Annotated in this window: 57 protein-coding genes and 2 other RNA genes (2 of these 59 only partly in view); 31 read left to right on the top strand and 28 right to left on the bottom strand. The window is 66.7% G+C overall.

Features of this window, described 5'->3' with window-relative positions; translation table 11 throughout:
• The 7 genes from ABQ039_RS06355 to recO form a co-directional block, all read left to right on the top strand.
• A protein-coding gene (locus ABQ039_RS06355) for a DegQ family serine endoprotease (RefSeq protein WP_349778447.1) crosses the window boundary here: on the top strand, window positions 1-533 show its 3' portion. 1,039 nt of this gene lie to the left of the window's left edge; 533 of the gene's 1,572 nt are visible here — the last part of the coding sequence; its start codon lies off the left edge, out of view; the stop codon is at window positions 531-533.
• A gap of 190 nt (window positions 534-723) precedes the next feature.
• A complete protein-coding gene (gene lepA / locus ABQ039_RS06360; protein WP_024938035.1) occupies window positions 724-2,514 on the top strand; it encodes a translation elongation factor 4 in 1,791 nt (596 codons plus the stop codon).
• A gap of 104 nt (window positions 2,515-2,618) precedes the next feature.
• Window positions 2,619-3,419 carry a signal peptidase I gene (gene lepB, locus ABQ039_RS06365; RefSeq protein ID WP_011036465.1) on the top strand — a complete coding sequence of 267 codons (801 nt, stop codon included), beginning with the start codon at window positions 2,619-2,621 and terminating at the stop codon, window positions 3,417-3,419.
• The gene (locus tag ABQ039_RS06370; protein ID WP_024938034.1) at window positions 3,419-3,826 is read left to right on the top strand and encodes a DUF4845 domain-containing protein; all 408 of its coding nucleotides are present in this window, start codon (window positions 3,419-3,421) and stop codon (window positions 3,824-3,826) included. The genes lepB and ABQ039_RS06370 overlap by 1 nt, the downstream gene beginning before the upstream one ends.
• Window positions 3,816-4,496 (top strand): ribonuclease III, encoded by a 681-nt coding sequence (gene rnc / locus ABQ039_RS06375; RefSeq protein ID WP_024938033.1) that lies wholly within the window; start codon window positions 3,816-3,818, stop codon window positions 4,494-4,496. Before ABQ039_RS06370 ends, rnc begins: the two co-directional genes overlap by 11 nt.
• The gene (gene era, locus ABQ039_RS06380; RefSeq protein WP_024938032.1) at window positions 4,493-5,392 is read left to right on the top strand and encodes a GTPase Era; all 900 of its coding nucleotides are present in this window, start codon (window positions 4,493-4,495) and stop codon (window positions 5,390-5,392) included. The genes rnc and era overlap by 4 nt, the downstream gene beginning before the upstream one ends.
• Window positions 5,393-5,632: 240 nt before the next feature.
• Window positions 5,633-6,355, top strand: coding sequence for a DNA repair protein RecO (gene recO / locus ABQ039_RS06385; protein WP_184611031.1), 723 nt, complete (start codon window positions 5,633-5,635; stop codon window positions 6,353-6,355).
• 149 nt (window positions 6,356-6,504) lie between these two features.
• Here recO and ABQ039_RS06390 read toward each other — a convergent pair whose 3' ends face one another.
• Complete coding sequence (locus ABQ039_RS06390) at window positions 6,505-7,227, bottom strand: response regulator (protein WP_046342105.1); 723 nt, start codon at window positions 7,225-7,227, stop codon at window positions 6,505-6,507.
• A 157-nt stretch (window positions 7,228-7,384) separates the two neighbouring features.
• Between ABQ039_RS06390 and rlmD the strand changes: the two genes are divergently transcribed.
• The 10 genes from rlmD to ABQ039_RS06440 all read left to right on the top strand — a co-directional run bounded on the left by rlmD (window position 7,385) and on the right by ABQ039_RS06440 (window position 17,155).
• Complete coding sequence (gene rlmD / locus ABQ039_RS06395) at window positions 7,385-8,719, top strand: 23S rRNA (uracil(1939)-C(5))-methyltransferase RlmD (protein WP_126965711.1); 1,335 nt, start codon at window positions 7,385-7,387, stop codon at window positions 8,717-8,719.
• A 103-nt stretch (window positions 8,720-8,822) separates the two neighbouring features.
• The gene (locus tag ABQ039_RS06400) at window positions 8,823-9,320 is read left to right on the top strand and encodes a CYTH domain-containing protein (RefSeq protein ID WP_349778448.1); all 498 of its coding nucleotides are present in this window, start codon (window positions 8,823-8,825) and stop codon (window positions 9,318-9,320) included.
• 141 nt (window positions 9,321-9,461) lie between these two features.
• Window positions 9,462-10,145 (top strand): DsbA family oxidoreductase, encoded by a 684-nt coding sequence (locus ABQ039_RS06405; protein ID WP_349778479.1) that lies wholly within the window; start codon window positions 9,462-9,464, stop codon window positions 10,143-10,145.
• A gap of 15 nt (window positions 10,146-10,160) precedes the next feature.
• The gene (locus tag ABQ039_RS06410; RefSeq protein WP_374057859.1) at window positions 10,161-11,201 is read left to right on the top strand and encodes an NAD(P)/FAD-dependent oxidoreductase; all 1,041 of its coding nucleotides are present in this window, start codon (window positions 10,161-10,163) and stop codon (window positions 11,199-11,201) included.
• A 186-nt stretch (window positions 11,202-11,387) separates the two neighbouring features.
• Window positions 11,388-12,965 carry a cryptochrome/photolyase family protein gene (locus ABQ039_RS06415; protein WP_349778450.1) on the top strand — a complete coding sequence of 526 codons (1,578 nt, stop codon included), beginning with the start codon at window positions 11,388-11,390 and terminating at the stop codon, window positions 12,963-12,965.
• A gap of 139 nt (window positions 12,966-13,104) precedes the next feature.
• Window positions 13,105-14,109 (top strand): beta-N-acetylhexosaminidase, encoded by a 1,005-nt coding sequence (gene nagZ / locus ABQ039_RS06420; protein WP_024938024.1) that lies wholly within the window; start codon window positions 13,105-13,107, stop codon window positions 14,107-14,109.
• Window positions 14,109-14,663, top strand: coding sequence for a hypoxanthine-guanine phosphoribosyltransferase (locus tag ABQ039_RS06425; RefSeq protein WP_016903731.1), 555 nt, complete (start codon window positions 14,109-14,111; stop codon window positions 14,661-14,663). The genes nagZ and ABQ039_RS06425 overlap by 1 nt, the downstream gene beginning before the upstream one ends.
• A gap of 86 nt (window positions 14,664-14,749) precedes the next feature.
• Window positions 14,750-15,502 carry an S-methyl-5'-thioinosine phosphorylase gene (locus tag ABQ039_RS06430; RefSeq protein WP_104568756.1) on the top strand — a complete coding sequence of 251 codons (753 nt, stop codon included), beginning with the start codon at window positions 14,750-14,752 and terminating at the stop codon, window positions 15,500-15,502.
• Between the two features lie 87 nt (window positions 15,503-15,589).
• Window positions 15,590-15,796, top strand: coding sequence for a cold-shock protein (locus tag ABQ039_RS06435; protein ID WP_003488188.1), 207 nt, complete (start codon window positions 15,590-15,592; stop codon window positions 15,794-15,796).
• Window positions 15,797-15,889: 93 nt separating this feature from the next.
• The gene (locus ABQ039_RS06440; RefSeq protein WP_349778451.1) at window positions 15,890-17,155 is read left to right on the top strand and encodes an NAD(P)/FAD-dependent oxidoreductase; all 1,266 of its coding nucleotides are present in this window, start codon (window positions 15,890-15,892) and stop codon (window positions 17,153-17,155) included.
• Window positions 17,156-17,187: 32 nt separating this feature from the next.
• On the opposite strand, the gene pdeM is transcribed toward ABQ039_RS06440, so the two are convergent.
• The 11 genes from pdeM to ABQ039_RS06495 form a co-directional block, all read right to left on the bottom strand.
• Complete coding sequence (pdeM, locus tag ABQ039_RS06445) at window positions 17,188-17,832, bottom strand: ligase-associated DNA damage response endonuclease PdeM (RefSeq protein WP_349778452.1); 645 nt, start codon at window positions 17,830-17,832, stop codon at window positions 17,188-17,190.
• Complete coding sequence (locus ABQ039_RS06450; protein WP_349778453.1) at window positions 17,822-20,314, bottom strand: ligase-associated DNA damage response DEXH box helicase; 2,493 nt, start codon at window positions 20,312-20,314, stop codon at window positions 17,822-17,824. Before ABQ039_RS06450 ends, pdeM begins: the two co-directional genes overlap by 11 nt.
• Window positions 20,311-21,915 (bottom strand): ATP-dependent DNA ligase, encoded by a 1,605-nt coding sequence (locus tag ABQ039_RS06455; protein WP_102581096.1) that lies wholly within the window; start codon window positions 21,913-21,915, stop codon window positions 20,311-20,313. The genes ABQ039_RS06450 and ABQ039_RS06455 overlap by 4 nt, the downstream gene beginning before the upstream one ends.
• Complete coding sequence (locus tag ABQ039_RS06460) at window positions 21,912-22,145, bottom strand: hypothetical protein (protein ID WP_024938018.1); 234 nt, start codon at window positions 22,143-22,145, stop codon at window positions 21,912-21,914. Before ABQ039_RS06460 ends, ABQ039_RS06455 begins: the two co-directional genes overlap by 4 nt.
• Window positions 22,142-23,152, bottom strand: a complete 1,011-nt coding sequence (locus ABQ039_RS06465) for a ligase-associated DNA damage response exonuclease (RefSeq protein ID WP_065031828.1) — start codon at window positions 23,150-23,152, stop codon at window positions 22,142-22,144. Before ABQ039_RS06465 ends, ABQ039_RS06460 begins: the two co-directional genes overlap by 4 nt.
• 325 nt (window positions 23,153-23,477) lie before the next feature.
• Complete coding sequence (locus ABQ039_RS06470) at window positions 23,478-23,843, bottom strand: hypothetical protein (protein ID WP_184611019.1); 366 nt, start codon at window positions 23,841-23,843, stop codon at window positions 23,478-23,480.
• Window positions 23,840-24,397, bottom strand: coding sequence for a polymer-forming cytoskeletal protein (locus ABQ039_RS06475; RefSeq protein WP_166771083.1), 558 nt, complete (start codon window positions 24,395-24,397; stop codon window positions 23,840-23,842). Before ABQ039_RS06475 ends, ABQ039_RS06470 begins: the two co-directional genes overlap by 4 nt.
• 96 nt (window positions 24,398-24,493) lie before the next feature.
• Window positions 24,494-26,203 (bottom strand): diguanylate cyclase, encoded by a 1,710-nt coding sequence (locus ABQ039_RS06480; protein WP_126965721.1) that lies wholly within the window; start codon window positions 26,201-26,203, stop codon window positions 24,494-24,496.
• A 116-nt stretch (window positions 26,204-26,319) separates the two neighbouring features.
• Window positions 26,320-26,646: a hypothetical protein gene (locus ABQ039_RS06485; RefSeq protein WP_126965722.1), complete on the bottom strand. Its 327-nt coding sequence runs from the start codon at window positions 26,644-26,646 to the stop codon at window positions 26,320-26,322.
• Between the two features lie 239 nt (window positions 26,647-26,885).
• Window positions 26,886-27,227: a hypothetical protein gene (locus tag ABQ039_RS06490; RefSeq protein ID WP_016904096.1), complete on the bottom strand. Its 342-nt coding sequence runs from the start codon at window positions 27,225-27,227 to the stop codon at window positions 26,886-26,888.
• Between the two features lie 122 nt (window positions 27,228-27,349).
• A complete protein-coding gene (locus tag ABQ039_RS06495) occupies window positions 27,350-28,525 on the bottom strand; it encodes a thiolase family protein (protein WP_349778454.1) in 1,176 nt (391 codons plus the stop codon).
• A 186-nt stretch (window positions 28,526-28,711) separates the two neighbouring features.
• Between ABQ039_RS06495 and ABQ039_RS06500 the strand changes: the two genes are divergently transcribed.
• Entirely contained in the window at window positions 28,712-31,567 is a 2,856-nt protein-coding gene (locus ABQ039_RS06500; RefSeq protein ID WP_349778455.1) for a S8 family serine peptidase, read from the top strand.
• Between the two features lie 55 nt (window positions 31,568-31,622).
• Here ABQ039_RS06500 and ABQ039_RS06505 read toward each other — a convergent pair whose 3' ends face one another.
• From ABQ039_RS06505 to ABQ039_RS06515, 3 genes are all read right to left on the bottom strand, one after another.
• A complete protein-coding gene (locus ABQ039_RS06505) occupies window positions 31,623-32,723 on the bottom strand; it encodes a Glu/Leu/Phe/Val dehydrogenase dimerization domain-containing protein (RefSeq protein ID WP_102581102.1) in 1,101 nt (366 codons plus the stop codon).
• 155 nt (window positions 32,724-32,878) lie between these two features.
• Window positions 32,879-34,129 (bottom strand): 2OG-Fe(II) oxygenase, encoded by a 1,251-nt coding sequence (locus ABQ039_RS06510; protein ID WP_349778456.1) that lies wholly within the window; start codon window positions 34,127-34,129, stop codon window positions 32,879-32,881.
• 183 nt (window positions 34,130-34,312) lie between these two features.
• Window positions 34,313-34,840, bottom strand: a complete 528-nt coding sequence (locus ABQ039_RS06515; protein WP_349778457.1) for a M48 family metallopeptidase — start codon at window positions 34,838-34,840, stop codon at window positions 34,313-34,315.
• 175 nt (window positions 34,841-35,015) lie between these two features.
• Here ABQ039_RS06515 and ABQ039_RS06520 point away from each other — a divergent pair, with 175 nt between their 5' ends.
• Complete coding sequence (locus ABQ039_RS06520) at window positions 35,016-35,189, top strand: DUF1328 domain-containing protein (protein WP_003489471.1); 174 nt, start codon at window positions 35,016-35,018, stop codon at window positions 35,187-35,189.
• Window positions 35,190-35,363: 174 nt separating this feature from the next.
• Here ABQ039_RS06520 and ABQ039_RS06525 read toward each other — a convergent pair whose 3' ends face one another.
• Complete coding sequence (locus ABQ039_RS06525; RefSeq protein WP_024938008.1) at window positions 35,364-35,618, bottom strand: DUF2789 domain-containing protein; 255 nt, start codon at window positions 35,616-35,618, stop codon at window positions 35,364-35,366.
• A gap of 131 nt (window positions 35,619-35,749) precedes the next feature.
• On the opposite strand from ABQ039_RS06525, the gene ABQ039_RS06530 reads away from it, so the two are divergent.
• Complete coding sequence (locus ABQ039_RS06530; protein ID WP_024938007.1) at window positions 35,750-36,016, top strand: DksA/TraR family C4-type zinc finger protein; 267 nt, start codon at window positions 35,750-35,752, stop codon at window positions 36,014-36,016.
• Between the two features lie 155 nt (window positions 36,017-36,171).
• On the opposite strand, the gene ABQ039_RS06535 is transcribed toward ABQ039_RS06530, so the two are convergent.
• From ABQ039_RS06535 to ABQ039_RS06545, 3 genes are all read right to left on the bottom strand, one after another.
• Window positions 36,172-36,765: a mechanosensitive ion channel family protein gene (locus tag ABQ039_RS06535; protein ID WP_349778458.1), complete on the bottom strand. Its 594-nt coding sequence runs from the start codon at window positions 36,763-36,765 to the stop codon at window positions 36,172-36,174.
• A 233-nt stretch (window positions 36,766-36,998) separates the two neighbouring features.
• Window positions 36,999-37,247: a hypothetical protein gene (locus tag ABQ039_RS06540; protein ID WP_349778459.1), complete on the bottom strand. Its 249-nt coding sequence runs from the start codon at window positions 37,245-37,247 to the stop codon at window positions 36,999-37,001.
• Window positions 37,248-37,370: 123 nt separating this feature from the next.
• Window positions 37,371-37,446: non-coding RNA, sX9 sRNA (locus ABQ039_RS06545), on the bottom strand.
• Between the two features lie 130 nt (window positions 37,447-37,576).
• On the opposite strand from ABQ039_RS06545, the gene ABQ039_RS06550 reads away from it, so the two are divergent.
• From ABQ039_RS06550 to ABQ039_RS06560, 3 genes are read left to right on the top strand one after another with little or no spacing between them, the layout of a single operon-like run.
• Window positions 37,577-38,164, top strand: coding sequence for an RNA polymerase sigma factor (locus ABQ039_RS06550; RefSeq protein ID WP_024938004.1), 588 nt, complete (start codon window positions 37,577-37,579; stop codon window positions 38,162-38,164).
• Window positions 38,161-38,694, top strand: a complete 534-nt coding sequence (locus tag ABQ039_RS06555) for a hypothetical protein (RefSeq protein WP_166764196.1) — start codon at window positions 38,161-38,163, stop codon at window positions 38,692-38,694. Before ABQ039_RS06550 ends, ABQ039_RS06555 begins: the two co-directional genes overlap by 4 nt.
• 11 nt (window positions 38,695-38,705) lie before the next feature.
• Window positions 38,706-39,590: a DUF4097 family beta strand repeat-containing protein gene (locus tag ABQ039_RS06560; RefSeq protein WP_349778460.1), complete on the top strand. Its 885-nt coding sequence runs from the start codon at window positions 38,706-38,708 to the stop codon at window positions 39,588-39,590.
• A gap of 83 nt (window positions 39,591-39,673) precedes the next feature.
• Here ABQ039_RS06560 and ABQ039_RS06565 read toward each other — a convergent pair whose 3' ends face one another.
• From ABQ039_RS06565 to ABQ039_RS06580, 4 genes are all read right to left on the bottom strand, one after another.
• Window positions 39,674-39,859, bottom strand: a complete 186-nt coding sequence (locus ABQ039_RS06565; protein WP_010366034.1) for a hypothetical protein — start codon at window positions 39,857-39,859, stop codon at window positions 39,674-39,676.
• 189 nt (window positions 39,860-40,048) lie between these two features.
• A complete protein-coding gene (locus tag ABQ039_RS06570) occupies window positions 40,049-41,425 on the bottom strand; it encodes an Hsp70 family protein (RefSeq protein ID WP_102252357.1) in 1,377 nt (458 codons plus the stop codon).
• 124 nt (window positions 41,426-41,549) lie between these two features.
• Window positions 41,550-42,023 carry a peptidylprolyl isomerase gene (locus ABQ039_RS06575; protein ID WP_024938000.1) on the bottom strand — a complete coding sequence of 158 codons (474 nt, stop codon included), beginning with the start codon at window positions 42,021-42,023 and terminating at the stop codon, window positions 41,550-41,552.
• A gap of 273 nt (window positions 42,024-42,296) precedes the next feature.
• The gene (locus ABQ039_RS06580) at window positions 42,297-43,331 is read right to left on the bottom strand and encodes a cation diffusion facilitator family transporter (RefSeq protein WP_374057847.1); all 1,035 of its coding nucleotides are present in this window, start codon (window positions 43,329-43,331) and stop codon (window positions 42,297-42,299) included.
• Between the two features lie 115 nt (window positions 43,332-43,446).
• Here ABQ039_RS06580 and ABQ039_RS06585 point away from each other — a divergent pair, with 115 nt between their 5' ends.
• Window positions 43,447-43,782, top strand: coding sequence for a zinc ribbon domain-containing protein YjdM (locus ABQ039_RS06585; RefSeq protein WP_039520205.1), 336 nt, complete (start codon window positions 43,447-43,449; stop codon window positions 43,780-43,782).
• A gap of 117 nt (window positions 43,783-43,899) precedes the next feature.
• Here ABQ039_RS06585 and ABQ039_RS06590 read toward each other — a convergent pair whose 3' ends face one another.
• The 4 genes from ABQ039_RS06590 to ABQ039_RS06605 all read right to left on the bottom strand — a co-directional run bounded on the left by ABQ039_RS06590 (window position 43,900) and on the right by ABQ039_RS06605 (window position 47,586).
• Window positions 43,900-44,688, bottom strand: coding sequence for a hypothetical protein (locus ABQ039_RS06590; protein ID WP_226426631.1), 789 nt, complete (start codon window positions 44,686-44,688; stop codon window positions 43,900-43,902).
• Between the two features lie 232 nt (window positions 44,689-44,920).
• On the bottom strand, window positions 44,921-45,976 hold the full coding sequence (locus ABQ039_RS06595; RefSeq protein ID WP_065049704.1) for a L,D-transpeptidase: 1,056 nt from the start codon (window positions 45,974-45,976) through the stop codon (window positions 44,921-44,923).
• Window positions 45,977-46,354: 378 nt separating this feature from the next.
• A non-coding RNA gene (locus ABQ039_RS06600) (sX9 sRNA) lies at window positions 46,355-46,430 on the bottom strand.
• A gap of 61 nt (window positions 46,431-46,491) precedes the next feature.
• A complete protein-coding gene (locus tag ABQ039_RS06605) occupies window positions 46,492-47,586 on the bottom strand; it encodes an alkene reductase (RefSeq protein WP_349778461.1) in 1,095 nt (364 codons plus the stop codon).
• A 246-nt stretch (window positions 47,587-47,832) separates the two neighbouring features.
• Here ABQ039_RS06605 and ABQ039_RS06610 point away from each other — a divergent pair, with 246 nt between their 5' ends.
• From ABQ039_RS06610 to ABQ039_RS06640, 7 genes are all read left to right on the top strand, one after another.
• A complete protein-coding gene (locus tag ABQ039_RS06610; protein ID WP_039528349.1) occupies window positions 47,833-49,041 on the top strand; it encodes an MFS transporter in 1,209 nt (402 codons plus the stop codon).
• Between the two features lie 42 nt (window positions 49,042-49,083).
• Entirely contained in the window at window positions 49,084-49,383 is a 300-nt protein-coding gene (locus ABQ039_RS06615; RefSeq protein ID WP_184380521.1) for a hypothetical protein, read from the top strand.
• Window positions 49,384-49,608: 225 nt separating this feature from the next.
• On the top strand, window positions 49,609-50,064 hold the full coding sequence (locus ABQ039_RS06620; protein ID WP_024937995.1) for a PA2169 family four-helix-bundle protein: 456 nt from the start codon (window positions 49,609-49,611) through the stop codon (window positions 50,062-50,064).
• Window positions 50,065-50,320: 256 nt separating this feature from the next.
• On the top strand, window positions 50,321-50,923 hold the full coding sequence (locus ABQ039_RS06625) for a 2'-5' RNA ligase family protein (RefSeq protein WP_039520216.1): 603 nt from the start codon (window positions 50,321-50,323) through the stop codon (window positions 50,921-50,923).
• A 35-nt stretch (window positions 50,924-50,958) separates the two neighbouring features.
• Window positions 50,959-51,567 (top strand): hypothetical protein, encoded by a 609-nt coding sequence (locus ABQ039_RS06630; protein ID WP_024937993.1) that lies wholly within the window; start codon window positions 50,959-50,961, stop codon window positions 51,565-51,567.
• 62 nt (window positions 51,568-51,629) lie between these two features.
• Window positions 51,630-51,812: an oxidoreductase-like domain-containing protein gene (locus tag ABQ039_RS06635; protein ID WP_024937992.1), complete on the top strand. Its 183-nt coding sequence runs from the start codon at window positions 51,630-51,632 to the stop codon at window positions 51,810-51,812.
• 69 nt (window positions 51,813-51,881) lie between these two features.
• Entirely contained in the window at window positions 51,882-53,255 is a 1,374-nt protein-coding gene (locus tag ABQ039_RS06640) for a virulence factor (protein WP_065032044.1), read from the top strand.
• 1,013 nt (window positions 53,256-54,268) lie between these two features.
• On the opposite strand, the gene mprF is transcribed toward ABQ039_RS06640, so the two are convergent.
• On the bottom strand, window positions 54,269-55,024 hold the 3' end of the coding sequence (mprF, locus tag ABQ039_RS06645; RefSeq protein ID WP_065031816.1) for a bifunctional lysylphosphatidylglycerol flippase/synthetase MprF. The gene runs 1,809 nt beyond the window's last position; the window shows 756 of its 2,565 coding nt (coding positions 1,810-2,565); its start codon lies beyond the right edge, outside the window; its stop codon occupies window positions 54,269-54,271.

A 55,024-nucleotide genomic window follows, 5' to 3' on the forward strand; every position in this document is an offset into this window, starting at 1 on the left:
CCAAGGCCGGAATCGAGGTGGGCGACGTGATCCGCGCCGTCAACGGCAAGCCGATCGATGTCGCCAGCGATCTGCCGCCGATGATCGGCCTGATGGCGCCGGGCACCAAGGTCAACCTGGACGTGTTGCGTGATGGTAAGCCGCGCAAGGTGGCCGTTACCCTCACGACGCTGGACAACCCCGCCGGCAACGCCGCCCCGCGTACCGCGGCCGAAGACGCCAAGCCCAGCGCCCCGGCCAGCGTGGAACTGCTCGGCCTGCAGGTCGCCGATCTCACTGCTGCCGAGCGCAGCCGCCTGGGCCTGGAAGCCGGCGAGGGCGTGCGCATCGCCTCGGTGACCGGCGCTGCAGCACGCAGCACCCAACCGCCGCTGTCGCCGGGCCTGGTCATCGCCCGCGTCGGCCGCACCAAGGTCGGCAGCGTCGCCGAACTCAACCGCGCCCTGTCCAGCTACAAGAAGGGCGACGTGGTCATGCTGCTGGTCACCGACGGCAAGGCGACCAGCTATGTGGCCTTGAAGGCCGGCGGCTGAGGGAAGCCGGGATTCGTCATTGGTGATTCGGGATTGGCAAAAGCAGGCTCCTGTTCGCGGGTGCCTGCTCTTGTTCTGCCTTTTCGAATCCCCAATCCCGACTCCCAAATCCCGGCTCCAAAGCGTGCGATAATGCTGCGTTACCCTGACGACGGCACCGCCGGCGCCCACCTCAATGTCCTCTGATTCAATGCGGAATATCCGCAACTTCTCCATCATTGCCCACGTCGACCACGGTAAATCCACCCTGGCCGACCGGATCATCCAGCTGTGCGGCGGCCTGCAGGCGCGCGAGATGGAGGCCCAGGTCCTGGACTCCAACCCGATCGAGCGCGAACGCGGCATCACCATCAAGGCGCAGTCGGTGTCCTTGCCGTATACGGCCAAGGACGGGCAGGTCTACCACCTGAACTTCATCGATACCCCCGGGCATGTGGACTTCTCCTACGAAGTCAGCCGCTCGCTGGCCGCCTGCGAAGGCGCGCTGCTGGTGGTGGATGCGGCCCAGGGCGTGGAAGCGCAGTCGGTCGCCAACTGCTACACCGCGGTGGAGCAGGGTCTGGAAGTGGTGCCGGTGCTCAATAAGATCGACCTGCCGACCGCCGACATCGAGCGGGCCAAGGCCGAGATCGAAGCGGTGATCGGCATCGACGCCGAAGACGCGGTGGCGGTCAGCGCCAAGACCGGTCTGAACATCGATCTGGTGCTGGAAGCGATCGTGCAGCGGATTCCGCCGCCCAAGCCCCGCGACACCGACAAGCTGCAGGCGCTGATCATCGACTCCTGGTTCGACAACTACCTGGGCGTGGTGTCGCTGGTGCGCGTGATGCAGGGCGAGATCAAGCCGGGCAGCAAGATCCTGGTGATGTCCACCGGCCGCACCCATCTGGTCGACAAGGTCGGCGTGTTCACGCCCAAGCGCAAGGAGCTTGCCGCGCTGGGCGCGGGCGAAGTGGGCTGGATCAACGCCTCGATCAAGGACGTGCACGGCGCACCGGTCGGCGACACGCTGACCCTGGCGGCCGACCCGGCGCCGCATGCGCTGCCCGGTTTCCAGGAAATGCAGCCGCGCGTGTTCGCCGGCCTGTTTCCGGTCGATGCGGAGGATTACCCGGATCTGCGCGAGGCGCTGGACAAGCTGCGCCTGAACGATGCGGCGCTGCGCTTCGAGCCGGAAAGCTCCGAAGCGATGGGCTTCGGCTTCCGCTGCGGCTTCCTGGGCATGCTGCACATGGAGATCGTGCAGGAGCGGCTGGAGCGCGAGTACAACCTCAACCTGATCTCGACCGCGCCGACCGTGGTCTACGAAGTGCTCAAGACCGACGGCAGCATCATCCCGATGGACAATCCATCCAAGTTGCCGCCGCTCAACAACGTGGAAGAGATCCGCGAGCCGATCATCCGCGCCAACATCCTCACCCCGCCCGATTACGTCGGCAACATCATCACCTTGTGCGAGGAAAAGCGCGGCACCCAGATCGGCATCAACTACCTGGGCAGCCAGGTGCAGATCAGCTACGAGTTGCCGATGGCCGAAGTGGTGCTGGATTTCTTCGACAAGCTCAAGTCGGTCTCGCGCGGTTACGCCTCGCTGGATTACCACTTCCTGCGTTTCGATGCCGGCCCGTTCGTGCGCGTGGATACGCTGATCAATGGCGACAAGGTCGATGCGCTGTCGATCATCGTGCACCGCAGCTACGCCGACCGGCGCGGCCGCGAACTGTGCGAAAAGATGAAGGATCTGATCCCGCGGCAGATGTTCGACGTGGCGATCCAGGCCGCCGTGGGCTCGCAAATCATCTCGCGCTCCACGGTCAAGGCGATGCGCAAGAACGTGTTGGCCAAGTGCTATGGTGGCGACGTTTCGCGCAAGAAGAAGCTGCTCGAGAAGCAGAAGGAAGGCAAGAAGCGCATGAAGCAGGTCGGCCGCGTGGAGATTCCGCAGGAGGCCTTCCTGGCTGTCTTGCAGATGGATAAGTAGCTGGGATTCGGGAGTCGTGATTGGGGATTGGCAACGACTTGCCAGCCCCGTGCTTTTGCGAATCCCCAATCTCCAATCCCAAATCCCGTTCCGAAGGAACATCAATGAAATGGTTTGAAATCGCCCTGGTTGTGTTGACGCTGGGCACCGGCTTCATCTGGCTGCTGGACAAGCTGTTCCTGGCCAAGCGCCGCGCGGCACGCGCCGGTCTGCTGGACAGCGAGCCGGCGATCATCGACTACTCGCGCGCCTTCTTTCCGGTGCTGGCGGTGGTGTTGATCCTGCGCAGCTTCGTGGCCGAGCCGTACAAGATTCCGTCCAGTTCGATGATGCCCAATCTGCTGATCGGCGATTTCATCCTGGTCAACAAGTTCGCTTACGGTTTCCGTCTGCCGATCACCAATACCAAGTTCATCCCGACCGGCGAGCCCAAGCGAGGCGACGTGGTGGTGTTCAAGCCGCCGCATGCGCCGGACCAGAACTGGATCAAGCGCGTGGTGGGTCTGCCGGGCGACAAGATCGGCTTCCACGGCGATACGCTGTACATCAACGACAAGCCGATGCGCTACACGGTCAAGGGCGAATACATCGGCAAGGGCAAGGGCGCCGAGATGACCGGCACCACCTTGCTGGTCGAGGATTTGCCGGGCCGCACCCACACGGTGCTGGAGTGGGTCGATCGCAACATGCCGGCCGGGCAGGGCGACTGGACCGTGCCGGCGGACAGCTATTTCGTGATGGGGGATAATCGCGACAACAGCGAAGACAGCCGGTTCTGGACCCAGACGCACTTCCTGCCGGAAGCCAACCTGCGCGGCAAGGCGTTCCTGATCTGGCTCAATTGCGAAGGGTGGTTCTGCAAGGGGAGTTTCGATCCGTCGCGGATCGGGACCGGAATCCAGTAATGCACGCACGGCGTGCCGGGGGAAGCACAATGAAGCGCAAGCAGAGCGGTATGACGTTGACGTCGTTCGTGGTGGTGCTGGCGGTGGTGGGGTTCGCGCTGTACATCGGAATGAAGCTGTTTCCGATGTACCAGGAATACTATTCGGTGCGCACGGCCATGAAAGGCCTGGCCAAGGAACCCGACAGCGCCAACATGGATCCGTCCAAGTTGCAGGATCTGTTCTTTCGTCGGCTGTACATCAACTACTCGGAAAACGTCAAGAAAGAGGACGTCAAGTTCGAGCGCGTCGATGGTGGCTGGCGCATGAAGGTCAACTACGAAGTTCGCCGCGAATTGATCGGCAATCTGGATGTCGTCGGTAAATTCGAGACGTCCCAGGACATGACGGGACGTGGTGGCGAATAGGACTTTCCAGCGCGGCGATCCGATCGGGCATGCGTTTGCCGATCCGGGATTGCTCGCCCAGGCGCTGCGACACCGCAGCGCCGGGACACCGCATAACGAACGACTGGAATTTCTCGGCGACGGCATCGTCAACCTGCTGGTCGCCGAGGCGCTTTACCAGCGCTGGCCCAAGGCCGACGAAGGTGCATTGACCCGCGCGCGTGCCGAACTCGTACGCGAAGGCGCGCTGGCGGTGATCGGCCGCACCCTCAATCTGGGCGAGCGGCTGACGCTGGGGCCGGGCGAGCTGAAATCCGGCGGCCATCGACGTGATTCGATCCTGGCCGACGCGGTTGAGGCGATCGTCGCGGCGATCTATCTGGACTGCGGCTTCGAACGCTGCCGCGCGGTGGTGCTGCCGTGGTTCGAGCCCTCGCTGGCGGCGCTGCCGGTGGGCAAGGCAGAAAAAGACCCCAAGACCCGGCTGCAGGAATGGCTGCAGGCGCGGCAGCTGCCGTTGCCTTCCTACGCGCTGATCAGCGAAAGCGGCGACGAACATGCCAAGCAGTTCCACGTCGCCTGCATCCTGGAACAGCCCGTCGCCCGCGCCGAAGGCCAGGGCAGCTCGCGTCGTCTCGCCGAGCAACAGGCGGCCACCCTTGTCATCGCACAACTGGATTCCAACACGTGAGCGAAACCTCTTCCCCCCACCGTAGCGGCAGCGTTGCGGTGATCGGCCGGCCCAATGTCGGCAAGTCCACCCTGACCAACGCCCTGGTTGGCGCCAAGGTCAGCATCGTGTCCAACCGGCCGCAGACCACGCGCCATCGGTTGCTGGGCATTGCCACCTTCCCCGAAGGGCAGCTGGTGCTGGTCGACACGCCCGGACTGCATCGCGAGCAGAAGCGCGCCATGAACCGGGTGATGAACCGCGCCGCGCGCGGCTCGCTGGAAGGCGTGGACGCGGCAGTGCTGGTGATCGAAGCCGGCCGCTGGGACGACGAAGACACCCTGGCCTTCAAGGTCCTGAGCGACGCCGGAGTGCCGGTGGTGCTGGTGGTCAACAAGGTCGACCGGCTCAAGGACAAGACCGCGCTGTTTCCGTTCCTGGCCCAGGTCAGCGAGGGGCGGACGTTCGCTGCGGTACATCCGGTGTCCGCGCTCAAGCGCAAGGGCCTGGAGGCGCTGGTCGGCGACCTGCTCAAGCTGGTGCCGGAGGCCGAAGCGATGTTCGGCGAGGACGAAATCACCGACCGCAGCCAGCGTTTTCTGGCCGGGGAACTGGTGCGTGAGCAGTTGATGCGTCAGCTCGGCGAAGAACTGCCGTATGCCACCACGGTGGAGATCGAACGCTTTGCCGAAGATGGCGCGCTGCTGCGCATCGGCGCGGTGATCTGGGTCGAGCGCGAAGGCCAGAAGGCGATCGTGATCGGCAAGGGCGGTACCCGCCTGAAGGACATCGGCGGCAAGGCGCGCCTGCAGATGGAGCGCCTGTTCGGGGCCAAGGTATTCCTGGAGACCTGGGTGCGCGTGCGCGAAGGCTGGTCGGACGACGAAGCGGCATTGAAGGCGTTCGGATACGAGTGAGGCCCTGGCTGGCGCCAGTGCCAGTGCCGTGCTGACAGCCTGTCGATGCGGTCGCCGGCACCGGCACGGACATGGGGCTGCGATGCAAGCGATGTCCCGATGCACCGGATCGCGCCTGGCCATTGCGGCGGCTGCCGTCGACGGCTGCGACCAGCTGCGCTGCCGGCAGCGGCTCACGGCGGTCATCGCTGCTGGCCGCTCTTGTGTCCTGCAATCGCGCCCCCTGCCGCATAACAGACCATGCTGATCGAACACGAACGCGGTTTCATCCTGCATGTGCGGGCCTGGCGCGAGACCAGCCTGCTGGTGGAAGTGCTGACCGAGCAGCATGGCCGGGTCGGGCTGTTGGCGCGTGGGGTGCACGGGCCTCGCAAGCAGGCCTTGCGGGCCGCGCTGCAGCCACTGCAGTTGATCCAGTTCACTGCGGTGCAACGCGGCGAACTGGCCCAGCTGCGTCAGGCCGAAGCGTTGGATACCGCCCCCCGCCTGGCGGGCGAATCCATGCTGGCCGGCTTCTACATCAGTGAACTGCTGCTGCGCCTGGCGCCGCGCAACGACCCGGTGCCAGAGTTGTTCGATTGCTATGCGCAGGCGCGTGCGCATCTGGCATCCGGCCTGCCGCTGGCCTGGGGGCTGCGCCAGTTCGAGCGCGATGTGCTCGATGGCCTGGGCTTTGCGTTCGATCTGCAGCACGACCGCGACGGCCAGCCGATCGACCCGGCGGCGCGTTACCGGCTCGATCCGCAGGAGGGCGCGCTGCGCGTACTGAGCGAGGCGATGGCGCAGGACCGGCGCGACACCGTCACCGGTGCGGCGCTGCTGGCGTTGGGCCAGGACGTCATGCCGGCGGCCGACGACATGCCGGGCCTGCGTCGCAGCATGCGGGGCGTGCTGCTGCATCATCTGAGTGGACGCGGGCTCAAATCCTGGGAGATGCTCGAGGATCTGGCGCGGCAGCGTTGAGGGTCGCAAGGCAGGTCTACCAGTCTTGCGAGCAGTCGCCGGATGCGCGTTGAACTCCATGCGGAACCATCGTCATGCATGGTGCTCAATGTCACCAGTTCCGATCGCCAACGCTGCGCCGGGCCCAGGGACAGCGCTGCAGTCCTCCTTCAGTGCAGCAGTGCAGCCACCGCCGCATGGAACTGGGTCTGCGCCGTGCTGGAATGCGGGTCGCCACGCAGCAGGCGCACTGCGCCGGCAAGCCGTGCCGCGCCGACAAAACCGCAGCTGGCCTGCAGCCGATGCAGATGGCTGCGCAGTGCCTGATCGTCGCTGACCTGCAAGGCCGAATCCACCGCGTCGCGGGTGCCCGGCAACTCGGCCAGGAACAATTCGCGCAGCGCGTTGAGATGGTGTTGCTGGCCGTTGAGCGCGCTGAGCGCGGCCGCTTCGTCCCAATCGCTGGCGGCAATGTCGACCACGCCCACCGGCGCCACGCTGTAGCGGCCGCGCGCCAGCCCACGACGCACCGCCTGCAGCAGGCGCTCGGAGGTCAGCGGCTTCACCAGTAGTTCCAGAAAACCATCGGACTGCAGGCTGCGTTGCATGGCCGTGGTGGTGTCTGCGGTATGGGCCAGTGCAGGCACGTCCGGGTGCAGCAGGCGCAGTGCGCGCAGCAGGCCGCTGCCGGTGCCATCGGGAAGATTGACGTCGATCAGCCACAGGTCGTGGCGACGCGCGCGCGCACGGTCCAGTGCCGACGACAGCGAGTCTGCACAATCCACATGGGCGGGAAGACCTTCCAGCACCGCCTGCAGAAAGCCACGGCTGATCGGGTCGTCCTCTACCAGCAAGAGGCGTGGTTGGGGTTCCTGGCGTGTCGCCATGTTCATGCTGCCTCCTTGTCAGCGATGCCGCGTCCTAGCAGCCGCGTGCAGCGGAAGTGTGCCTGTGTTTGCGGGGCGCGACAATTGTTCCACCGCGCGAAGCGGCCGGGATCGGTCGCATCTGCGACAATACGCACCCTTTTTGCCCGCAGCTCGTCGCCACGTGGCCAGAACCCGAAACCGCTTCGACCGTACTCCGTTCCAGACCGCGATCACCGACCTCAGCCACGACGGACGCGGCGTGGCCCGCCGCGACGGCGAGGGCGGCAAGGTCACCTTCATCAGTGGCGCCTTGCCCGGTGAGCTGGTGCGGGCCGAACCCACCGCGCGCAGCCGGCATTTCGACGAGGCCAGGACGGTGGAGGTGCTGGAGGCATCGCCGCAGCGGGTGACCCCGCGCTGCCCGCATTTCGGCGTCTGCGCCGGCTGCGTGCTGCAGCATCTGGACGAGTCGCAGCAGATCGTGGCCAAGCAGCGCGTGCTGATGGACAACCTGGAACGCATCGGCCACGTCACACCGCAGGCGGTGCTGCCGGCCCTGGTCGGCGATACCTGGGGCTATCGGCGCAAGGGCCGCTTTTCGGTCCGTCGCGTCGAAAAGAAGGACAAGACCCTGGTCGGCTTTCGCGAGCTGGATCCGCGCTTCGTGGCCGATCTGTCGGTCTGCTACACGGTGATCCCGCAGATCGGCGAGAAGATTCCGCAGCTGGCGGCGTTGGTCGAAGGCCTGGACGGCAAGCGCGATATCCCGCAGATCGAATTCATTGCCGGCGACGATGCGGTGGTGTTGACCATCCGCCATCTGCAGCCGCTCAGCGAGCGCGACCTGCAGGCGCTGACCGCGTTCGCCCAGGCGCACGGCTTTGCGATCTTCCTGCAGCCCGGTGGCGTGGAGAGCGTGCATCCGCTATGGCCGCAGGAGGTGCCGCTGTCGTTCCGCCTGCCGCAGTGGGATGTGGAGCTGGCGTTCCGGCCGCTGGATTTCATCCAGGTCAATGCCTCGCTCAACCAGAAGATGATCGCGCATGCGCTGGCGCTGCTCGACGCCGGGCCGGACGACCGCGTGCTGGATCTGTTCTGCGGGCTGGGCAATTTCACCCTGCCGCTGGCGCGCGGTGTGCGCGAAGTGGTCGGCGTGGAGGGCGATGCTGGGCTGGTGGCACGCGCCCGGGACAACGCGCAGCGCAACGGTCTGGCCAATGCGCAGTTCCATGCGGCCGACCTGACCCAGGACCAGCGCAACGCGGCGTGGATGCGGCAGGGCTTCGACAAGCTGCTGCTGGACCCACCGCGCTCGGGCGCGCTGGAAGTGCTGCAGCAGTTGCCGCTGAAAAAGTTCGAGCGCATCGTCTATGTGAGCTGCCACCCAGGCTCGCTGGCACGCGACGCCGGTTACCTGGTCAACGAGCAGGGCTTCACGCTCAAGGCCGCCGGCGCGATGGACATGTTTCCGCATACCGCGCATGTGGAGAGCATCGCGGTGTTCGAGAGGCGGTGATTGGGGATTGGGCATTGGGGATTCGCAGGAGCGCATTTCCTAAGCCCGCCAGTTAGCCGCTGTGACCAATCCCCAATCCCGAATCTCTAATCCCCAAAATCCCATGCCCATCGAAATCGAACGCAAATTCCTGGTCACCGGCGAGGGCTGGCGCAGCGCAGCGCATGCGGTGATCCCGATGGCGCAGGGCTATATCAACGACCAGGAGGCGATGCGCAGCGGTGCGCAGAACGCGTCGGTACGGGTGCGCATCCAGGGCGAGGGCGCGTTTCTCAATCTGAAATCGCGTGAGGTGGGGCATACCCGGCAGGAGTTCGAATATCCGATTCCGGTGGTCGAGGCGCGTGCGCTGCTGGCGCTGTGTGTCGGCGGTCTGATCGACAAGCGCCGGCACCTGGTCCAGTACCAGGGGCATGTGTGGGAAGTGGACGAATTCCTCGGCGACAACGCCGGGCTGGTGGTGGCCGAGATCGAACTCGGCGATGCCGACGAGGCCTTCGCCAAACCCGACTGGATCGGCGCCGAAGTCACCGACGATGTGCGCTATTACAACCTGGCCCTGGCCTCGCACCCGTTCAAGCACTGGAGCGGGGATTTGTAGGTCGGGATTGGGCATTCGGGATTCGTAAAAGCTAACGCGATGCGTCGGAGCTGGGCTGATTGCGTTGCGCCCCCCAATCCCTGCCTTGGTATTGGGTTTATGCTCTGCGAGTCCCCAATGATGAATTTCCACTCCCCGCCCATGCGCATCGATATCTGGTCTGACGTGGTCTGCCCCTGGTGCTGGATCGGCAAGCGCCGTTTCGAGCAGGCGGTGGCCGCACTCGGTGCGCAGGCACCGGCGCTGGACATCCATTACCACGCCTTCCAGCTGGACCCAGATGCTGGCCTGGAGCCGACCCCGCTGCGTGATGCGCTGGCGCAAAAGTTCGGCGGTGCTGCGCGCGTGGAGCAGATGCTGGCGCAGACCCAGGCCACTGCGCGCGCCGAAGGCCTGCCGTTCGATTTCGGGCGCGGGCAGGTGCAGGTCAGCACCCTGCGCGCGCATCGGCTGATCTGGCTGGCCAGCCGCGAGGGCGATGTCCAGGCTGTGATCGAAGCCTTGTTCCATGCGCATTTTGCCGAAGGCCAAGACGTCGGCGCGACCGCAACGCTGGTGACTGCCGGGGCCGCCGGCGGTCTGGACGAGGCCCGCGTGCGCGCGCTGCTGGACTCCGACGAAGGCGTCGTTGCCGTCGAGGCGCAACTGGCGCAGGCCGCTGCGCTGGGAATCCGTGCGGTGCCCAGTTTCGTCATCGATGGACGCAGCCTGATCCAGGGTGCGCAGCCGCCGGAGAGCTTTGCGCAGGCACTGTTGCAGCTGGCCCCCGAATCGGCGCCAATCGGTGGTCCCGATGCCTGCGGGCCGGACGGCTGCGCGGTGTGAACGGCCGGCGGCGTGTTGCAACGGCCTGCCGCTGACGAGATGACGCGGCCCACTCCATCGAGGACGGTTGCGGTGATCGGCGCCGGGCTGGCCGGGCTTGCCTGCGCGCAACGGCTGCAGGCTTCGGGATTGGCTGTGACGTTGTTCGAGCAGGGCGACCTGCCCGGCGGACGCATGCGCAGCTGTGGCGGCGCTGGCTGGCAGTGCGATCACGGCGCGCAGTATTTCACCGCCCGCGACCCGGCGTTTGCCGCGGTGGTGGAGGCATGGATCGCGCGCGGTGACGCGGCGGTCTGGCCTGCGCGCGTCGCCAGTTGGGATGGCACCCACCTGCGTGCGTCGCAGGGCGGGTTGACGCGCTTTGTCGGGGTGCCGGACATGGGCGCACCGGCGCGTGCGCTGGCGGCAGCCCTGACTATTCGGTTGGGCGCCTCTGTGCGATCGCTGCAGCGTGATGGCGAGAGCTGGCAACTGGAGGTGGCAGAAGACCGAACGACACGCAGCTGCTGCTTCGACACCGTATTGCTGGCGGTACCGGCACCGCTTGCAGCTGCATTGCTGGCGGACGGCGCGCCCACGCTGGCGACGACGGCCGCCAACGCACGGATGCAGCCGGCCTGGGCGGTGGTGCTGCGTTTCGACATGCCGGTCGACCCCGGGTACGACGCATTGTTCGTCAACGCCGGCCCGTTGCGCTGGGTGGCACGCAACGCCAGCAAGCCGGGCAGGGATGGTATGGAAACCTGGCTGCTGCATGCCACTGCCGACTGGAGTCGGGCGCATCTGGACGCAACGCCTGAAACGGTGATTGCCAGCGTGTTGCCCGCGTTGGCCGCGCTTGGCCTGCCCCTGCCGCAGTCCTGCGATGCGTATCGCTGGACGGTGGCCAGCACTGAGCCTGCCTTGCAGATCGGCTGTGCCTGGGATGCGCCGCTGAGCATCGGCATCTGCGGCGACTGGTTGGCCGGTGGCAAGGTCGAAGGGGCCTGGCAAAGCGGTGTGGCCTTGGCTGCGCGTGTGTGTGCCAGCGATGCCGCCTGCAGTGGGCAGGAGTGATGCAGTGGCATGCGCGGCGGGAGATATGCGCTGGCGTGTCGATGCAGAGCGCGTCTGCACGCCAGGCCGTTCGCCAACGCAAACGGGCCGCGCAGGCATGACAGACCATGTGCCGCTATGCAGTGCGCGCGCGCGTGCGACATCGATCGTTGCGACGCTTTGTGCGCGTGCACGCGCCCGGCATAGATGAGCAATCCTGACGCGACCGCAGGCGAGCGTCACCCGCAGCCAGCTGCACACACGCTGCGCCTGGTCCTGGGCGATCAGCTCAACCCGCAACACAGCTGGTTCGATGTCACCGATGCGGGCGTGGTCTACGTGCTGATGGAAGTGCGCGAGGAAACCGACTACGTGCTGCACCACGCGCAGAAGATCCTGGCGATCTTCGCGGCGATGCGCGCGTTTGCCGCGCGCCTGCGGCAGGCCGGTCATCGGGTGCGTTACGTGGCCATCGACAACCCCAGCAATCGGCAATCGATTCCCGCCAATCTGGACGCGCTGATCGCGCATTACCGCGCCAGCCAGCTGGAGTATCAGGCGCCGGACGAATGGCGGCTGGACGAAGCATTGCAGCACTGGTGCGCGCGGCAGCCGTTCGCCACGCGCATGGTCGACAGCGAACATTTCCTGACCGAGCGCGATGAGGTGGCCGGGTGTTTTCGCGCTGGCGGCCAATGGCGCATGGAAGTGTTCTATCGAAAGATGCGCCGCCGCCACCGGATCCTGCTCGATGCCGCAGGCGAGCCGGAAGGCGGGCGCTGGAATTTCGATCACGACAACCGTGCGCCATGGCCAGGCGATCCGCCCGCGCCGCAGGAGTGGCGCGCCGCGCACGATCACCGCGCGCTGTGGAGTGTCATCGAGGCAGCCGGCGTGCACAGCTTCGGTGCGCCGAATGCCGATGCGCTGCCGTGGCCGCTGGATCGCGACGAAGCCTTGCAGCACCTGGATGCCTTCATCACGCATGCGTTGCCGCACTTCGGTCGCTACGAGGATGCGATGAGCACGCGCAGCCCGCGTCTGTTCCATTCGCTGCTGTCGTTCGCGCTCAACGTCAAGCTGCTGCATCCGCGCGAGGTGATTGCGCGCGCGGAGGCGGCCCTGCATGACAGGCATGCGCCGCTGGCATCGGTGGAAGGCTTCATCCGCCAGATCCTGGGCTGGCGCGAATACGTGCGCGGCGTGTATTGGTCGCAGATGCCCGGTTACGCGCTGTCCAATCGGCTCGACCAGCATGCGCCGCTGCCGCACTGGTTCTGGGACGGGCAGATCGGCATGCGCTGCCTGGCCGATGCGATCGGCAATTCGCTGACCAACGCGCATGCGCACCACATCCAGCGGCTGATGGTGATCGGCAATTTCGCGCTGCTGGCGGGGCTGGACCCGCAGGCCCTGCATCGCTGGTACCTGGGCATCTACATCGATGCGTTCGAGTGGGTGGAGCTGCCCAATACGGTCGGCATGAGCCAGTTCGCCGACGGCGGCCTGCTCGGCAGCAAGCCGTACATCAGCGGCGCGGCCTACATCGACCGCATGAGCGATTACTGTGGTGGCTGCCGCTATCAGCGCAAGGTGCGGGTGGGCCCGCAGGCCTGTCCGTACAACGCGCTGTACTGGGATTTCCTGGCGCGGCAGCGCACGCTGCTGGGCGCCAACGAGCGCCTGGCGCTGCCCTACCGGCAGCTCGACGCCATGGCACCGGAGGTACTGGAGCAGGTGCAGGCGCAGGCCGCGCGCTGGCGGGCGAATCTGGAGGTGCTCTGAGCTGCAGCCGAAGGGCAGCGACCGGGCCGAGACGGCCCGAGACACGGGCCTGCCTGAATGCGCGATCTGACGCTGCAACGCGCATCTGCGACAATGCCGCGCTGCGCCAACGTGGCGCCTGGCCCGGGAGTCCCCCAACATGCTTCTGATCGGCGTTGCCGGTACCGAACTCAGCGCACAGGAACGCGACTGGCTGCAGCACGACGCGGTCGCCGGCGTGGTGCTGTTCAAGCGCAACTTCGCCTCGCGCACGCAGGTGGCCGAGCTGTCTGCGTCCATCCGCGCGGCCGCACCGCGCCCGGTGCTGATCTGCGTGGACCAGGAAGGCGGGCGCGTACAGCGCTTTCGCGACGGCTACAGCGCCCTGGCGCCGCTGCAGAGCTTCGGCGCGCAGTACGCGCAGGACCCCGAGGCCGCGCTCGCCGCCGCGCGCGCGCATGCGCAGCTGATGGCCAGCGAAGTGCGTGCCAGCGGCGTGGACCTGAGCTTCGCGCCGGTGGTGGACCTGGGCCGCGGCAACCGCGCCATCGGCGATCGTGCCTTCAGCGACGATCCGCAGATCGTGGCCAGCTTCACCCGCGCCTATGTGCAGGCGCTGCACGGCGCCGGCATGGCCGCCACGCTCAAGCATTTCCCCGGCCACGGCACCGTGCTGGAAGACACCCACGTCGACCATGCCAGCGACCCGCGTCCGCTGGAGGTCCTGTTGGCCGAAGATCTGCTGCCGTTTATGGCCGGCATCGAGGCCGGTGCCGACGCGGTGATGATGGCGCACGTGGTCTACCCGCAGGTCGCCCCGGAACCGGCCGGCTATTCGCCGCGCTGGATCGAGCAGATCCTGCGCGGGCAACTGGGCTTTCGCGGCGTGGTGTTCTCCGACGACATCGGCATGGCTGCCTCGTTCAGCGCCGGCGGCGTGGCCGGCCGGGTGCATGCGCATCTGGATGCCGGTTGCGACGTGGTGCTGGTCTGCCACCCGGAACTGGTCGACGAATCGCTGCAGGCCGTGCAGGGCCGCAGCCTCAACACCGCAGCATTGATCGGCCTGATCGGCCGCGGCGCGCTGGGCTGGGATGGCCTGCTCGCCGGCTCCGACGCCTCATTCACCACTCCCCTTTCCGCCTCTTTCGGAACAACTGCCTGATGTCCACGCTCACCATTTCCCAGGCCCTGGCCCAAGCCGATCTGCTGGTCGACCGCCCTGCCATCGATGCGGCGGTCGCCAGCATTGCCGACGCCATCGCGCGCGACTATGCCGGCGAAGTGCCGGTGTATCTCACCATCATGCACGGCGCGTTGCCGTTCTCCGGGCAGCTGGCGCTGGAGCTGGGCGCACGCGGCCAGGACCTGCAGTTCGATTACCTGCATGCCACCCGTTACCGCGGCGAAACCACCGGCGGCGAGCTGGTGTGGAAGCACCGTCCGGCCACTGCGCTGTTCGGTCGCCGGGTGATCCTGGTCGACGACATCCTCGACGAGGGCTACACGCTGCAGGGCGTGCGCCAGTGGTGCCTGGAGCAGGGCGCCACCGACGTGCGCGTGGCGGTGTTGACCGTCAAGCGTCACGACCGCTGCGTGCCTGGTGTGGCCGCCGACTACGTCGGCGTGGAAGTGGCCGACCGCTACGTGTTCGGCTTCGGCATGGACGTCAACGAGCAGCTGCGCGGCATTCCCGCCATCTACGCGATGAAGCAGTAACTGCCGCAGTTTGCCCGCGTCGCTGCGGGCAGCCCGGCGCGCAGGGCTGCGCGTCACCATCCTGTCTTTCGTTGCAGAGGTTGCTTGTGTCCTCCACTTCCATCGCATTGGCCGTCATCGGCGGCACCGGCGTCTACAAGCTCGCACAGCTGGATCAGGTGCAGACGCACGACATCGAAACGCCGTACGGCGCGCCTTCCGGCCCGATTCGCGTGGGCATGTTGCTGGGCCACCGCGTGGCATTCCTGGCGCGCCATGGCGAAGGCCATTCGCTGCCGCCGCACAAGGTGAATTACCGCGCAAACATCGCTGCGCTGCAGCAAATCGGCGCCGCGCGCGTGCTGGCGCTCAACACCGTCGGCGGCATCACCGAGCAGTTCGGCCCGCGCGTGCTGGCGTGCCCGGATCATCTGATCGATTACACCTGGGGCCGCGTGTCCACCTTCTGCGAAGAGCCGGGCAGCGAGGTGCAGCACGTGGATTTCGGCCATCCGTATTCGCCGATGTTCCGCAGCAAGGTCATCGCCGCCGCCAAGGTGACCGGCGTCACGATGGTCGCCGGCGGATGCTACGGCGCAACCCAGGGACCACGACTGGAAACGATTGCAGAGATCGCCCGCATGCGTCGCGACGGCTGCGATCTGGTCGGCATGACCGGCATGCCCGAAGCGGCTCTTGCACGCGAAAAAGGCCTGGAATATGCATGTTTGGCGATCGTGGCCAACTGGGCGGCCGGCTGTGGCGACGCGCAGGAAATCACCATGGCGGAGGTGTTGGCCAACGTCGATGCCGCCTCGTCCGGATTGCCGGAGCTGATCGGCGAACTTGCACGCGGGTGATTGTCATCGGGGCATAAGCTTTGCATACTCGGCGCGTACGCATCGCCGTACACCACCCATTAATTATTGCAAAGGTCTCGCATCACCATGCCGAACGGTACCGTCAAGTGGTTCAACGACGCCAAGGGATTTGGCTTCATCTCACCGGAGGACGGCAGCGCCGATGTCTTCGCGCACTTCTCCGCGATCAACTCCAAGGGCTTCCGCAGCCTGCAGGAAGGCCAGCGCGTCAGTTATGACGTGACCCAGGGCCCCAAGGGTGCCCAGGCTTCGAACATCACGCCGGTCGAGTGATGTGACTCGATTGTGCGGTTGAAGAACCCCGCCACGGCGGGGTTTTTTTGCATCGGCCCATGCGGGGTCGGTGCCGTCCAGGGAGCGAAGGACATGCAGCGAGCATTGCGCATTGCGGTAGTGGGTTATGGAACGGCGGGGCAGGCACTGGCCGTGCTGCTGGGCGCCGACGGGCACCGGCTGGACGTGTTCGAACGTGCCGCCACGCCCGGGCCGGTGGGAGCAGGCTTCCTGCTGCAGCCCAGTGGCCTGCAGGTGCTGTGGAAGATGGGCTTGCTGCCGCAGGCGCTCGCGCATGGCGCACCGGTGCGCCGGCTGTATGGCGAAACGCCGTGCGGACGCGCGGTGATGGACATGCAGTACCGCGATCTGGATGCGCGGCTGATGGGCCTGGGCATGCAGCGCGGCGCCTTGTTTGCGCTGTTGCGCGAGGCCTGGCCGGAGCACGCGCAGCTGCATGTGGATACCCGGATCACCGCGATCGATCACGACGGCGCGCGCCTGCAGGATCAGCGCGGGCACTGGCACGGCCCCTACGATCTGATCATTGCCGCCGATGGTTCTGCGTCGAGCTTGCGCGCGCAGGCGCAGGGCACGCGGCTGGATCGGGTGTATCCGTGGGGTGCGTTGTGGTGCCTGCTGCCACGCGAGGACTGGCCGTTCGTCGATGAGTTGCGCCAGCGCTATATCGGCGCGCGCAAGATGATCGGCCTGCTGCCGGTGGGCACGCGCCCGGGCGACGCCACCCCGCGGCTGAGTTTTTTCTGGAGCCTGCCGTGCAGCGATTTTGCCGCGTGGGAACAGCGCGGCATTGCCGCATGGCGGCAGGAGATTGCGCAGATGTGGCCGGATGCATATGCGCGTCTGGAGACCGTGCAAGTGCATGGCGCATTGGCGCGTGCGAGTTATCGCGACGCGGTGGTGACACGCTGGCATCGCGGCCGCTTCGTGCTGGCCGGCGATGCCGCACATGCGATGAGTCCGCAGCTGGGGCAGGGCGTCAACATGGCGCTGCTGGATGCGTTGGCGCTGCGCGATGCCTTGCGGGTCGGCGCCGATCTGGATGCGGCCTTGCAGCACTATCAGCGCGAGCGCCAGGCGCATGTGGCGATCTATCACCGCTGGAGCCGTTGGCTGACACCGTTGTTCCAGTCCGAGCGCGATCTCTGGGCGCACGGGCGCGATCTGCTGCTGCGCCCGATGGGACGCGTGCCCGGCGGACGCGGGCATATGCTGCGGGTGCTCAGCGGCACCCAGCACGGCTGGTTCGGCAAGCTGGCACTGGCGCCGGACTTTGTGGACGCGTTGGCGCAACCGGTGCCGCGTGTTGCCGTCGACAAGGCCGAAGCGGCCGCATAGAAGAAGCGGCGGCCTACGCAGTGCCGCGCCCGCTAACGCACCGGCAATGCCAGCGCATCGTCTTCCACGCAGGCGACCAGGCGCTCGCCTTCGACCAGCGTTGGCACGATGCCCGCAGTGAAATGCGAGAACGCCGGCAGGATGGTGACGCGCTCGCGCAACCAGAACGCCGGCCAGCGACGCGACATGCCGGGCAGCGCGGCCAGCGGATGCAGGTGCCCGCACAGTACATGCCCGGTCGGATGCGGCAGCGGATCGTGGCGCAGCACGAAGGGACCATCTTCGACCTGTTCGCCGGCCGCTTCGATATGCAGATCCGCACCGGCCAACGCGCGGTCGTGGTTTCCGCGGATGGCGATCACGCGCAACGCGCAGTGATGCTCGCGCCATGCGCTCCAGCGGCGATGCCAGGCCGCGCGCGGGGCAGGCCCGTGCAACAGATCGCCGAGGATCCATAACGCATCCACGTCGCGTTGCTCCAGCAGCGCATCCAGCCGCTCCAGATCGTGCGCGGTGCCGCCGGCCGGCATGCCGATGCCGGCGCGACGGAACACATCGGCCTTGCCCAGATGCAGGTCGGCGATCAGCAAGGCGCGTTGCGCCGGTCGATACAGCGCGCGTTCGCCGAGCAGTTCCACTGTTTCGCCAGCAAGCTGCAACTGCACGCTATCGCCCATGTTTACGCTCCAGTTGTTCGGCAGCGCGCAACACGCGGGCCTTCCAGTCTTCGGTACTCAGTTGGCCGCGCACGCGTTCGGCCCATAACGGAAACGACAGTGGGGTGAGGCTGCGCGGTTTGCACAGGCGCAGTTCGCGCCGCGCGCAATCTTCCAGTGCATGCGCAAGCCGCGCCAGTTCGAGCTGACCTTCGAACACTTCGCGCTCGGCCTGGGCAAGCAGCAGGTGATCGGGATCGAAACGTTGCAATACGTCGTACAGCAATCCGCTGGAGGCCTGCAGCTGCCGCAGGCTGCGTGGTGCACGGCCGGGCAGCGATGGCGACAGCAAGCCGGCCACGCGCGCGATCTCGCGGAACTGGCGGCGTGCCAGTTCGCCCAGGTTGAGGCTGTCGCGCAGATCGGCGAACAGCCCCTCCGGCGACAGCAGCGCCTGCAGGACGTTTGCATCGAGTTCCACATCCTGCGCCGGTGACAGCACGAATCCGTAATCGTTGGCAGCAAAACTGAAGGTATTGCGCTGACGCCTGCCCCAGCGCGCTGCCAGCAACGCGGCAAGCCCTTCGTTGACCTGGCGGCCGGCGAACGGATACACGAACACGTGCCGGCCATCGCGCGCCTTGATGCTTTCCACCACCAAATGGTCCGGGCCGGGCAGCGAGGACAGCGAGGCCTGCAGGCGCAGCAACGGCGCCAGCGCCTGCATTTCCGGCGCGTCGCTGGGATCGGCAAACACCGCTTCGACCTCGCGCCCCAGGGCCGAGGACAACGGCATGCGCCCGCCCATCCATTTGGGCACCACGCCGCTGCCACCCTTGGCCACGCGCACGTAGGCGGTCATGTCTTCCAGCCGCACCAGCTCCAGCAAACGGCCGGCAAACTGAAACCGATCGCCACGGCGCAGGCGGCCGACGAACTGCTCTTCCACCGCGCCCAGGCGGCCGCCGCGCAGGAACTGCACGCGCACGCTGCCGTCGCTGGTGATCGTGCCGATGGACAGGCGGTGCCGCAGCGCGACGCGCCGGTCGATGACCCGGTACACGCCTTCTTCGTCGCGCACGACCTTGTGGAAATCGGGGTAATGCGCCAGCGCACTGCCGCCCTGCACGATGAAGTCCAGTACCGCCTGCCAGGTGGCGTGATCCAGTGCCGCAAACGCATCGGTGCCGCGCACCTGCTCGAACAAGGCATCGGCCTGAAAACCGCCGCCCAATGCCAGGGTCACGCAGTGCTGCGCCAACACGTCCAGCGACAGGCGCGGCGGCGGCCGTGCCTCGATCTGGCCATGCACGATGGCGCGCCGCGCGGCGGCGTATTCCACCAGTTCCAGCGCATGCGAGGGCACGCACACCACATGCCCGGATTCGCCCGGACGGTGGCGCGCGCGGCCGGCACGTTGCAGCAGGCGCGCAATGCCCTTGGGGCTGCCGACCTGCAGCACCTGATCGACAGCCGGGAAATCCACGCCGAGATCCAGGCTGGACGTGGCGACCACGCAACGCAGGCTGCCGTCGCGCAGGCCTTGCTCGGCCGCCGCGCGCAAGGACGGGTCCAGCGAGCCGTGATGCAGCGCGAGCGTGGCCAGATCGTCCGGCCACACCGCACTCAAGGCCTGATGCCACAACTCGGCCTGGGCGCGCGTATTGGTGAACACCAGGCTGGTGCGCTGCTGCATGATCTTCTGCAATACGCGCGCCAGCTGCGCCAGACCCAGATGCCCGGCCCACGGAAAGCGCTCGCCGCTGTCGGGCAGCAGCGTCTCCAGGGTCATCGCGCGGGGTTTGACGCCCGACACCAGCGCGGCATCGGGGCGATGCGGCAACAGCACGTCGCGTGCCTGCGCCAGGTTGCCCAGCGTTGCCGACAGGCCCCAGATGCGCAGCTGCGGCGCCCAGCCGCGCAGCCGCGCCAGGCACAGTTGCAGCAGCACGCCACGCTTGTTGCCGAGCAGCTCATGCCATTCGTCGACGATCACGCAGCGCAGCGCCGACAGCTGCGGCGCGGTGTCGGGATACGACAACAGCAAGGCCAGCGATTCGGGCGTGGTGACCAGCACATCGAGCTTGCCGCTGCGCGCCAGCCGCTTGTCGCGCGCGCTGGCGTCGCCGGTACGCAGGCCCACCTGCCAATCCAGCCCCAGGGCCTCCACCGGCTCGCGCAGCGCGCGTGCGGTATCGGCGGCGAGTGCGCGCAGGGGCGTGATCCACAGCACCTGCAGCGTGCGTTGCTGTTGGCGTCGCGCGGCCGTGGCGGGCTTGCTCGCCGGCTTGCGTCCACGCGTGGACAAGGCCTCCAGCAGCGGCCCACCGAAGGCTGCCAGCGTCTTGCCGCTGCCGGTGGGCGTATGCAGCAAGCCGGACTCGCCCGCGAGATAGCGCTTCCACACATCACGTTGAAACGGCAACGGCGCCCAACCGCGCTGCGCGAACCAGGCACGCCATTGTTGCAAGGGCGTGCCGCGTGTCTGCGCCGCAGCGCTCACCGTGCCAGCGCCTGCAGGCTGCTCAGGTGGTCGGCCTCGTTCATCGGCTTGTCCTGTCGCCAGCGCAGGATGCGCGGGAAACGCACCGCAATGCCGGACTTGTGCCGCGCGCTGCGGTTGACCGCTTCGAACCCCAGTTCGAAGACATGGTGCGCGGTGACCGCACGCACCGGTCCGAAGCGTTCGGTGGTGTTGGCGCGGATCCAGCGATCCAGCTGCAGGATCTCCTTGTCGTCCAGCCCCGAGTAGGCCTTGGCGATCGGCACCAGCTGGCCCTCGTGCCACAGCCCGAAGGTGTAGTCGGTGTACAGCGTGCTGCGGCGGCCATGGCCGGCTTGTGCGTACAGCAGCACCGCATCGATGGTGAGCGGGTCGATCTTCCACTTCCACCAGTCGCCGCGCCGGCGGCCGGATTGGTAGGCGGAGCTGGCGCGCTTGAGCATCAACCCTTCCACGCCGCGCTCGCGTGCATCCAGGCGCAGCTGCGCGGCCGCCTGCCAGTCGCCGGCCTTTACCAGCGGCGAGGCGACGATGCGTGGGTCGGCGAGCGTGCTCAGCACGCCTTCCAGCAATGCGCGACGCTCCTGCAAGGGGCGCTCGCGCAAATCTTCGCCGTCCAGCTCGAGCAGATCGTAGGCAACCACGCGCGCCGGCGCCGCCGCCAATGTCTTCGGCCCGGGCTTGAGCCGCTGGATGCGCGTCTGCAAGGCGGTGAACGGCATCGGCAAGGACTGCTCCGGTTGCCAGGCCAGCAGCTCGCCATCGATGACCGTGCCGTCGGGCAACTGCAGCGCGGCCTGTTCGATCTCCGGGAAACGGCCATCCAGGCGTTCCTCGCCACGCGACCACAACGCCGCTTCGCCAGCGCGCCGGATCAACTGCAGGCGAATGCCGTCCCACTTCCATTCCAGCAACCAGTCATCGACCGCGCCCAGCGTTTCGACCTCGGCTTCGAGTGGCGAGGCGAGAAAGAACGGGTAGGGCTGCTGGCGATCGCCGGGCAGTTCCTCGGCGGTCAGCAGAGTGGCCAGATAGCCCGGATGCGGCCGCCAGCTGCCGAGCATGCGCTGTGCAATGCGCGCGATCTCTATCCCGGACATCTCCGCCAGCGCCTGCTGCACCAGTCGCTGCGACACCCCCACGCGCAGGGCGCCGGTGAGCAGCTTGTTGAACACCAGGCGCTCGTCGAAGGCCAGGCTGCGCCACGCCTGCACGATGCAGGCCTTGCGCACTTCCACGTCCTGGTTGGCGATCGGCAGCAACCGCTGTTCGATCCACTCGGCCAGCGGCAGATCGGCCGCTTCGGTGATCGGGTCGTCCAGCAACAAGGCCAAGGTCTCGGCCAGATCGCCGACATGGTCGTAGCTGTCGGCCACCAGCCAGTCGGCGATGCCGGCGGTGTCGGTGATCCATTCGCGCAGTTCGCCGCTGCTGGCGATGCGCATGCGCGTGCTGGCCACCTTGCCACCGGCCAGCAGGTACAGCGCCCACGCCGCGTCGAACGGCGGCGCACTGCGGAAATACGCGACCAAGGCCGCACGCTTGTCGAGCGTGCCGGTGCTGCGATCCAGGGTGCGGTACAACGCGGCAAATCGCTTCACGCCGGGCCCTGCAGCTTGGTGCGGTTGTCGGCAGCACGCAGTTCCAGCGCGCGCCGCGTAAATGCGCCCAGGCAGCGCGGGCGCCGGTAAGGTCGTGGCGGCCCGATCACTGCCGCCGGCAGTGTGCGGTGCACGCGAAACGCCAATGCGTGGCGACGGAACGCGAGTGCGCCGGTCAAGCGGATCCGTGGGCGCGCGCGCGCATAACGACGTGCAGGCAAGGGGTTCATTCCTCGGCTCCGAAATCGGTACGGAAGGCTTCGGCAGCGACGCCGCGTTCCAGCAGGTGCTGAATCAAGGCATCGGTGTTGCCGTGGGTGGCGATCACCCGCCGTGCGCCGGTGTCTTCGATGGTGCGCAGCAGGTCCGGCCAGTCGGCATGATCGGACACCACAAAACCGCGGTCATAGTTGCGCCGACGGCGATTGCCGCGAATGCGCATCCAGCCCGATGCGAAACCCTGTTGCGCGTGCCGGAAGCGACGGATCCAGGCGCTGCCGGCCGCCGATGGCGGCGCCAGGACCAGTTGCCCGGCATAGTCGGCGCCACGCGCATGTTCGCTGACCGGTTGGGTATCCAGCATCGGGATGCCGGCCTGGCGATACACCTCCACGCCCACCGCAATCGCGCCATGCAGCAAGGCTGGTTGCGTATCCCAGGCGCGCAATTCCGCCAATACGCGTTGCGCCTTGCCCAGGGCATAGCAATACAGAATGGCGGCCTCGCCGCGCTCTGCACATTCGTGGCGCCAGGCGACGATGTCGGCCGCGACATCGGCGGTATCCGGCCAGCGATACACCGGCAGCCCAAAGGTCGCTTCGGTGATGAAGGTGTCGCAGGGCACCACTTCGAACGGTTTGCAGGTGGGATCGTGCTGGCGCTTGTAGTCGCCCGATGCAACCCAGACTTCGCCATCCACCTCGATGCGCACCTGCGCCGAGCCGAGCACATGCCCGGCCGGATGCAGCGACACCCGCGCGCGTCCCAGCTCGAAGGCTTCACCGTCGGCATGCGTGTGATAGACCTGCTCGCCCAGGCGCCACTGCAGGATCGGCAAGCTCTCGTGCGTGCAGTGGTATTCGCCCATGCCGCTGCGTGCGTGGTCGCCATGCCCATGCGTGATCACCGCACGTGGCACCGGCCGCCAGGGATCGATATGGAAGTCGCCCTGCGGGCAATACAGGCCTTCGGGGCCAAGCACCACCAGATCGCCAAGTTGTCCGTTGCCGTTGCGCATGCGGCAACTCTGGCCAAGCCGGTGTGCAGATCCTGAGAATGGGCATGGCACGCATCGACGCACCACTGCGCCAAGGCCTGCAGATCGCAATCGCTAGTCGAGCCAGTGCGCGATCAAGGCAAGGCCATCGACTCGAGCAAGCGCCTGGCGTGGCATGAGCTGTCCGTCAATGCAGCACGCCCGCCGCCAGCTCGCACCATTGCGTATCGAACAAGCAGTCAGCACTCGGAAATCGAACACCCACGCAGGCGCTGGCCCGCATCATCCGCCGCGATTCCCGATTCCCGATTCCCGATTCCCGATTCCCGATTCCCCGCCCCAACCGCTAATGCCGCGACCGCCGCCCAGGCGAACGCACCGCAGTCGCCTCCACCGCCAGCGTAAAGCCGCGCTCCTCGCCGGCCTGCATTGCGCCGACATCCACGACCTGGCGCCGAATCTCCTCGCCCTTGCCGTTACGCACCACCACCACCACGGTGTATTCCCATGGATCGCCATCGGCGGGATGGCGAATGGCGCCGTCGACCTTGAGCGGCACGATCGGTGCCGGTTGTGCGTGCTGCGCCGCCGCCGAGTCGAAGCGCAGGTGGTGCTTGCACGCAGGGCAGACGCTGGCGCTTTCCAGGATCGTCGCCTTGCAGTGCGGGCAGCTGCGCGTGGCACCGGGCGTGCCCGGGCGGGGCGCACTCATGTGGCGTCGCTGTCTCCGCTGACGACCGGCTTGGCCGCAACGACCGGTTTGCCGGTGTCCTCGCCCCAGCCGAAATCGGCCTGGCCGCGCATGCGCGCACCCGAGGCCACGGTCAGGCTGCCGGCCTTGACGTCGCCGACCAGCACGCCGGAGGTCTGCAGCTCCACCTGCGCGGCCGATTCGATATTGCCCTCCAGCTCTCCGGCGATGATCACCTTGTTGGCGCGCACGCCGCCGTTGAGCTTGGCGCCGCGCTCGATGGTGAGATCGCCCTTGACGTTGACATCGCCCTTGAAGCGGCCGGCCAGACGCACGTGACCGGCGCCCTCGATCTTGCCTTCGATGCTGATGTCGGCGGCGATCAGCGATTCCTTGGCCTCGCCCTGGCGCTGCGGTGTGGCCGCGGCGGGTGCGGCGCTCGGTGGCGCGGCGGCGGGCACCGGGGGTGCCGGGCTGGCCTCGGCAGTGAACAGCCGCCCATCGGCAGCCGGGACCTCAGGGGCTGCGGGAACGCCGTCTTTCTTGTTGGGACCTTGATCGCGCCACATCGACATCGGACTGTCTCGCTCGGGGGTCAAAACCGACTATCGCCGCGCGGACCGATCTTTTGTGTGACGGGTTACGCAAACCAGCACCGATGGCGCGCGTGCTCAGTCCACTGCGGGCGTGGCGGCGCCATGCCGCTCGACCCGGTTACGACCGCCGTGCTTGGCGACATACAGGGCCGCATCGGCCTTCTGGATCAGGCTGGCCCCTAGTTCGCCATCGACCGGGAAGCTGGCCACGCCGATCGAGGCCGTCACCCGCGGCAACGAGCGCGGGCCGTCGCTGACTGCCAGGGCCGCGATGTGGCCGCGAATGTCCTCGGCCACGCGCAGCGCCTCGACGCCATCGGCCTCGGGAAGAATGACCGTGAACTCTTCGCCACCGTAGCGGCAGGCGACGTCTTCGGCACGCAGCCGGGTCAGCAGCAACTCGCCCAGCGCCGCCAGCAGCAGATCGCCGCCGGCGTGGCCCTGGCTGTCGTTGAATTGCTTGAAGTGGTCCACGTCCAGCATCAGCACCGACAACGGCAGGCCGCGGCGTGCGCAGCGCGCCAGTTCGTGGCTGAGCGATTCTTCCAGATAGCGGCGGTTGTACAGCCCGGTCAGCGGGTCGCGAATCGACTGACGGCGCAGCGATTCGCGCAGGCGCAGATTGCTCAACGCCAGCGACAGCTGTTCGGCGGCCGCCTCGGCGATTTCCAGGCGGGGCATCGGCCCCGGACCCGGCGAAGACAGGAACAGGAAGCCGAGCTGGGTGCCTTGCGCGGACATCGGCAGGCATGCGGTGGTGACGGCGCTGCCGGGCTCGGGCGTACCGATATGCACGCACAGCGCATCCCGGCCCAGGTCGTCGACGATGTGCGGTTGTCCACGGCGCAGCGCCCAGCACTCTTCAGGCAGCAGATGTGGCGCGCTGTGCACCAGCGGCTCGCCCCAATGGCTGATCGCCTCGGCGCGATCCTGCGAGGCACGCAGCAGATACACGCTTCCGGCAACGCCCGGCAGCAGGCTGGCGAGGGTGCGGCTGCTCACCATCAGCGCCTCTTCTGCGCTGATGCAGCTTTGCAATAGGCCGGTATAGCGGCTGAGCAGATTGAGATCGGCGGTACTGCGTTGTAGCGCAACGACGCTGTCGCCCAACTCGCGATTGGCCTGCGCTGCCAGTTTCTCGGCCTGCGAGCGATGCCGCAGTTCGCGCATCAGCAAGGCATAGACGGTACCGACCACCGCCAGCCCGAACGGGATGCCGGCCAGTGCCAGCACCAGCAGCAAGGCCGCACTTTGTCGGCTGCTTTCGGCGCGCTGGGTCAGCAGCTCCTGCTCGCGTTGCACCATGGTCAGCGCCTGCTCGCGGATCGCGCTGGTGGTGCGGAAGGCGGTCTGCCGGATGCCCGCGCGGGCCGGCTCCAGGCCCTGCTGCGCGTACACGTCGAGCACGTGCTGGATCTGCTGCAGGCGCGTTTCCACCAGTCGCTGCAAGGTGTCCAGGTGCTGCACCTGGTCGGGATTGTCGGCAATCAGGCGACGCAGGTTATCGAGCAGGATCGGCAGGCGCTCGACGCTGGTCTGATAGTCGAGCAGATAGGCATCGTTGCCGGTGAGCAGAAAGCCGCGCTGCGCCGATTCGGCATCCAGTACGCGCGCCTGGATCTCGTCGACCCGGCCGATCACTTCATGCGTATGCGAGACGAGCGCGGCATCGGCCAACGAGCGACGGGCACCGACAAAGATGCCGATACCGATGGCGATGAAGATCAGGGCAGAGAACGCCAGCGCCAGCTGGTTGCGGCGGCGCGCGGTAAAAGAGGAGGGCATGGACGAATGCTAGCCTGCCAGCCTCGACAACACGAGGTCGCCGTTGGCGGGAAACAAGCGCGCCGGCCCAATTTGGCCGGCGCGTTCGCAAACTGCTGATACGGTCACACGGTCAATCAATGCTGCGGATGGTCGGCGTCGTGCTTGTCGGCGTTCTGCTCGGCCTTGTTGGCCATCTCGCGGGTCTTGTCGGCAGTGGCGTCTGCGGCATTGGCGGTTGCGCGGCTCGCATCGGCGGCCAGTTCGCGTGCAGCCACGCGTGCATCTGCGGTGGCGGCCTTGGCCTGCACGGCGGCGCGATCGGCAGCTTGTTCGGTCGCAGCCGCAGCGTGCTTGGCAGCGGAGGCGGCATCGCGTTGCGCCTGCTCGGCGTCAGGGCCCTGGCAAGCGGCGAGGGTGAGAGCGGCGATGGCGCTCAGCGACAGCATGCGGATCGTCTTCATGGGTGGTCCTGTTCCTGTTCCGGTGTTGGAAGAGCGAGCTTATGCACGGGCCGATGCAGCCGGCGTCAATGCGCGGCCGGCCATTCAGCCAACGGGCGGCATGCACCGTGCACGTCGCGACAGGGAGCCGCTCCGGTGCAGGAACGGCAACGCTGGTCAGGCGCCTATAAATCGCGGGCAAAGAAAAAGCCGCTGGAAACCAGCGGCTTTTTCCGAACTCGCTTGGAGCTAAGAAGTGATTACTTCTTGGCTTCTTCGGCGGTGTCCTTAGCAGCTTCGGCGGTGTTCTCAGCCGTCTTGGCAGCGTCGGCAGCCTGCTCAGCAGCAGCGTCGGTGGCGGCGCCGGAAGCAGCCTGGGCAGCGTCAGCAGCGGTGTCAGCCGAAGCAGCGGCGGTGTTGGCAGCAGCCTGAGCGGCGTCAGCCGACTGCGAGCCCGAGGCAGCAGCCTGGTCAGCAGCGGTCTGAGCGTCGGCAGCAGCTTCGTTAGCCGAAGCAGCAGCGTCCTGAGCCTGTTCCGGCTTCGAGCAAGCGGTCAGGGCCAGGCCCAGAGCCATTGCGATCAGCAGCTTGTTAATGGTCATTGTTTCAATCCTCGTCGTTAGATTAGGCAACGCGCTATTGCGCGCCCCCGACATGATGACGGTCCAAAGACCAGTGTCAAGCGTGCGCGCATTCAGTTTTGCAAAATCGCCGTTAAAAACAATTAAATCAATTCGATAGCGATGGCAGTCGCCTCGCCGCCGCCGATGCACAGGGTCGCGATTCCGCGCTTGCCACCGCGCGTGCGCAACGCATTCACCAATGTCACCACCAGGCGGGCACCGGATGCGCCGATCGGATGGCCCAAAGCGCAGGCACCGCCGTTGACGTTGACCTTGTCGTGCGAAATGCCCAGCTCGGCGATCGGCGTCATCGCCACCACGGCGAATGCTTCGTTGATTTCGAACAGATCCACTTCGTCCAGTTGCCAGCCGATCTTGCCGATCAACTTCTGGATGGCAGCGACCGGCGCAGTGGCGAACCACTCAGGTTCCTGCGAGTGGGTGACATGCCCCACGATGCGCGCCAACGGTGCGATGCCACGCCGCTGCGCCTCGTCTGCTCCCATCAGCACGGTGATCGCCGCGCCATCGGAGATGCTGGACGAGCTGGCGGCGGTGACGCTGCCGTCCTTCTTGAAGGCCGGCTTCAGGGTCGGGATCTTGGCGATGTCGGATTTGGCCGGTTGCTCGTCGCTGTCGACGACCACCTCGCCCTTGCGTGTGGCCACGGTGACCGGAACGATTTCATCGGCGAACGCGCCGCTGCGCTGGGCAGCCTGCGCGCGTTCGACCGAGGCGATCGCAAACGCATCCTGATCGGCGCGGCTGAAACCGAACTTCTCGGCGGTGGCCTCGCCGAACACGCCCATCGCCTGGCCGTCGTAAGGGTTGGTCAGCCCATCCCAGGCCATGTGGTCGACCGCCTGGAAGTTGCCGTAGCGGTTGCCGGTGCGCGAATTGGGCAGCAGATGCGGCGCATTGCTCATCGACTCCATGCCGCCGGCGACCACGATGCTGGCCGAGCCTGCCTTGATCAGATCGTGTCCGAACATGATCGCCTTCATGCCCGAGCCGCACACCTTGTTGATGGTGGTGGCGCCGGTGGAGGTGGGGATGCCTGCGGCAATCGCCGCCTGACGTGCGGGCGCCTGGCCCAGGTTGGCCGGCAGGACGCAGCCAACGATGACTTCTGAAATGTCGGCCGGCGCGACGCCGGACTGCGCCAGTGCGCCGCGGATCGCAGTGGCGGCGAGCGTCGGCGCCGGCACACCGTTGAATTGACCAAGGAACGAGCCGATGGCAGTGCGTTTGGCAGCAACGATGACGATGTCGGACATAAAGGAGATACCGTTTAAAGTGAAACGATTATCTGCCTCATGCTCGGTTCGCGCCAGCACGCCCCCCGGCGCTGCGACATTCGCTACGCAATCAGCTGCGACAGCCGTGTGAGGATGCAGTATAAAGACGGCGTTCGGGCCCGGGATTGGGCCCTATCCATGGAATGGGTTCGGGGAGAGCATCAAATGAACAAGACAGACGTCGCCAGGACTGTCCTGGCCTCGGCGTTGGCCGTGGCGTTGACCGCGTGTGGCGGCGGTGGTGGGGGCGGTGGTATCCGTCCGAGTACACCGACGGCACCGCCACCGACGTCGCCACCGCCGCCACCGCCGCCGACTTCACCGCCACCGCCACCACCTCCGCCGCCGGTGGTGGCACCGCCGACGACCCCGGAACCCGCATTCGACGCGCATCTGGCGCTGACCAACGCACGCGCTGCGCAGGCATTGGGTTTCACCGGTGCGGGCTATCGCATCGGCGTGATCGATACCGGCATCAATTCCAATCATCCGGCCTTGCAGGGGCGGGTCAGCAACAGCTTCATCTATGTGGATCCGCGTACCAACAACGTCGCTGCGGGCGATGTGGTGGGCCACGGCACGGTGGTCGCGCAGCTGGCAGCCGGGCGCGCAGTGGGCCAGTGGCCGGGCGGCATCGCCAGCGGCGCCGGCCTGGTGTCGGCACGCATCATCAGCGACGAAGCACCGGACGATGACGGCAGCGGCGAAGGCAACGAGGTCGATGGCCCGCTTGGCCTGGGTCCGGTGCATGCCGATCTGATCAGTGCCGGCGTGCGCATCATGAACAATTCCTGGGGCGGGCTGTATTGGAACGACCCGGCGGTGACCAACCAGATTGCGCAGGAATACCGGCCGTTCGTCATCGGCAACGATGGGCTGGTGGTGTTCGCGTCGGGTAACGAATCGCGAGCGCAGCCCTCCGATACCGCCGCGCTGCCCAGCCAGCTGGGCCCGAACGGCACGCTGCCTGCCGCCGATCTGGAACGCGGCTGGCTGGTCGTCGCTGCGCTGGATACCGCCAATCCCACGCAGCTGGCCTCGTACTCCAATGCCTGTGGCGTGGCGATGCGCTATTGCCTGGTGGCACCGGGCACCTCGATGTTCCTCGACCCCGATGCGACCGCCAGCAATATCCGCTACTTCTACGGCAGCGGCACCTCGTTTGCGGCGCCATTGGTCTCCGGTGCGGCTGCGCTGGTGTGGCAGGCGTTTCCGTACTTCAGCAACGATCTGGTGCGGCAGACGCTATTGGGAACGGCCACCGATCTGGGTGCGGCCGGCGTCGACCCGACCTTCGGCTACGGCCTGCTCAATGTCGGCAAGGCGGTGCTGGGGCCGGCGCGCTTTGATTGGGGCACGGTGGATGTCACCGTCAACACCTTGCGTTCCACCTGGGCCAACGACATCAGTGGCACGGGTGGTCTGACCAAACGCGGCACCGGTACGCTGGTGTTGAGCAGTGGCGCCAATACGTTCAACGGCGACACCCAGGTGCTGGGCGGCACCTTGCAGACGGCCAGTCTGCAGAGTGCGCGCGTTGGTATCGCCAATGGTGCGACGTTGATCGGTGCGGGCAGGATCGGCGGACGCGTCGATAACGCCGGCACCCTGCAGGTCAACAGTGCGACGCTGTCGATCGCGGGCAATTACACGCAGGCCAGCAACGGTCGCCTTGCCTTGAACGTGGGCGACCGGGTGAACGTGACCGGGACCGCGACGATTGCAGGTGATCTGCAAGTGCTCGGCCGCCGCGATTACGTGGTCGACAACGCGACCTACACGCTGTTGCAGGCCAGCAGCGGATTGCAGGGCACGTTCGACACGCTCAGCCGCGGCGCGGCCGTGACCTTCCTGGATGCCTCGCTGACGTACGACAGCAATACGGCTTACCTTGCCTTGCGCAGCTTGAATGCCACCGCCGTTGCCGCCACGCTGGGCATGACCGGCACGGCAGCGATGGATTCGGCAATCCGCGTCGAGCAGGCGTTCCAGCAGGTGGATGCGCAGCAACTGCAGGGCATTGGCGGCATCAGCAGCGGGTTCATCCGCGCCGCAGCGGCGTTGCAGCAGTCGCCGGATGCCAAGGCTGCCGCCGATTCGCTGCGTAGTTTGTCCGGCCGTGCGCACGCCGAGTCGGCAGCGATGACCTTCGACACCATCGATCTGGGGCGGCGTGCGTTGGCCTCGCATTTTGATGGATTGTCGCAGCAGCCGCGCATGCTGGGCGTCTGGCAGCGTGCGCTGGGCGGGCCGGGCGAGGGTGGCGTGACCACCGCAGGATTCGCCACCTCTGGCTGGATGATGGGCAACGACCTGCGCCTGGCGTCGGGCGCAGTCACCGGCTTTGCCTTCGGCGAAACGCGCTCCAACAGCCTGGGCGATCTGGACGGCGCACGTGGGCGCGATCGGCAGGTGCAGGGGCAGTTGTACTGGGGTACCACGCTGGGGTCGGCGTACACGCTGAGCCAGTTGGGTTTCGGCAACGTCAACCGGCAGATCGAGCGCAGCCTGCAGTTGGGCGAAGACCGCAGCAGTGCCTTCAGCGACTACAGCGGCAGTTACCTCAGCGGCAACCTGGAAACCGGGTATCGCCTGGGTGGCGCGCGCGCCAGCCTGACGCCCTACATGGGGCTGGATTATGTGCGTCTGCGCAGCGAGGGATTCCGCGAAAGCGGCGGCGACGGCTTCGGCTTGCGTGCCGATGCCAGCACCTCCTCGCGCACCCAGGTGCTGGCCGGCGTGCGTTCGTCCTATCGCTGGCGCGGCGTGCAGCTCGGCGGTTATGCCGAATGGCAGCAGGCGTTGAGCAGCGACGGCCTGACGCTGGATGCCAGCTTCATCGGCGTGGACGCATGGGCGCCGTTGCGCGGCATGCAGCCGGCGCGCTCGGGTGGTCTGTTCGGCATCACCGCGGCCGCGCCGTTGGGGCCGCAGAGCCAGTTGCGCTTCGGCTACGACCAGCGAGTGGGTGAGCGTGGTGACGATCGCGCGTTGAGCCTGCGCTACAGCGCCGATTTCTGATCGGCGCGCCTGATCGGTGGTTCATCTGTCCAGGCAAGATGCCTGGACAGGTGGGTCACTCACCGCGCAGCTTGTGCAGGAAGCGCGGTGCGGTGCGGCCCAGCGGCAGTTTGAGTTTGCTGATCGCCTCGATACGCGCCTCGGCAATCTGGTCGGCCGCCTGCTGCGGCGCGACGCCCAAGCGGGAAGACAGGTCGAAGACCTTTTCCAGGTTGTGATAGATGCTGCGGATCAGGCGCATCGCACGTTCGCGGTTGTAGCCGTCGATCTCCAGCGACACGTTCATTACGCCACCGGCATTGACCACGTAATCGGGCGCATACAGGATGCCGCGCCTGTGCAGCTCTTCGCCGATGGCGGCGCTGGCGAGCTGGTTGTTGGCGGTGCCGCAGATGATCTTGGCCTTCAGCCGCGGCAACGTGTCTTCGTTGATCGCGCCTTCCAGTGCGCAGGGTGCGAATACATCGGCCGGCACCTGGTAGATCTCCTCGATGCTGACCGCTTCGGCACCGTATTCGGCCACCGCGCGATCCACCAGCGCCGGGTTCAGATCGGCCACATAGAGTTTGGCGCCGCGTTCCTTGAGCAGCTTCACCAGCTCCATGCCGATGTGGCCCAGGCCCTGGATCGCGATGCTGGTCTTGCCGACTTCCTCGTGGCCGAGCCTGCGATTGAGCGAGGCCATCAACGCCTGCAACGCACCGTAGGCGGTGAACGGGGCCGGGTCGCCGGAGCCGCGATGCACCTGGTGCACGCCGGTGACGTACTCGCTCTCCAGGTAGATCTGTTCCATGTCGTTGACGTCGGTGCCGACATCTTCGGAGGTGATGTAGCGCCCGCCCAGGGTGTCGACAAAACGGCCGAATGCGCGGAACAGCGCCTCGCTCTTGTCACTCTTTGGGTCGCCGATGATCACCGCTTTGCCGCCGCCGACATTCAATCCCGCCAGCGCGTTCTTGTAGGTCATGGTGCGGCTGAGCCGCAGCGCATCGTCCAGCGCCGCCTCGCTGTTGGGGTAGGGGCGCATGCGCACGCCACCCAGCGCGGGCCCGAGACGGGTGCTGTGCAACGCGATGATCGCTTTCAGGCCGGCGTCGCGGTTGTGACAGAAAATCACCTGCTCGTGGCCGGTGGTGTCGAGGGTTTCGAAAAGCATCGAAGGCTCCGCGGGGCTGCGTGATGTGCCTTCCCTGAGGCCGGGCCGGAACCCGTGCAATGGGAAACAAAAACGCGACGTCTGCAGACCCTGTCCGATCACGTCGCGCTGCAACATTTTAAACCACGTCGGCGGGGGCTAGTGTATGAATCTGTTCACCAATGCCGATAGCGCTGCTGCCGGAACCACAGCGTTCCCAGCCATTTGCTCCCTGCGCTGACCGGCAGGCCGGCGTGCAGCGAGTCGGGGTCGGGGCGGCCATCGGCATGCAGATTGTCGAAGCACACCACCGACCCGGCACGTGGGCGCACGCGTACGCCCGCGACCGGGAAGTCGGTATCGCCCCCCGCCTCGACGTCGTTGAGGTAGACACAGGCGGTGCGCAGGCGATTGCCGGCAGTGGGGCGGTCGGCGGCGATCGTGCCGGGCGGCAGGTAGTCGCGATGCGCGCGGTACTGCTCACCCGGCGCGTAGCACAGCACCGACAGCGCTTCGGCATGGGTCAGCGGCAGCTGCGCGCAGGCCGCCACGCGCGCCTGTGCCGCACGCGCGGCAAAGTCTTCGAGGATGGGGTCCAGGGTGGCGCCGCGGCTGGTGCGGATCGGCGCGCGGCGCGTGCGCGCATCGTTGGGGTCGACCACCTCGGAGGCGCGCAGATGCGGCCGCGCCAGCAACATCAACAGGCGGCACTCGTCGGCAGACAGCACGCCGCAGACTTCTTCGATCATGGGCGCGTCGTGGCGGCGCGTTGCGACATGTCGGGCAGCGAAACGGATGCGCGGGTCGTCGACGAGCGGATCCGGTGGCGTGATCTGCACGGACGGCGCCGCGGCAATACCCAGCGGCTGCAATTGCCGCAGCAGCTGCGCCGCGGCGTCGGGTTGCGGCCGGACGCCTTCGCCACGCAGCAGGCGCTCGGCCAGTAGCGCGGCAGCCAGTGCGTCACCGGCTGCGGCGGCGCGCTCCAGCAAGGCAACGCAGCTGCGTTGCTGCGCGGGGTGATCGATCCGGCCGTGCTGGATGGCCAGCGCGCGCAGCGCGGGCGGGTAGTTGGCTGCGGCCGCTGCATGCAAGCGGGATTGCGCCTGCGTGTCGAGCATCAACGGGGCGTCGGTGATGGCCACGGTCGCCAACAGATAGCGCGCTGCCGCAACATCCTGGCGCTCGGCGTGTTGCCAATGCTCCTGCGCACGGGCCAGGTCCACCTCGCAACCCACACCGTAGGCCAGCATGCGGCCGGCTTCGATTTGCGCGCCGGCATCGCCTGCGGCCGCACTGCGCGTGTACCACGCCAGCGCCTGCTCGGGCTGCCCGGTACGCACCAATGCATGTGCCAGCGCCGTCATTGCTGCGGGGTGGGCGGTCTGTGCGGCCTGGGTGAGCTGCTGGAGGGACGGTGCCTGCATGGAGGCATTCTAGGAGAGGCCGGCAACCCTGTCGTGCCTGATCCCAGGCGGGCGCCGCTGCGGCCCGCATAGGTCGATGGCGGCCTCGCCGAGATCAGTGCAGGTCGCGCGTCCCCGGCGGAAGACCGGTCGCCATGGACGGGTGGTCGCGGCGATGGGCTGCCTCGTCCAGCCGGTGCACGATCACGCGTCCGTGGCCAGCGCCAGGTGGGTCAGATACAGGCGCAGGTCGAACTCCAGTTGGTGGTAGTCCGGGCTCATGTGGTTGCACAGCTGGTAGAAGGCCTTGTTGTGATCGGCCTCCTTCAGATGCGCCAGTTCGTGGGCGACGATCATCTGCAGGAACGGTTCGGGCGCATCGCGAAAGATCGAGGCGATGCGGATCTCGCGGCTGGCCTTGAGCCGGCTGCCGTGGACGCGCGAGATCGCCGTATGCGTACCCAGCGCATGCTTCACCACCTGCAGATGGTTGTCATAGAGCGCCTTGTGCAGCGTGGGCGAGGAGCGCATGTAGCGCTCCTTCATGGCCTTGACGTAGTCGTACAACTGCCGGTCGGTGCGGATGCTGTGGCGATCCGGGTAGCGGCGTGCCAGCACCAGGGCGAGTTTGTCCTGCGCGATCAGCTCGCGCACCTGATCCAGGACGGCGGGTGGGTAGCCGGCGAGATAGCGAAGAGTGTCCATGCCAATCGATTGCTGCGAGCTGCGCATGATCGCCGATGCAGGCGCTGCTGGCGAATCTGCATGCGCGAATGTGGCGTCATGTGTCAGGCGTATTCACGAATGCGGCACATCCGGATGCGTAGCGTGCAGCGCATGTTTTGCGGCACGACCGCGCAAGCACACGACTGAACACGGCACCGTGCCGGATGAGGAGACAACAAACATGATCAAGTGGGCCATTATTTTCGCCATCATCGGACTGATTGCCGGTGCGCTCGGGTTTGGCGGCATGGCGGGCGCTGCAATGGGGATTGCCAAGTTCCTGTTCTGGGCCGGCATCATCATCGCCATCGTGCTGTTCGTGCTCGGCATGACGATCGCCAAAAAGGTGACCTGACGCCCGAGGCGTGCATCGGCATGCGGTTCGCATGCCGGCTACATCGCCCGGAATGCAAAGGAGCGGCCAGTGGCCGCTCCTTTTTTTTATTCCTGCAAGCTAATCAACCAACAAAACGACAAGCCGGCCGCGAGCGAGGTCTAGCGCAGGACACTCGCTGCGTTCTTGCGCGGATCAGACGCCAGTGTCTTCGGCAGTGGTGTGCAAGGCGATATTGAGTTGATCGATGGTCACGATCCAGTCGGCATCGTCGAGGCGCTCTTCACGCAGCAGCTGCGCCTGCGCCGGTGTCCAGAAGGGCGCTTCCTCCAGGCGCATGTCGCCTGGCAGCGGAGAGTGTTCGTCGATGAAGCTGCGGATGCTGACCTCATCCGACGGCAGGCCCAACTGGGCGAATAATTCGGAGAACGGGTGGACGTGTTGTTCCATTGCGACTTCCTCGAAGAGTGCGAATGGGCGGATGCTAAAGCACCTGATTTGAGCGCGCTGTGCACGTCCGGCTTGGATTTGCCCGGGCGCATGCCCATATTTGAGTTCTGAGCAGACAAGCCGAGGCGAACATGGCGACCGGATGGGCAGGTGATGGGGCGGTGCAGGACCAGATCGATGCGACCGTCGAGGACGCGATCAAGCGCGCGCGGAGCCAACTGCATCAGGGCCCGAGCCTGACTCACTGCGAGGAGTGCGATGCGCCCATCCCCGAGGCGCGCCGCAAGGCAGTACCGGGCGTGCACCTGTGCGTGAACTGTCAGCAGGCGCACGACCAGGAGCAGGCGGCGCAAGGCGGCTACAACCGTCGGGGCAGCAAGGACAGCCAGCTGCGTTGATTGCCACGCGGCTTCAGCGCAACCGGCAAACGACTGCGCTTGCCGACAGGCGGCTGCGGCCATCGCTCGGGCCTACATGCGACATTCGTATGCCGTGCTTGCGACGCGCCGACCGAGTCACCCGATAACGGCTCACTACGTCCTGCCAGACGCCCTCAGCTGGCGTTGAAGTGGCTGGTCTCGCGCCAACGGCGCGTGGTGCGCTGGAAGAACAGGCTGTTGGGAACCTGCAGTACGCTGCCGGCATGATCGCCGGTTTCTTCCAGGGTCGTGTAAATCACGTTGATGTCGATCACCCGGCCCTTCAGGCCGGGCTTGTCGCCGCCTTCCAGCAGCTCGATGTGGTCGTGCAGGCGGAACGGGCGCGTGGTGATGATCAGGAAGGTGCAGAAGATATTGGACAGCACGCTCCATGCCGCGAAGAACGCCACGGCACCGACTGCCGCGAATCCGGTGAACGCGGTCCACAAGGTGCCGCTGGAGACGCCCAGCACGTTCAGTACCGTCAGCACCGCAGTGACGGAAATGATGAAGCTGCCCACGCGACGGATGCCGATCATCATTTCCGCCGGCAGGCTGTAGCGCGTACACAGGCGGCGCAGCACTTGCCGCAGCAGTAGCCGAACCAGCGCGGCAACGGCGAGGATCAGCACGATCTGGACCGTCAGCACTGCCACGGTCAGCCACTGCAGATTCCAGTGCGGCAGCAGGCTACGGATCATGGTGGGCAAAGCGTCGGACGCGGACATCGGATCGTGCAGGTTCACAGAGAACACCCATTGTAACGGGGACATCATTGCGCGGCCGGTGCGCGGGGTGAACGCGCGCTCAGCGGTGGCGGCAGCGAGCTTGAGTCAAGGGCGCTGCGATGGATTGCGATATCACAGCTGTGCGTGGCCGGGGCGTTCGCTGCCATGCGCATCGATGAAGGCCAACACGGCGCTACAGCAGCGACCGAACGCCACGATGACGCTGCAACCGGTCAACGCGTTGAACTGCCGCCATGCGCGGACAACGCGACAACGCGCCGCCACAGCTGCTCGACGCGGCGTACCAGCAACCAGTGCGCTGGTGAGTTCAGCTCGACGCATGACAGCCGCGTCGACGGCAGGTGCAGCAGGCAGGCCTGCAGGCGCGCAGGCGTCAGCGTGAGCTGCACTGCATCCATCGGCAGCGGGGCTGGGCACTGGGTGGAGCACAGGCTCAGCAGGATTCCGAGAACATGCGGCATGGCGACGTCCGATCAGGGGGCCTGCGCCTGGAGCGGCCAACGGCGGTGCTCCCGGCAAACGATGCGGCGCAGGATTGCGCCATCGCAGGCTTGGATGCGGCGAACGGCGAAAGGGTTTAGAACGGCAAAAAAGGAAGCGAGCAGTCGTCAGGTGGGTAAGGACGGCACGCTCTGAACCGAAGTGGCACGACGGGGCCATGCCGATTCAGACCACCGGCCGCGCCCGCCGGGCGGCTGCGCAGTAGGCTGGTCGGTCGCGACTGGAACCGTGCTCAAAAAAACCTGGGCGCGGTTTAAACCTTTGTGCTGCCCGGCGCATCGAAGTGGATATGCTCGACACCTCCATGCCCATCGATGCCTCAGCTTGTGACGGTCCGGCCGGACGCGACGATGCGGCGCTGGCGCGTGCCGCTGCAGGCGGCGATCGCACCGCCTACGAGGCCATCTACCGCCGTCATGCGCCGCGCCTGTATGCGGTGGTGTGGCGGCTATGCGGGGGCAATGCGGCACGTGCCGACGATGTGCTGCAGGAGACCTTCATTGCCGCGTGGAAGGCCTTGCCGCAATTCCGCTTCCAGAGCGCGCTGGGCACCTGGCTGCACCGGCTGGCCGTCAATACGGCCCTGATGGAGCTGCGTGCGCGTTCGGCTGCGGGCGATCAGATGGTGGACGATGCCGATGGCGAGATCCTCGCTGCCATTCCAGGTGTCGCAGCCTGCCAGGCCACTCAGATGGATCTGGAGCGCGCGCTGGAGACGCTGCCGCCGCGTGCACGCGCGGTACTGGTGTTGCACGACATCGAAGGCTGGAAACATCAGGAAATTGCCGACGAACTGCAGATGGCGGTCGGCAGTTCCAAGGCGCAACTGCATCGCGCGCGCGGCCTGCTGCGCGTGCGGCTGGGAGACATTGCATGAATCACGATCCGCTTGATCCGCAGGCAACCGATGACGCCGCGTTGTCCGCGCGTCTGCGTGCGTTGCCGCAACAACGTCAGCCACCGGCACAGCTCTGGGAGCGCATCGCGCCCGCACTGACGCCGCACACCAACGTGGTTGCGCTGCAGCCGCGCCGCCAGCGTGCCTGGGCCTGGCCCGCGTTCGGTGTGGCGCTTGCTGCTGCGCTGGCCGTGGTGGCGATCGTGCCAGGGCTCGATCGCTCGACCCAGGCGCCAGCGCCAGCGTCGGCGCGCCCTGGCCTGGTGGCGCAGGCACAGGCAATGGCCGGGCAGTACCAGCAGGCCATCGATGCAGTGCCGGTGCAGCAGGTGCCGGCCGATCTGCGCCCGGCGCTGGCCGAGCTGGACCAGAGTGCACAGGCCATCCACCACGCCATCGCGCAGAGTCCACGCTCTGCATTCCTGTTATCGCAGCTGCAACGCACCTATGCCAAGCGCCTGCAACTGACCCGTCTTGCCGCGCAGGGCGAGACGTCCTTTCCAAGCTGAGGAGCATGCCCATGCGTTACGCCCATCTATCCGTGTTGCTGCTGCTTGCGTTTTGCGCACTGCCGGCGGCAGCGCAGACCACCGTGAAGCAGAGCCATCCGCTGACGCGCGGCGGGCGCGTGGAGCTGGACAACATCGCTGGGCAGATCCGCGTGCGCGGCTGGGACCGCGACGACGTGGCGCTGACCGGCACCCTGGGCGAAGGGCAGCGCCTGGAGGTGGATGAAAGCCCGGACCGGCTGCAGTTCGAGGTGATCTACCCGCGTAACAACCGCAACAGCAGGGGGGCCCAACTGGAGCTGCGGGTTCCGCGCGCGGCGCTGCTGGAGGTGGAGGCGGTGAGTGCCTCGGTGGATGTCGATCAGGTCGATCTGGCGCGGTTGCAGCTCAAGTCGGTCAGCGGCAACGTGGTCGCAGCCGGACGCGCCAGGGAAGCGCAACTGGAAACCGTCAGCGGCGCACTGCGCAGCACGATGGCCAGCGCACGGCTGAGCCTGGGCACGGTCAGTGGGCAGATCGATGCGCCGGCCGGCGCCAGCGGCGTAGTGTCGGTCGAGTCCGTTTCCGGCCAGATCCGGGTCGGCGCGGGGCAGGTGTCGCAGCTGCGCGCCGAGAGCGTGTCCGGCGCAACGGCGCTGACGGTGGCCGGTCTGGCGCCGGGCGGCAGCATCGCTGCGGAGAGCGTCAGTGGCACCATCAGCCTGGGTGTGCCGCGCAACGTGTCGGCAGCGCTGCAGGTGGAGGTGTTCAGCGGCGACATCCGTTCGGTGGCCGGGCAGGTGGAGCGGCCGGAGTACGGCCCGGGCAAGAGCCTGAGAACCCGGCTGGGTGCCGGCAATGGTGACATCAAGCTCGAGTCGCATTCCGGGTCGGTGCGCATCGATTACGGCAACTGAGCGGCTGCGCCAACTGCGGCCGGAAACGAACGTGCCACCTTGCGGTGGCACGTCGGTACAACGCTTCGGCTTGCGGGTGACGCTTAGGCGATCTTGTCGCCATCGTTACGCGCAGGGCCGAAGTTGGTGGTGAGCACTTCGATCCGGCCGCCGGTCTTGCGGAACGCGGCGATGTCGGCAGCGATGCGCTCACGACTGAGCGGCTGCGACTTGCCTTCGCTGCGAGCGATGCTGGGCTGGGATTTCTGCTTGGTCGCGGGACGTGCCATGTGGCCTCCTGTAGCGGGGAAGTGCGATGACACCGCGTGCGGCTAGGGTGGCGCGCGCGGAAGCGGTGTCGAGAGGTGCGGTCGCGTTCGGTGCGCAATCGCGGCGGCACGGCAAGCGTGCCTTGCTGACAAGCCGGCTAAGCGGTATGCAGCAACCGTGCATTGTAACGGATGGGCGCCCGCGTTGCCTTAACCATCCGACGGACGGGCCTGGCGGGCCGCCGCCCAGGCCAGACCCTGCACCACGCCGAAGGACGGATCGCCCTGCACCAGGCGCGATTCCGGGAACGCGGCAGCCACCGTGTCGCGGATATAGCCGGCACGCGACATGCCGCCGGTGAGGAACAGCGTGGCCGGCGGCGCGTCCAGGTCGGCACGGACCTGTGCAAGCAGGCCTTCCAGTTCGCCCAGGTAGCTGGAAGCGGACGCAACCAGCGCGCTTGCCTGCACCTCTACTTCCAGCCCGCGTTCGATGAAGTCCAGCCCGGCCTGGTGCCGGTCGCGCTCGCTGAGCGCGATCTTGCAGGCTTCCACGCCGCGGTACAGGCGCGCGGTGTTGCCGGTGTCCTGCAGCGCCTGCAGGCGCTTGTCGAACGGGGCGGGGACGTCCTGGTACTTGTGCAGGCGGAATTCGCGCTGGCGGGTCATGTCCTGCACCATCGCCGCTTCCACGTAATGGTGGGTGGGCACGCGGGTGATGCCGCGGCCGAACAGCGGCATGTAGGCGGCCAGACTCAGCGCCAGATCGATATCGGTACCGCCGCGCGCGATGCCCCAGGCGCGGTGCACCTGCGGCGCGGCGCTGCCGCCGACGCTGGCATGGGCGATGTCGGTGGTGCCGCCGCCGATGTCCACCACCACGGTGTCGTGACGGCTGTCGTGGCTGACGTGGTAATGCATCGCGGCCGCTGCGGGTTCTTCGAGGAAATCCACGCTGTCGAAGCCGGCGGCGATGGCGGCGGTCTGCAGAATGTCCAGCGCCTGCGCGTTGCCGGCCTCGCCGATGGAACTGCGGAACTGCACTGGGCGGCCCAGCGTGGCGCTGCGGATATTGATGTCGAACTGGCGCGAGGCGGTGAGCCGGATGTGTTCCAGCACGTGCGTGGCGATGCCGGTGATGGTCTGGCGCGCACGCGGATGCAGGTTGTAGCCCAGCATCGATTTGGGGCTCTGCACCAGGCTGCCTTCGCCTTCCAGAAAATACGCATCCAGCGCTTCGTCGCCGTAGACCGCGTTCTGCAGCAGGGCGGCGGAGCTGCGCGGTTCGCGCACCTGCTCTTCCATCCACTGGCGGCGCACGATGCGGATCGCATCGCGGCGCAGGCTGTCGGTGCTGGACGTGCGACCGGCCGCGGCGGCGTCGCGACGGCCGGAGTCGATCAGCCGCTCGACCTCGTATTCCAGCGCCGGGGTCAGGCTGAAATCGTCCGGGTCGCGCATGGTCTCGGGGAAATACACCGTGGTGCGGAACTGCAGGGCCTCGCCGAAGCGCACCGGGACCACCTGGCCATCGACGATCGCCGCAGCGGCGGAGTTGCTGGTACCGAAGTCGATGCCGAGTTTCATGCAAGCGGGCCTGTGAGCGGGCCGCGCACTTTACTACTTCTGCTGCCGGCGACGCCCATCGCACTGCGTTCGGACGTCGCAGCAGCCGAACTGCCGCATGCCCGCAGGCACGCGGCGCACCCAATCAGGCCGCGACGCTGGCGACCTGGCCTTCGTTCAGTTCTTCGGTGGTGGCTTCGCGCACCTCGATGACTTCGACCGCGAAATGCAGGGTCTGCCCGGCCAGCGGATGGTTGCCGTCGACGGTGACCTGCTCCGGGCCCACCTCGGTGACGGTGACCAGCACCGGGCCCTGCTGGGTGCGCGCCTCGAACTGCACACCCGGCACGACCTCGACATCGGTCGGGAATGCCTCGCGCGGCACCTGCTGGATCAACTGCTCGTGGCGCGGACCATAGCCTTGCTCGGGCACGACATCGGCAGTGAGTGTCTCGCCGACGCGCTTGCCGTCCAGCGCGTGTTCCAGGCCGGGCACGATGTTGCCGGCGCCGTGCAGGTAGCTCAATGGCGCGTCCGGCGTCGAACGGTCCAGGACCTGGCCACTGTCGTCGGAAAGGGTGTAATGAATGGTCGCAACGCGACCCTGGCTGATTTCCATCGGAAACCTCCATGACTTGTGATCGAGTGGGATGCGTCGGCTGACTCACGACGCCAAGAGGTGGTGCCCGCCTACCGTAGGCAATCGACCCGGATGATGCAACCGCAGCCGGGGCTGCGGTTAGGGCGAGGATCAGCTTGGTGGTGACGATGTCACCGCTGCGATGCAACTGCTTCCTGCGCGATGCGTCGGTGCGAAGATGAGCCGATCGATGCGCGTCACGTGCGGCGTTTGGCCGCGTGGCGATGCACGCATTCCACGGCCTGCCGTGCGCTAATCCTTCTCGGCCCCACGTTCGATCTGGGCGCGGCGCGCGTGCCAGGTTTCCGGCGTCTGCGGCTTGATGAACAGCGCGGTGAGCTCGGGGTGCTGCCGCTTGGCGGCCGCTTCGATGCGCCCGACGCAGGCTTCGATCTGTGGCGTGGTGCGGCTGTCTTCGAACTCGGCGCTCAACGCGGCGACCACCTGGTTCGGGCCCATCTGCATGGTCAATACGCCGTTGGCGGCGCGTACATCCGCATCGCTGGCGGCAATGCGCAGCAGCGATTCGGTGACGTGCGCATGCGCGGGTTCGCCGATCAGCAGGCCCTTGGTTTCGCGCGCCAACAGGAATGCGGTGAAGGCCAGCACACAGGCGATGCCGATCGAGGCGATGCCATCGAGTTCGGGCATGTCCAGCAGCTGCGCGCCGGCCAGGCCCAGTACCGCCATGAACAGGCCGATCAAGGCGGCGCTATCTTCGAGCAGCACGGTGAACGTGCTGGGATCCTTGCTCTGCCGGAATGCCTGGAAATAGCCCATGCGGCCCTTCTTGGCGCGGAATTCGCGCAGCGCCACGACCCAGGAAATGCCTTCGAACACGATCGATACGCCGAGCACGATGTAGGCGAGCAGATGGCTCTTGGCCGGCTCGGGATTGCGCAGATGCACGATGCCCTCGTACAGCGACACGCCTGCGCCCATCGCGAAGACCAGCAGCGCGACGATGAAACTCCAGAAGTACAGCTCACGCCCGTAGCCGAACGGATGGGTCGGCGAGGGGGCCTGCGCGGCGCGGCGCAGGCCGTACAGCAGCAGCACTTCGTTGACGGTGTCCACCAGCGAGTGCACGCCTTCGCTGAGCATCGCCGAGCTGCCCGAAATGCCTGCGGCGATGAATTTTGCGATCGCGATGGCAAGGTTGCCGGCCAGCGCGACATAGACGACCAGATGCGAGCCGGTTTTCTTTGCCGCGCCCGGTTCGCCAGCCGTAGGCGCGGTGGATCCTGGCGCAGCGCCGGGGGCTTGGGGAAGCGATGGGTTGGACACGTGCGACCTGCAGGGCATTCGACAAGCGCCGCACTATCGCGCCGGCGCCGTGCCGGAGACGTGATCGCGCGGCCGGGGCGCTACAATCCACGCCCGTTTTGAACCTAGGAATCGCATGTCTTCCGTTCCCGCCTGCCCGCAATGTGGCCTGGACAATACCTATGCCGATGGCGCGTTGCTGATTTGCGCAGACTGCGGCTTCGAATGGAGCGCGGGCGAGTCCGCCGCGACTGCGACGGTGGTGCGCGACAGCAACGGCAACCTGCTGCAGGCCGGCGACACGGTGACGGTGATCAAGGACCTGAAGGTCAAGGGCTCGTCGATTCCGCTCAAGCAGGGCACGCTGATCCGCAACATCCGCCTGGTCGAGGACGATGCCGAGCACATCGAAGGCAATTCGGAAAAGATCAAGGGCCTGGTGCTGAAGACCTGTTTCCTGCGCAAGGCCTGAGGCTGTTGCGGAGCCAGCAGCACAGCCTGCAGCGTGTGTAGGAGCGCGCTTGCGCGCGATGAAGCGGTATCGATACCGCCTCATCGCACGCAAGCGCGCTCCTGCGTTGCGGCGTGCTCAATCGCGCGGATACACCGCCGCCACCGTGCAACTCTGGCGCATCCGCGCGGCCAGGCTGCCACGCGTGGTGCTCAGGTCGCCCTGCTGGCCGGATCCGGCAGCCGCGCCGGCAAGTGCCATTTCGTCGAGCACATCGACCTTGTCGCCGGGATTGCCGCAGATCGCATTCAGGCCCATGCCGGAGACGAAGCGGATCGGCGGCGCGCCACTGAGTTCGCGGCAGCTGTCCATCAGTTCGACGCGGTAGTGGCGATGCGTGCCGGGGTGACGTGGCGAGACTTCCACCACCAGGCCCTGGCCGTCTTCCGACCACGAACGCAGCATGCTGGGATTGAAGCAGTAGCTGGACGAACCGGCGAAATTGCGCCGGCGCGCTTCGCGCACGCTGACCCCGTCCAGGGTCGGGATGCCGCTGTCGCGTTGCCGTGCCGCACTGGCGTATTCGCGCGCACTCAGCGTGGCGATCTGGCTGACCGCGCAGTGCTGCTGGCCCGAGCGCACGTATGCCGGCGCACCGTTGCAGACCCAGCCGTGCGCCGCCAGCAGGCTTGCATCGGCTTGTGCGGCCAGTTGCGGGCAGTCCTGCGCCAGGCTGATGCGGAACAGCCGCCCGCCCTGTTCGGCCACTGCCAGCGTGCGCGGATCGGCTTGATGCAGCTCCGTTACCTTGCGCGCATCCAGGCACTCGGCGTTCGGTGCGGCAGGGCGCAGCGGCTCGGCCGCTGCGGTGGAGGACGCGTAACCGAATAGCGTGCTGCCGAGCAGAACCGCAGTGAGTAAACGCATCACGCACATCCTTGGCAATGAGGGATGTCCGCATCATCTGCCAAGCAGGTCGCGCTGACAATCGCAGCAACGCGCGTCGGGTCGCGGCGCTCAACAACACCGGGCGGGCCGCCAGCGCTCGGCACCGCCAGCGCATACGAGTGCATGCCGATGCCGGGCTGCACGCATGTGCGCGCACGACCTCACGCGCAGCTTGCAACTCGCCACTGCGTTGACGCGGCGCTGTTCGTGCTTAGGGTGCTTCGGGCGGGTCCGAATCCAGCACCTGCAGCTTGCCGCCGGTGGTTTCGGGAAGGATGCGTTGGTCGGTGGCCACCAGCACCACACCAGGTGTCAGCAGCGGCAGCAGGCCGGCCAGGAATGCCGGCGGCACCTGCAGCCGCGCGATGGTGTCGGCATCCAGGGCCTGTCCTGCCGCGGCGCTGCTGCCCGGGATGCCGATGCGCATCCAGTTGGGCATGCGTTGACCGGGCAAGCCGGGCACTTCGCCAGGCAGGAAGCCCTGGCCGACGATGAACGCCTGCGTGCCCAGCGGCGCGGCGCCGGTCTGCGCGCGCAATGCCACTTGCGCGCGTCCGATTTCCACGCCGTTGCGATACACCACCAGTTGCTGATCGCTGCTGCTGACCAGCATCGAGATGGGGCCGGTGGGTGCCAGTTCCGGCTGCCACGCAAAGCTCTGGCCGTTGGGCAGCGGCAGCAATGCCCGCTGCGCACCGGTGGCCGGGTCGATCGGGCTGAGCGCACGGGGATGCACCACCGCGTCCGCATCCACACCGGCTTGCGCGACCACCACCACCATGCCCATGTTGGAATTGTCGAACAGCAGCCGTGCGAATTCCGACGGCAGATGCACGCAGCCATGCGATTCCGGATAACCGGGCAGGCCGCCTGCGTGCAGGGCCACGCCGTCCCAGGTCAGGCGTTGCTGATAGGGCATGGGCGCGGCGTTGTAGAGGTTGGAGCGGTGGTCCTTGTCCTTCTGCAGGATGGTGAACACACCGGTCGGTGTCTCGTGCCCGGGCTTGCCGGAGCTGATGGTGGAAACGCCGATCAGGATGCCGTTGCGATACGCATACGCGCGTTGCTCGGTGAGGCTGACGATCACCGCCATCGGCCCCCAGCCCTTGCTGACGCCGCCCCAGATCCATTCGCCCGGCTTGAGGTCGGCCGGCGCCGTTTCGGCAGGGCTGGACTGGCGCGCGCCCCAGAACGGCACCGCAAGCGCTGGCCCGCAGACCAGCAGCGTGCAAAAAACAATGGCAGTGAGCAGGGGCCGCATCGGCATTCCAGAGAGCAGTGTCGGCACGATCCTAGCGGGGCCGGGTGTACGCGTCATGTGGTCGCTACCGGGAGGGCTACGTTGCGAAGGCATCCGCGTTGCGAGGGGGCGTGCGGTGTACGCGTTTGCGTATTCGCCGAGCCTGGGGCGAACACACGCACAAGCGCCTGGCCTTGCGCGCCGGTTCAACGATTGACTTGGCAGATGCACGAGGACCGCCGCATTGCGCGGGCGATCGGGCAAGGGATGCGTATCGCGCTTGCACGAGACGCCGGGCCGGCGACGTGCCCAGGTCCAACGTGCGCGTGCGGACCGGTCGATCCGATACGGCAGCTGCGCTCGCTTGATGCCCAGCGCAGCCGCTGTGTCGGCGAGACCTGGAGCGACTGACAAAATCTAACGATCAGTCGTCAGGTGAGCGCGGACGGCGCGCAGGAACCGGAATGTACGCGTGGTACATCCCGATTCCGGACATCGGTCGCGCCCGCCTGGCGGTGAGCGCAGGCGTTTTGCAGCCGCGCTCAGTTCGGCAGGGCGGGGTAGTCGGTGTAGCCCTTGGCACCGCCGCCGTACAGGGTGGCCTGGTCGAGCTCGGCCAGCGGGGCGTTCTCGTGCAGGCGACGCACCAGATCCGGGTTGGCGATGAACGGCCGGCCGAAGGCGATCGCATCGGCGTAACCGCTGTGGATGGCGTGGTCGGACAGCGCCTTGTCGTAGCTGTTGTTGGCGATCCAGGCGCCGTCGAACTTTGCGCGCAGCGCGGCATAGTCGAAGGCGACGTTGTCACGCGCACCGCCGGTTGCGCCTTCGATCACGTGCACGAAGGCCAGCCCGCCGATCAGGTTGAGACGCTCCACCGCACGTTCGAACAGCGGCTGCGGATCGGAGTCATGCATGCCGTACACCGGCGTGACCGGCGACAGCCGCACACCGGTGCGCTCGGCGCCGATCTCGTCGGCGATCGCCTGCACCACTTCGGTCAGAAGGCGGGTGCGATTTTCGATGTCGCCGCCGTACGCGTCGGTGCGCTGGTTGGAGCCGTCACGCAGGAACTGATCGAGCAGGTAGCCGTTGGCCGCATGCACTTCCACGCCGTCGAAGCCGGCATCGATGGCGTTGCGCGCGGCGATGCGGTAGTCCTCGATCAGGGCGGGGATTTCGTCCAGCGCCAGCGCGCGCGGCTCGGAGACATCTTGGAAGCCGTCCTTGGTGTAGGTCTTGCCTTCGGCGCGGATGGCGCTGGGCGCCACCGGCGATTCGCCCGGCGGCAGCACGCTGGTGTGCGAGACGCGGCCCACATGCCACAGCTGCAGCACGATCTTGCCGCCACGGCGATGCACTTCATCGGTGACCGCACGCCAGCCCTGGACCTGCTCGGCGGTATGGATGCCGGGCGTATCCAGGTAGCCCTGACCCAGCGGGCTGATCTGCGTGCCTTCGGCCACGATCAGGCCGGCACTGGCGCGTTGGCCGTAGTACTCGGCGGCGAGCGGCGAGGGCACCTGCCCGGCGACGGCGCGATTGCGCGTCAGCGGCGCCATGATCACGCGGTTGGCAAGATCCAGTGCGCCCAGGCGCACGGCGGAAAACAACGGGGACTCGGTGGATTTGGACATCAGCAACCAATTGGGTGTGGATCACGCGCCAGGCGCGACACCGCGCCGATCGCGAGTGCCCCCTAGCGATGGTGGCGGAGCAGCGCCGATTCGAGCGATAGCGATAGGACACAGCGTCTCCTGGCGCATCGAGAGCGGCCAGACCGTGATGTGCCGGGGCCTGGCGCTGAATCGCAGCAGGCGCCGCGCTTCCGTTGATTGCTGCGTTGCACAATAATACGCTGCCCCGTCATCCTGGAGTCGGGCATGTCCGATACCGATCTTTCGACGCCGCGCGTATCACGGCGCGATTACGTGCTGATCCTGTTTGCGTTGGCGATGGGCGGCTTTGCGATCGGCATCAGCGAATTCTCCACCATGGGCCTGATGACCCAGATCGCGCAGGGCCTGCAGATCAGCGAGCCGCAGGTCGGCCACGTGATCAGCGCCTATGCGCTGGGTGTGGTGGTCGGTGCGCCGTTGCTGGCGATCATTGGCGCGCGCTGGCCGCGGCGCACCTTGTTGCTGTTGCTGATGGTGTTCTACGCGCTGGGCAATCTGGCCAGCGCCTTGGCGCCGAGCTATCACACGATGTTGCTGTGCCGTTTCATCGCTGGTTTGCCGCATGGCGCGTACTTCGGCGTCGCTTCACTGGTGGCCGCGTCGATCAGCCCGCCCAACCAACGTGCCACTGCGGTGGGCCGGGTGTTGTTGGGCCTGAGCATTGCCTTGCTGGTCGGCAATCCGTTGGCGACCTGGCTGGGTCAGATCGTGAGTTGGCGGTGGGCCTACGCGGCGGTGTCGGTGCTTGCGCTGTGCACGGTTGCGGCAGTGGCGGCGCGCCTGCCGCCTGCGCCGGACGAGCCGCGGCAACAGCCGTTGCGTGAGCTGCGCGCGTTCAATCAGCCGCAGGTATGGCTGGCCCTGGCGATCGGCGCGGTGGGCTTTTCCGGCATGTTCTGCGTCTTCAGTTATCTGGCGCCCACCCTGACCGCGGTGACCGGCGTGGAGCCGGCGCGGATCCCGCTGGCGATGGTGGCGTTCGGGGTCGGCGGCGTGCTCGGCAGCATCCTGGGCGGCTGGCTGTTCGACCGCATGCAGTTCCGCGCGGTGCCGGTATTGCTGGTGTGGTCGGTGGTGGTGATGCTGACCTTTCCGTTGGCTGCGCAGTCGGGCCTGTGGGTGTTTGTGTCCATCGTGGCGGTCGGCACCATGGGCGCACTGGCACCTGCGCTGCAGACGCGCCTGATGGATGTGGCCGCGGAGGCGCAGACCCTGGCAGCGGCGTCCAACCATGCCGCATTCAATACCGCCAATGCGCTGGGCCCGTGGCTGGGCGGTATGGCGATCACCGCCGGGTGGGGCTGGACCTCGACCGGCTACGTGGGCGCGGCCACTGCGCTGGGCGGCTTGCTGGTGTATGCGCTGGCGGTCTGGCAGGAGCGCCGCCAGCGCGCGTCGCTGGCGAGCTGCTGAGGCGCTGCCGGCCTGCACTGCCTGCTGCAGTTGGAGTGATGAGTGGCAGAGTTGGCAGAAGGCGTGCTGGTTGCCACGTTGGTCAGTGCAGGACGCAAGGCCATATCCACGGCCAACTCACGAGCGCACGTCGAGACTGCACGCTTCACTGCAAGCGGACCGTACAGCGCCATGACCGAACACACGCCACCGCCCTGGAAGCGCGGCAAGCCCAAGGGTAACTCCGCCTCCACGCCGCTGACCGCAAGCCAAAAAGCCGCTGCCAAGCAGCGCGCAGAGGAGGCCGGTCGCCCCTATCCCAACCTGGTCGACAATATGTGGGCGAGCCGGCAGCCAAGGTAGGTTTGACCTGCTCTTGGCATCGATGAATCGCCATTCATTGCCTGCATGATCGCGTGAGGACAATCACCACATCACTCACATGTCGATTATGTGTGTCCCGCCAATCTAAGGCCGTACACAACGCCAAGGCATGCAATCAGCACATCGATTGCCTCATCCCCGAAAGCCAGCGCAGACGCATCCACCAACCGCGCAGCGCTGGCCCATCGCAACCAGGAGCGACACATGAGCATTCAGAGCAAGACCGAGCATAGCCTCAACGACCTCATCGCCATTTCCCGCGACGGCAAGGACTTCTACGAAGAAGCGGCCGCCAAGGTGGGTGATGCGGAACTTGCAACGTTGTTCCGCCGCATCGCCGGCGTGAAGTCCGACATCGTCAGCAATCTGAGCAGTGTGGTTGCATCGGTCGGCGGCAAGCCGGAAACCAGCGGCACCATGGTCGGCAGCATGCAGCAGTTCTACGGCAAGGTGCGCGCCACGCTGGGCGATACCAAGTACGGCTACGTTGCCGAACTGGAAGAGTCCGAAGACCGTCTGCTGAAGGCGTTCGACGAAACCATCGCCGACCAGGACACCCCGGCTGCCGCACGCGACGCCGCACTGCGTCTGCTGCCGGAAGTGCGCGCATGTCACGACGTGATGCGTAACCGCAAGCATGCGATGAAGAACGCCGCATAAGCTGCGTGCGTGACCCAGGCGCATCCAGGTGATGCAGCTTGCGGAGTGAACCGATAAAGGCGGAAACGGGCAGCGCAAGCTGCCCGTTTCTTTTTGTGTCGCAGGTGGTCAGTGCTGCGCGGTTGTTGTTCCACGCATTGCACGCGTTCCACGTTTTTGCATTGGCGTTGAATGCGTGTCACACATGCATCTGGTCTGCTAGTATCCGCCGCCCTTCTTCCCGGCAGGTCCGCGTACGCGGTCGTGGAATCAGCCCATGCAACAGCAGTTTCTGTACCTGTCCTCGGCCGAGGCGCAATTGTCGCTTGGCCTCGGTGAGGAGAAGACCACCGAGCGCCTGTTCTTTGCGGTGATGGCCGATGCGGCCACCGCCCAACGCGCCGCGGCGATCGCCGATGGGCTGCTGCACAATGGTCATGTCGACGGCAAGCCGCTGGCGCGCGAGCGCTTGCATGTGACCCTGCATCATCTGGGCGATTACGCGGGCGGCTTGCCGCCTTCGCTGGTGAGCCGCGCCAGTCAGGCAGCCGAGCGCGTGGTGTTGGACGCGTTCGAGGTGGAGTTCGATCGGGTCGGCACCTTCGGCGGCCGGCGCTCGCAGCTGCCATGCGTGCTGCGTGGCGAAGACAAGGTGCGCGGGCTGTACGAACTGCAGGGCGCGCTGGGCCGGCAGCTGGCGCATGCGGGCATTGCCGGCGACGCGCAGTACACGCCGCATATGACGCTGCTGTATTGCAACCAGTCGTTGCCGCAACGGCGCTGCGATGCGCTGGCGTGGACGGTGCGCGAGTTCGCGCTGGTGCGCAGCTTCCTGGGCCAGTCGCGTTACCAGATCGAAGGGCAGTGGGCGCTGCGCTGATGTGCAGGCAGATGCGTACGCGGTAGCCTGCGTGCATGGATGCCACCACCACACCACTGCCATTGCAGCCCGAGCACCTGGCCGCGCTCGAACAGGCCTATGCCACGCCACCGCGCGCCTATCACCACTTCGGCCATGTGCGTGCGCTGCTGCAGCACTACGCCGAGGTCGCCGCCGGGCCGGGTTGGCAGCAGCCGGTCGAAGTCTGGCTGGCGGTACTGTTTCACGATGCGGTGTACCAGCCCGGGCGCAGCGACAACGAGGCGGAATCCGCCAACTGGGCGGTGGACTGCATCCCGCGCTGGTGGCCGCAGGCATCGGTGGATCTGCAGCGCGTGCAGCGCCTGATTCTGCTCACCGCACGCCACGGACAACTGCAGCCGGCGGACGTGGACGCCGAAGCGGCGTTGTTCCTGGACTGCGACATGGCGATCCTGGCCGCACCGGCAGCGGTGTTCGATGCGTATGACGAGGGCATTGCCGCCGAGTACCGTGGGCATGTCCCCAGCCTGCTGTTCCGGCTCAACCGCAGGCGCTTTCTGGCGGGCCTGCTCGAGCGTCCGCGCATCTTCCTGAGCGACTACTTCCATGCGCGCTGCGACGCTGCGGCGCGGGCCAATCTGCGCCGGCGACTGGGGCGCTGACCTGGCACGCTGCGCGCCGTGGTTCATCCAGGCGCAGCCACGGCGCACGCTACAATGCGCGCATGCACGACCGCGCAGCTTCCGATCACGATCCACGCCCGCAGCCGCCCGAGCCGCCTGCGCCCAACGAGTGCTGCGAAAGCGGTTGCCCGCTGTGCGTGCACGATCTGTACGCGGACGACCTGGCGCGTTACCGGCAGGCCTTGGCCGCCTGGGAAGATCGCCAGCGAGCACATGCGCGATAAGCGAAGCGCCGCGCTTCGCGTGGCCGCCTGGAACGATTATCTTTGAACCACTTTTCCCGATGGTGCGACATGCGACGACTTGAGATGTGGAGCGCGCTCTGCGGCGCGGCGGTGTTGACGCTATCGGGCATGGCGGCTGCGCAGACCACGCAGCCAGTGAGCCACGGCCGCTTCGAGCAGGTGCCGGTGCTGATGCCCAAGGGCGAGCCGCAGCGCGTGGTGATCTGGCTGACCGGCACCGGCAACAACGTCAAGCGCCAGACCCAGGCAGAAAGCCTGCGCGCCGATGGCGCGATGGTGGCGATGGTCGATACCGCGCATCTTTACGCGGTGCTGCGCAAGGCCGGCGGTACCTGCGCGTTCTCGGTCGGCGATGTGGAAAATTTCTCGCGCTACGTGCAGGCCTTCTACCACATCCCCACCTACCGCCTGCCGCTGCTGGTCGGCGACGGCGAGGGGGCTGCGCTGGCCTATGCGATCGCGGCGCAAGCCAAGCCGCATGTGCTGGCCGGCGTGCTGACCGACGGGCTCTGCCCGGCGACGGTGTCCGACCAGGCGATCTGCCAGCCGGGCGTGCGCCCGGGCAGCAACACCCTGCTTCCGGTGCCGTTGCAGATTCCCTGGGTGCTTGCCGGCAGCCAGGACAAGCGTTGCCCGGCCGCGGCCGAAGACGGCTTCCTCAAGCAGGTGCCGCAGGCGCGCACGTTCACGCGTTCGGCGCGGGGCGACATTCTGCCGGGCCTGCGCGCAGCGGCACGTTCGCTGGGCGAGCAGAAGGGCGTGGCGCTGCCGCCACCGCCGGGCGGGCTGGAAGACCTGCCGGTGGTGGAGCTGCCGGCCAAGCCCGATGGCGACAGCGACGACGACACCTTCGTGATCTTCGTCTCCGGCGACGGTGGCTGGGCAGGTCTGGACGAAGAGGTGGCCGATGCCCTGGCCGCGCAGGGCATCCCGGTGGTCGGCCTGGATTCGCTGCGTTACTTCTGGACCGAGCGCACACCGCAGGGCTTTGCCACCGATCTGGATCGCATCGCGCGTTTCTATGCGCAGCGCTGGCAACGTCAGCGGGTGGTGCTGATCGGCTTCTCGCAGGGCGCGGACGTGTTGCCGGCCGCAATCAACAAGCTGCCGGCGCAGACCAAGCAGAACCTGCGCATGACCGCGCTGTTGTCGGTGGGCAAGCTGGCCGATTACGAATTCCACGTCAGCAACTGGCTGGGCTCGGACGACGAAGGCCTGCCGATCGCGCCGGAAGTGCAGCGGCTTCCCGCCGGCACCACCGTGTGCATCTATGGCCAGGACGACCAGGACGCGCTCTGCCCGAGCCTGCCGGCACAGGCCGCCAAGCGGGTCGCGCTGCCGGGTGATCACCACTTCAAGGGCGATTACGCGACCCTGGCCAAGGTGATCATGGAGCAGCTGCACGCGCTGTCGAAGCCGTAAGCGAGCGCGGCATGTCTGACCTGGCTCGGTCCAACTCCAGGCCGAACCAGGTCAACAACCCGGTCGTCACCGTTCGGTTTGGCCCCCCTGCGGCCCAGCAGGCCCCTGCATTTCTTTCCGTAACCGACAGCAACCGGTGGTGCTTGCGCGGGTGCCGGTGTGGGACCTTGAGCGGCATGGATGCCGCGCCAGAGCCTACACGGACGTACTTGCGGCGTGTCCCACACCGGTACGCGTGCAAGCGCCGCAGCAGACCGAAGCATTCGCGCGTAAACGAAAGATGTTCTGCACAGATTGATCGGTGTGCGGAGGTGGTCGGCGGCGCGGCGCCGCATCCGGTGTCGGGACACGCCGTGAATCCATCCCTGGAGGCTCGGTGGCGACATCCATGTCGCCACACGGTCCCGCCCCCGGACGCGGCACCACGCTTCCAGCGTTGCCACTGCTGATCGGCAAGCAGTGCTTCAAGCACGTGTTGATGCCTGCGGACTTCGTGGCCGATGTAATCGGCAAGCCATCTACCTGCTGTCATGGCGCCAAAAAGTGGTGACGTTCCGAAGGATCTGCAGCGCCAACAGGCCCTTCGCATTTCTTTCAGCAACCGACAACAACCGGTGGTGCTTGCGCGGGTGCCGGTGTGGGACCTTGAGCGGCATGGATGCCGCGCCAGAGCCTACACGGACGTACTTGCGGCGTGTCCCACACCGGTACGCGTGCAAGCGCCCGCAGTAGACCGAAGCATTCGCGTGGAACCCCCAAATGCCGTGCGCAAGATCGATCGGTGTACGGGATCGGTCGGCGGCGCGGCGCCGCATCCAGTGTCGGGACACGCCGTGAATCCATTCATGCAGGCTCGGTGGCGACATCCATGTCGCCACATGGTCACGCCCCCGGACGTGGCACCACGCGCCCAGCGTTGACACTGCTGATCGGCAAGCAATGCCTTCAGGCACACGTGCAAGCGCCCGCAGCAGAGCGGGGCATTCGCGTAAAACGGCAGGTATCGAGCGGCCTTACTCCTGCCGGCCCGGATCCGCCGAGATCAATCGGGTGACATCCAGCAGCGCCGCCGGCAGATGCATGCCACCGGGCGCGACCAGATAGCGCGGGCGCCAGGTCGGGGCGAACTTCGACTTGAAGCGGCGCAGGCCGCTGAAGCCATAGAAGCGCTCGCCATGACGTGCGACCAGGCTGGCGAAGCGATTCCAGCGGCCGGCCAGGCGATGCTCGGCCAGGCCCGACAGCGGTGCCATGCCCAGCGAAAAGCGCGTATAGCCATTGGCTTGCCCCCACAGGAACAGCTCGATGAACAGGAAATCCATCGTGCCCTTGGGTGCCTGTGCGCTGTGCCGCATCAGGTCCACCGACAGCTCGCCGCCGGCCGGCGCCCACCACACATTGGCGAAGGCCACGATTTCGCCCTCCGCCTCGGCCACTGCCACCGGGAAGCGGCGCAGGTAGTCCGCATCGAAGCTGCCCAGCGAGAAGCCTTTTTCTTCGCCGGACTTTTCTTCCAGCCATTGCTCGGACACTTCGGACAGACGCGGCAGTACCGCGTCCACCTGTTCGGGTTGCAGCATGCGGAAGGTCAGGCCGCCGCGCTTGCCGCGGTTCCAGGCCTGGCGCAGATCGGCGCGGTCGCGGCCCTCGAGGGTGAAGCCTTCCAGCGGCACGATCGCCTCTTCGCCCAGTTTGACCAGGGTCAGGCCCATGTCGAGGTAGGTCTGCCAGTATTTTTCGCCGACCTGGTAGAACACCGGGCGCAGGCC

Source organism: Xanthomonas sp. WHRI 6108, assembly GCF_040202385.2.
GTDB lineage: Bacteria > Pseudomonadota > Gammaproteobacteria > Xanthomonadales > Xanthomonadaceae > Xanthomonas > Xanthomonas arboricola.

Bases quoted from the DNA above. Each gene is read 5' to 3' on its own strand.
- lepA (WP_024938035.1), top strand. From the start codon at position 724: ATGCGGAATATCCGCAACTTCTCCATCATTGCCCACGTCGACCACGGT.
- lepB (WP_011036465.1), top strand. From the start codon at position 2,619: ATGAAATGGTTTGAAATCGCCCTGGTTGTGTTGACGCTGGGCACCGGC.
- ABQ039_RS06370 (WP_024938034.1), top strand. From the start codon at position 3,419: ATGCACGCACGGCGTGCCGGGGGAAGCACAATGAAGCGCAAGCAGAGC.
- recO (WP_184611031.1), top strand. From the start codon at position 5,633: ATGCTGATCGAACACGAACGCGGTTTCATCCTGCATGTGCGGGCCTGG.
- ABQ039_RS06390 (WP_046342105.1), bottom strand. From the start codon at position 7,227: ATGAACATGGCGACACGCCAGGAACCCCAACCACGCCTCTTGCTGGTA.
- ABQ039_RS06400 (WP_349778448.1), top strand. From the start codon at position 8,823: ATGCCCATCGAAATCGAACGCAAATTCCTGGTCACCGGCGAGGGCTGG.
- ABQ039_RS06405 (WP_349778479.1), top strand. From the start codon at position 9,462: ATGCGCATCGATATCTGGTCTGACGTGGTCTGCCCCTGGTGCTGGATC.
- ABQ039_RS06415 (WP_349778450.1), top strand. From the start codon at position 11,388: ATGAGCAATCCTGACGCGACCGCAGGCGAGCGTCACCCGCAGCCAGCT.
- nagZ (WP_024938024.1), top strand. From the start codon at position 13,105: ATGCTTCTGATCGGCGTTGCCGGTACCGAACTCAGCGCACAGGAACGC.
- ABQ039_RS06425 (WP_016903731.1), top strand. From the start codon at position 14,109: ATGTCCACGCTCACCATTTCCCAGGCCCTGGCCCAAGCCGATCTGCTG.
- ABQ039_RS06435 (WP_003488188.1), top strand. From the start codon at position 15,590: ATGCCGAACGGTACCGTCAAGTGGTTCAACGACGCCAAGGGATTTGGC.
- ABQ039_RS06440 (WP_349778451.1), top strand. From the start codon at position 15,890: ATGCAGCGAGCATTGCGCATTGCGGTAGTGGGTTATGGAACGGCGGGG.
- pdeM (WP_349778452.1), bottom strand. From the start codon at position 17,832: ATGGGCGATAGCGTGCAGTTGCAGCTTGCTGGCGAAACAGTGGAACTG.
- ABQ039_RS06460 (WP_024938018.1), bottom strand. From the start codon at position 22,145: ATGAACCCCTTGCCTGCACGTCGTTATGCGCGCGCGCGCCCACGGATC.
- ABQ039_RS06465 (WP_065031828.1), bottom strand. From the start codon at position 23,152: ATGCGCAACGGCAACGGACAACTTGGCGATCTGGTGGTGCTTGGCCCC.
- ABQ039_RS06470 (WP_184611019.1), bottom strand. From the start codon at position 23,843: ATGAGTGCGCCCCGCCCGGGCACGCCCGGTGCCACGCGCAGCTGCCCG.
- ABQ039_RS06475 (WP_166771083.1), bottom strand. From the start codon at position 24,397: ATGTCGATGTGGCGCGATCAAGGTCCCAACAAGAAAGACGGCGTTCCC.
- ABQ039_RS06480 (WP_126965721.1), bottom strand. From the start codon at position 26,203: ATGCCCTCCTCTTTTACCGCGCGCCGCCGCAACCAGCTGGCGCTGGCG.
- ABQ039_RS06485 (WP_126965722.1), bottom strand. From the start codon at position 26,646: ATGAAGACGATCCGCATGCTGTCGCTGAGCGCCATCGCCGCTCTCACC.
- ABQ039_RS06490 (WP_016904096.1), bottom strand. From the start codon at position 27,227: ATGACCATTAACAAGCTGCTGATCGCAATGGCTCTGGGCCTGGCCCTG.
- ABQ039_RS06495 (WP_349778454.1), bottom strand. From the start codon at position 28,525: ATGTCCGACATCGTCATCGTTGCTGCCAAACGCACTGCCATCGGCTCG.
- ABQ039_RS06500 (WP_349778455.1), top strand. From the start codon at position 28,712: ATGAACAAGACAGACGTCGCCAGGACTGTCCTGGCCTCGGCGTTGGCC.
- ABQ039_RS06505 (WP_102581102.1), bottom strand. From the start codon at position 32,723: ATGCTTTTCGAAACCCTCGACACCACCGGCCACGAGCAGGTGATTTTC.
- ABQ039_RS06510 (WP_349778456.1), bottom strand. From the start codon at position 34,129: ATGCAGGCACCGTCCCTCCAGCAGCTCACCCAGGCCGCACAGACCGCC.
- ABQ039_RS06515 (WP_349778457.1), bottom strand. From the start codon at position 34,840: ATGCGCAGCTCGCAGCAATCGATTGGCATGGACACTCTTCGCTATCTC.
- ABQ039_RS06520 (WP_003489471.1), top strand. From the start codon at position 35,016: ATGATCAAGTGGGCCATTATTTTCGCCATCATCGGACTGATTGCCGGT.
- ABQ039_RS06525 (WP_024938008.1), bottom strand. From the start codon at position 35,618: ATGGAACAACACGTCCACCCGTTCTCCGAATTATTCGCCCAGTTGGGC.
- ABQ039_RS06530 (WP_024938007.1), top strand. From the start codon at position 35,750: ATGGCGACCGGATGGGCAGGTGATGGGGCGGTGCAGGACCAGATCGAT.
- ABQ039_RS06535 (WP_349778458.1), bottom strand. From the start codon at position 36,765: ATGTCCGCGTCCGACGCTTTGCCCACCATGATCCGTAGCCTGCTGCCG.
- ABQ039_RS06540 (WP_349778459.1), bottom strand. From the start codon at position 37,247: ATGCCGCATGTTCTCGGAATCCTGCTGAGCCTGTGCTCCACCCAGTGC.
- ABQ039_RS06550 (WP_024938004.1), top strand. From the start codon at position 37,577: ATGCTCGACACCTCCATGCCCATCGATGCCTCAGCTTGTGACGGTCCG.
- ABQ039_RS06555 (WP_166764196.1), top strand. From the start codon at position 38,161: ATGAATCACGATCCGCTTGATCCGCAGGCAACCGATGACGCCGCGTTG.
- ABQ039_RS06560 (WP_349778460.1), top strand. From the start codon at position 38,706: ATGCGTTACGCCCATCTATCCGTGTTGCTGCTGCTTGCGTTTTGCGCA.
- ABQ039_RS06565 (WP_010366034.1), bottom strand. From the start codon at position 39,859: ATGGCACGTCCCGCGACCAAGCAGAAATCCCAGCCCAGCATCGCTCGC.
- ABQ039_RS06570 (WP_102252357.1), bottom strand. From the start codon at position 41,425: ATGAAACTCGGCATCGACTTCGGTACCAGCAACTCCGCCGCTGCGGCG.
- ABQ039_RS06575 (WP_024938000.1), bottom strand. From the start codon at position 42,023: ATGGAAATCAGCCAGGGTCGCGTTGCGACCATTCATTACACCCTTTCC.
- ABQ039_RS06585 (WP_039520205.1), top strand. From the start codon at position 43,447: ATGTCTTCCGTTCCCGCCTGCCCGCAATGTGGCCTGGACAATACCTAT.
- ABQ039_RS06590 (WP_226426631.1), bottom strand. From the start codon at position 44,688: ATGCGTTTACTCACTGCGGTTCTGCTCGGCAGCACGCTATTCGGTTAC.
- ABQ039_RS06595 (WP_065049704.1), bottom strand. From the start codon at position 45,976: ATGCCGATGCGGCCCCTGCTCACTGCCATTGTTTTTTGCACGCTGCTG.
- ABQ039_RS06605 (WP_349778461.1), bottom strand. From the start codon at position 47,586: ATGTCCAAATCCACCGAGTCCCCGTTGTTTTCCGCCGTGCGCCTGGGC.
- ABQ039_RS06610 (WP_039528349.1), top strand. From the start codon at position 47,833: ATGTCCGATACCGATCTTTCGACGCCGCGCGTATCACGGCGCGATTAC.
- ABQ039_RS06620 (WP_024937995.1), top strand. From the start codon at position 49,609: ATGAGCATTCAGAGCAAGACCGAGCATAGCCTCAACGACCTCATCGCC.
- ABQ039_RS06625 (WP_039520216.1), top strand. From the start codon at position 50,321: ATGCAACAGCAGTTTCTGTACCTGTCCTCGGCCGAGGCGCAATTGTCG.
- ABQ039_RS06630 (WP_024937993.1), top strand. From the start codon at position 50,959: ATGGATGCCACCACCACACCACTGCCATTGCAGCCCGAGCACCTGGCC.
- ABQ039_RS06635 (WP_024937992.1), top strand. From the start codon at position 51,630: ATGCACGACCGCGCAGCTTCCGATCACGATCCACGCCCGCAGCCGCCC.
- ABQ039_RS06640 (WP_065032044.1), top strand. From the start codon at position 51,882: ATGCGACGACTTGAGATGTGGAGCGCGCTCTGCGGCGCGGCGGTGTTG.